This is a genomic window from Limnobacter olei (assembly GCF_029087225.1).
Classification (GTDB): Bacteria; Pseudomonadota; Gammaproteobacteria; order Burkholderiales; family Burkholderiaceae_B; genus Limnobacter; species Limnobacter olei.
Genome location: NZ_JARFJD010000022.1, coordinates 1 through 54,709 on the forward strand (window position 1 = coordinate 1; position 54,709 = coordinate 54,709).

63 protein-coding genes and 3 pseudogenes (1 of these 66 cut by a window edge) are annotated in these 54,709 nt (G+C 50.7%); 33 read left to right on the forward strand and 33 right to left on the reverse strand.

Features of this window, described 5'->3' with window-relative positions; genetic code table 11:
• The 6 genes from PY990_RS12970 to PY990_RS12995 all read left to right on the forward strand — a co-directional run.
• The coding region (locus PY990_RS12970) for a type II toxin-antitoxin system RelE/ParE family toxin (RefSeq protein WP_343075080.1) at positions 1–391 on the forward strand (391 nt) is incomplete at its 5' end.
• Positions 392–394: 3 nt separating this feature from the next.
• Positions 395–685 (forward strand): addiction module antidote protein, encoded by a 291-nt coding sequence (locus tag PY990_RS12975; protein ID WP_275271951.1) that lies wholly within the window; start codon positions 395–397, stop codon positions 683–685.
• Between the two features lie 228 nt (positions 686–913).
• Positions 914–1,540 (forward strand): hypothetical protein, encoded by a 627-nt coding sequence (locus PY990_RS12980; protein ID WP_275271952.1) that lies wholly within the window; start codon positions 914–916, stop codon positions 1,538–1,540.
• 144 nt (positions 1,541–1,684) lie between these two features.
• Positions 1,685–1,930 (forward strand): hypothetical protein, encoded by a 246-nt coding sequence (locus PY990_RS12985; RefSeq protein WP_275271953.1) that lies wholly within the window; start codon positions 1,685–1,687, stop codon positions 1,928–1,930.
• A gap of 110 nt (positions 1,931–2,040) precedes the next feature.
• Entirely contained in the window at positions 2,041–2,451 is a 411-nt protein-coding gene (locus PY990_RS12990; protein ID WP_275271954.1) for a hypothetical protein, read from the forward strand.
• Between the two features lie 96 nt (positions 2,452–2,547).
• On the forward strand, positions 2,548–3,471 hold the full coding sequence (locus tag PY990_RS12995; RefSeq protein WP_275271955.1) for an NAD-dependent epimerase/dehydratase family protein: 924 nt from the start codon (positions 2,548–2,550) through the stop codon (positions 3,469–3,471).
• A 123-nt stretch (positions 3,472–3,594) separates the two neighbouring features.
• Here PY990_RS12995 and PY990_RS13000 read toward each other — a convergent pair whose 3' ends face one another.
• From PY990_RS13000 to PY990_RS13010, 3 genes are all read right to left on the reverse strand, one after another.
• The gene (locus tag PY990_RS13000) at positions 3,595–3,786 is read right to left on the reverse strand and encodes a type II toxin-antitoxin system ParD family antitoxin (protein WP_275272023.1); all 192 of its coding nucleotides are present in this window, start codon (positions 3,784–3,786) and stop codon (positions 3,595–3,597) included.
• Positions 3,787–3,809: 23 nt separating this feature from the next.
• Entirely contained in the window at positions 3,810–4,352 is a 543-nt protein-coding gene (locus PY990_RS13005; protein ID WP_275271956.1) for a hypothetical protein, read from the reverse strand.
• A gap of 146 nt (positions 4,353–4,498) precedes the next feature.
• A complete protein-coding gene (locus PY990_RS13010) occupies positions 4,499–6,688 on the reverse strand; it encodes a malate synthase G (protein WP_275271957.1) in 2,190 nt (729 codons plus the stop codon).
• A 220-nt stretch (positions 6,689–6,908) separates the two neighbouring features.
• Here PY990_RS13010 and PY990_RS13015 point away from each other — a divergent pair, with 220 nt between their 5' ends.
• From PY990_RS13015 to PY990_RS13025, 3 genes are read left to right on the forward strand one after another with little or no spacing between them, the layout of a single operon-like run.
• Entirely contained in the window at positions 6,909–8,555 is a 1,647-nt protein-coding gene (locus tag PY990_RS13015; RefSeq protein WP_275271958.1) for a GMC family oxidoreductase, read from the forward strand.
• Positions 8,556–8,590: 35 nt separating this feature from the next.
• Positions 8,591–8,803: an RNA-binding S4 domain-containing protein gene (locus PY990_RS13020; RefSeq protein ID WP_040513673.1), complete on the forward strand. Its 213-nt coding sequence runs from the start codon at positions 8,591–8,593 to the stop codon at positions 8,801–8,803.
• 41 nt (positions 8,804–8,844) lie between these two features.
• The gene (locus PY990_RS13025; RefSeq protein WP_275271959.1) at positions 8,845–9,759 is read left to right on the forward strand and encodes a demethoxyubiquinone hydroxylase family protein; all 915 of its coding nucleotides are present in this window, start codon (positions 8,845–8,847) and stop codon (positions 9,757–9,759) included.
• A 4-nt stretch (positions 9,760–9,763) separates the two neighbouring features.
• Here the strand turns inward: PY990_RS13025 and PY990_RS13030 are convergent, their stop codons facing one another.
• Positions 9,764–10,927, reverse strand: a complete 1,164-nt coding sequence (locus PY990_RS13030) for an acyl-CoA desaturase (RefSeq protein WP_275271960.1) — start codon at positions 10,925–10,927, stop codon at positions 9,764–9,766.
• Between the two features lie 179 nt (positions 10,928–11,106).
• Entirely contained in the window at positions 11,107–12,021 is a 915-nt protein-coding gene (locus PY990_RS13035; protein ID WP_275271961.1) for a recombination-associated protein RdgC, read from the reverse strand.
• 209 nt (positions 12,022–12,230) lie between these two features.
• Here PY990_RS13035 and PY990_RS13040 point away from each other — a divergent pair, with 209 nt between their 5' ends.
• From PY990_RS13040 to PY990_RS13050, 3 genes are all read left to right on the forward strand, one after another.
• A complete protein-coding gene (locus PY990_RS13040; RefSeq protein ID WP_275271962.1) occupies positions 12,231–12,758 on the forward strand; it encodes a hypothetical protein in 528 nt (175 codons plus the stop codon).
• Positions 12,755–13,555 (forward strand): ABC transporter substrate-binding protein, encoded by an 801-nt coding sequence (locus PY990_RS13045; protein WP_275271963.1) that lies wholly within the window; start codon positions 12,755–12,757, stop codon positions 13,553–13,555. Before PY990_RS13040 ends, PY990_RS13045 begins: the two co-directional genes overlap by 4 nt.
• Positions 13,556–13,638: 83 nt before the next feature.
• Complete coding sequence (locus tag PY990_RS13050; RefSeq protein WP_275271964.1) at positions 13,639–13,896, forward strand: hypothetical protein; 258 nt, start codon at positions 13,639–13,641, stop codon at positions 13,894–13,896.
• Here the strand turns inward: PY990_RS13050 and PY990_RS13055 are convergent.
• The 13 genes from PY990_RS13055 to ahr all read right to left on the reverse strand — a co-directional run bounded on the left by PY990_RS13055 (position 13,893) and on the right by ahr (position 26,737).
• Positions 13,893–14,507 carry a hypothetical protein gene (locus PY990_RS13055; RefSeq protein ID WP_275271965.1) on the reverse strand — a complete coding sequence of 205 codons (615 nt, stop codon included), beginning with the start codon at positions 14,505–14,507 and terminating at the stop codon, positions 13,893–13,895. The genes PY990_RS13050 and PY990_RS13055 overlap by 4 nt on opposite strands.
• A gap of 7 nt (positions 14,508–14,514) precedes the next feature.
• Complete coding sequence (locus PY990_RS13060; protein WP_275271966.1) at positions 14,515–15,096, reverse strand: hypothetical protein; 582 nt, start codon at positions 15,094–15,096, stop codon at positions 14,515–14,517.
• A gap of 153 nt (positions 15,097–15,249) precedes the next feature.
• Positions 15,250–15,780, reverse strand: a complete 531-nt coding sequence (locus tag PY990_RS13065; protein WP_275271967.1) for a D-Ala-D-Ala carboxypeptidase family metallohydrolase — start codon at positions 15,778–15,780, stop codon at positions 15,250–15,252.
• Between the two features lie 2 nt (positions 15,781–15,782).
• The gene (locus PY990_RS13070; protein WP_275271968.1) at positions 15,783–16,787 is read right to left on the reverse strand and encodes a hypothetical protein; all 1,005 of its coding nucleotides are present in this window, start codon (positions 16,785–16,787) and stop codon (positions 15,783–15,785) included.
• A 70-nt stretch (positions 16,788–16,857) separates the two neighbouring features.
• The gene (locus tag PY990_RS13075) at positions 16,858–17,397 is read right to left on the reverse strand and encodes a type 4 pilus major pilin (protein WP_275271969.1); all 540 of its coding nucleotides are present in this window, start codon (positions 17,395–17,397) and stop codon (positions 16,858–16,860) included.
• A 115-nt stretch (positions 17,398–17,512) separates the two neighbouring features.
• Entirely contained in the window at positions 17,513–18,664 is a 1,152-nt protein-coding gene (locus PY990_RS13080; RefSeq protein ID WP_275271970.1) for a type II secretion system F family protein, read from the reverse strand.
• A 2-nt stretch (positions 18,665–18,666) separates the two neighbouring features.
• Positions 18,667–20,397 (reverse strand): GspE/PulE family protein, encoded by a 1,731-nt coding sequence (locus PY990_RS13085; protein WP_275271971.1) that lies wholly within the window; start codon positions 20,395–20,397, stop codon positions 18,667–18,669.
• Positions 20,398–20,399: 2 nt separating this feature from the next.
• Positions 20,400–20,969 (reverse strand): hypothetical protein, encoded by a 570-nt coding sequence (locus PY990_RS13090; RefSeq protein WP_275271972.1) that lies wholly within the window; start codon positions 20,967–20,969, stop codon positions 20,400–20,402.
• Entirely contained in the window at positions 20,959–22,248 is a 1,290-nt protein-coding gene (gene pilO2 / locus PY990_RS13095; protein WP_275271973.1) for a type 4b pilus protein PilO2, read from the reverse strand. Before pilO2 ends, PY990_RS13090 begins: the two co-directional genes overlap by 11 nt.
• Before the next feature lie 15 nt (positions 22,249–22,263).
• The gene (locus PY990_RS13100; RefSeq protein ID WP_275271974.1) at positions 22,264–24,027 is read right to left on the reverse strand and encodes a type II secretion system protein GspD; all 1,764 of its coding nucleotides are present in this window, start codon (positions 24,025–24,027) and stop codon (positions 22,264–22,266) included.
• A 3-nt stretch (positions 24,028–24,030) separates the two neighbouring features.
• Positions 24,031–24,738: a TcpQ domain-containing protein gene (locus tag PY990_RS13105; RefSeq protein WP_275271975.1), complete on the reverse strand. Its 708-nt coding sequence runs from the start codon at positions 24,736–24,738 to the stop codon at positions 24,031–24,033.
• A gap of 146 nt (positions 24,739–24,884) precedes the next feature.
• On the reverse strand, positions 24,885–25,361 hold the full coding sequence (locus tag PY990_RS13110) for a hypothetical protein (protein WP_275271976.1): 477 nt from the start codon (positions 25,359–25,361) through the stop codon (positions 24,885–24,887).
• Positions 25,362–25,735: 374 nt separating this feature from the next.
• Positions 25,736–26,737, reverse strand: a complete 1,002-nt coding sequence (gene ahr, locus PY990_RS13115) for an NADPH-dependent aldehyde reductase Ahr (protein WP_275271977.1) — start codon at positions 26,735–26,737, stop codon at positions 25,736–25,738.
• Positions 26,738–26,826: 89 nt separating this feature from the next.
• On the opposite strand from ahr, the gene PY990_RS13120 reads away from it, so the two are divergent.
• Positions 26,827–28,944 (forward strand): molybdopterin oxidoreductase family protein, encoded by a 2,118-nt coding sequence (locus PY990_RS13120; protein ID WP_275271978.1) that lies wholly within the window; start codon positions 26,827–26,829, stop codon positions 28,942–28,944.
• A gap of 19 nt (positions 28,945–28,963) precedes the next feature.
• On the opposite strand, the gene PY990_RS13125 is transcribed toward PY990_RS13120, so the two are convergent.
• The 3 genes and pseudogenes from PY990_RS13125 to PY990_RS13135 form a co-directional block, all read right to left on the reverse strand.
• Entirely contained in the window at positions 28,964–29,713 is a 750-nt protein-coding gene (locus tag PY990_RS13125; protein ID WP_275271979.1) for a putative 4-mercaptohistidine N1-methyltransferase, read from the reverse strand.
• Positions 29,714–29,719: 6 nt separating this feature from the next.
• Positions 29,720–30,421 (reverse strand): annotated as a pseudogene (locus tag PY990_RS13130) (SUMF1/EgtB/PvdO family nonheme iron enzyme); the annotation flags it as partial.
• Positions 30,422–30,457: 36 nt separating this feature from the next.
• Positions 30,458–31,015, reverse strand: a complete 558-nt coding sequence (locus tag PY990_RS13135; protein ID WP_275271980.1) for a DinB family protein — start codon at positions 31,013–31,015, stop codon at positions 30,458–30,460.
• 44 nt (positions 31,016–31,059) lie between these two features.
• Between PY990_RS13135 and PY990_RS13140 the strand changes: the two genes are divergently transcribed.
• Positions 31,060–31,611 carry a hypothetical protein gene (locus PY990_RS13140; protein WP_275271981.1) on the forward strand — a complete coding sequence of 184 codons (552 nt, stop codon included), beginning with the start codon at positions 31,060–31,062 and terminating at the stop codon, positions 31,609–31,611.
• Here PY990_RS13140 and PY990_RS13145 read toward each other — a convergent pair.
• Entirely contained in the window at positions 31,608–32,210 is a 603-nt protein-coding gene (locus PY990_RS13145; RefSeq protein ID WP_275271982.1) for a TetR/AcrR family transcriptional regulator, read from the reverse strand. The two genes, PY990_RS13140 and PY990_RS13145, sit on opposite strands and share 4 nt — an antisense overlap.
• 86 nt (positions 32,211–32,296) lie before the next feature.
• On the opposite strand from PY990_RS13145, the gene PY990_RS13150 reads away from it, so the two are divergent.
• From PY990_RS13150 to PY990_RS13160, 3 genes are all read left to right on the forward strand, one after another.
• Positions 32,297–32,785 carry a hypothetical protein gene (locus PY990_RS13150; protein ID WP_275271983.1) on the forward strand — a complete coding sequence of 163 codons (489 nt, stop codon included), beginning with the start codon at positions 32,297–32,299 and terminating at the stop codon, positions 32,783–32,785.
• Positions 32,786–32,975: 190 nt separating this feature from the next.
• Complete coding sequence (locus tag PY990_RS13155) at positions 32,976–33,512, forward strand: MarR family winged helix-turn-helix transcriptional regulator (RefSeq protein WP_275271984.1); 537 nt, start codon at positions 32,976–32,978, stop codon at positions 33,510–33,512.
• Positions 33,513–33,621: 109 nt separating this feature from the next.
• Entirely contained in the window at positions 33,622–33,942 is a 321-nt protein-coding gene (locus PY990_RS13160; RefSeq protein WP_275271985.1) for a hypothetical protein, read from the forward strand.
• Positions 33,943–33,997: 55 nt separating this feature from the next.
• Here PY990_RS13160 and PY990_RS13165 read toward each other — a convergent pair whose 3' ends face one another.
• Positions 33,998–34,879, reverse strand: a complete 882-nt coding sequence (locus PY990_RS13165; protein WP_275271986.1) for a LysR family transcriptional regulator — start codon at positions 34,877–34,879, stop codon at positions 33,998–34,000.
• A 116-nt stretch (positions 34,880–34,995) separates the two neighbouring features.
• On the opposite strand from PY990_RS13165, the gene PY990_RS13170 reads away from it, so the two are divergent.
• From PY990_RS13170 to PY990_RS13180, 3 genes are all read left to right on the forward strand, one after another.
• On the forward strand, positions 34,996–35,865 hold the full coding sequence (locus PY990_RS13170) for a DMT family transporter (protein WP_275271987.1): 870 nt from the start codon (positions 34,996–34,998) through the stop codon (positions 35,863–35,865).
• Positions 35,862–36,719, forward strand: coding sequence for an alpha/beta hydrolase family protein (locus tag PY990_RS13175; protein ID WP_275271988.1), 858 nt, complete (start codon positions 35,862–35,864; stop codon positions 36,717–36,719). The genes PY990_RS13170 and PY990_RS13175 overlap by 4 nt, the downstream gene beginning before the upstream one ends.
• A 65-nt stretch (positions 36,720–36,784) precedes the next feature.
• Positions 36,785–37,255 (forward strand): thioredoxin family protein, encoded by a 471-nt coding sequence (locus PY990_RS13180; RefSeq protein ID WP_275271989.1) that lies wholly within the window; start codon positions 36,785–36,787, stop codon positions 37,253–37,255.
• On the opposite strand, the gene PY990_RS13185 is transcribed toward PY990_RS13180, so the two are convergent.
• On the reverse strand, positions 37,207–38,307 hold the full coding sequence (locus PY990_RS13185; protein WP_275271990.1) for a helix-turn-helix domain-containing protein: 1,101 nt from the start codon (positions 38,305–38,307) through the stop codon (positions 37,207–37,209). The genes PY990_RS13180 and PY990_RS13185 overlap by 49 nt on opposite strands.
• Positions 38,304–39,137, reverse strand: coding sequence for an SDR family NAD(P)-dependent oxidoreductase (locus tag PY990_RS13190; RefSeq protein ID WP_275271991.1), 834 nt, complete (start codon positions 39,135–39,137; stop codon positions 38,304–38,306). Before PY990_RS13190 ends, PY990_RS13185 begins: the two co-directional genes overlap by 4 nt.
• On the opposite strand from PY990_RS13190, the gene PY990_RS13195 reads away from it, so the two are divergent.
• The 3 genes and pseudogenes from PY990_RS13195 to PY990_RS13205 all read left to right on the forward strand — a co-directional run bounded on the left by PY990_RS13195 (position 39,136) and on the right by PY990_RS13205 (position 40,372).
• Entirely contained in the window at positions 39,136–39,291 is a 156-nt protein-coding gene (locus tag PY990_RS13195; protein WP_275271992.1) for a hypothetical protein, read from the forward strand. The two genes, PY990_RS13190 and PY990_RS13195, sit on opposite strands and share 2 nt — an antisense overlap.
• A 25-nt stretch (positions 39,292–39,316) precedes the next feature.
• Positions 39,317–39,730: pseudogene (locus PY990_RS13200) on the forward strand (isochorismatase family protein); the annotation flags it as partial.
• Between the two features lie 156 nt (positions 39,731–39,886).
• Entirely contained in the window at positions 39,887–40,372 is a 486-nt protein-coding gene (locus tag PY990_RS13205) for a P-loop nucleotide/nucleoside kinase family protein (protein WP_275271993.1), read from the forward strand.
• A 31-nt stretch (positions 40,373–40,403) separates the two neighbouring features.
• Here the strand turns inward: PY990_RS13205 and PY990_RS13210 are convergent, their stop codons facing one another.
• Positions 40,404–41,153, reverse strand: coding sequence for an SDR family NAD(P)-dependent oxidoreductase (locus PY990_RS13210; protein WP_275271994.1), 750 nt, complete (start codon positions 41,151–41,153; stop codon positions 40,404–40,406).
• A gap of 116 nt (positions 41,154–41,269) precedes the next feature.
• Here PY990_RS13210 and PY990_RS13215 point away from each other — a divergent pair, with 116 nt between their 5' ends.
• Positions 41,270–42,205 (forward strand): LysR family transcriptional regulator, encoded by a 936-nt coding sequence (locus PY990_RS13215; protein WP_275271995.1) that lies wholly within the window; start codon positions 41,270–41,272, stop codon positions 42,203–42,205.
• Here PY990_RS13215 and PY990_RS13220 read toward each other — a convergent pair.
• Complete coding sequence (locus tag PY990_RS13220; protein WP_275271996.1) at positions 42,138–43,055, reverse strand: LysR family transcriptional regulator; 918 nt, start codon at positions 43,053–43,055, stop codon at positions 42,138–42,140. The two genes, PY990_RS13215 and PY990_RS13220, sit on opposite strands and share 68 nt — an antisense overlap.
• 121 nt (positions 43,056–43,176) lie before the next feature.
• Between PY990_RS13220 and PY990_RS13225 the strand changes: the two genes are divergently transcribed.
• Genes PY990_RS13225 through PY990_RS13240 form a run of 4 tightly spaced genes read left to right on the forward strand, consistent with a single transcriptional unit; the run spans position 43,177 to position 44,787 of the window.
• Positions 43,177–43,416 carry a carboxymuconolactone decarboxylase family protein gene (locus PY990_RS13225; RefSeq protein ID WP_275271997.1) on the forward strand — a complete coding sequence of 80 codons (240 nt, stop codon included), beginning with the start codon at positions 43,177–43,179 and terminating at the stop codon, positions 43,414–43,416.
• Entirely contained in the window at positions 43,417–43,722 is a 306-nt protein-coding gene (locus PY990_RS13230; protein WP_275271998.1) for a carboxymuconolactone decarboxylase family protein, read from the forward strand. It begins immediately after the preceding gene.
• A gap of 10 nt (positions 43,723–43,732) precedes the next feature.
• Positions 43,733–44,317, forward strand: a complete 585-nt coding sequence (locus PY990_RS13235) for a pyridoxamine 5'-phosphate oxidase family protein (RefSeq protein WP_275271999.1) — start codon at positions 43,733–43,735, stop codon at positions 44,315–44,317.
• Positions 44,314–44,787: a nuclear transport factor 2 family protein gene (locus tag PY990_RS13240; protein ID WP_275272000.1), complete on the forward strand. Its 474-nt coding sequence runs from the start codon at positions 44,314–44,316 to the stop codon at positions 44,785–44,787. The genes PY990_RS13235 and PY990_RS13240 overlap by 4 nt, the downstream gene beginning before the upstream one ends.
• Here PY990_RS13240 and PY990_RS13245 read toward each other — a convergent pair.
• The 3 genes from PY990_RS13245 to PY990_RS13255 are packed head-to-tail and all read right to left on the reverse strand — an operon-like array spanning position 44,768 to position 46,256.
• Complete coding sequence (locus PY990_RS13245; RefSeq protein ID WP_275272001.1) at positions 44,768–45,355, reverse strand: NAD(P)H-dependent oxidoreductase; 588 nt, start codon at positions 45,353–45,355, stop codon at positions 44,768–44,770. The two genes, PY990_RS13240 and PY990_RS13245, sit on opposite strands and share 20 nt — an antisense overlap.
• Positions 45,356–45,388: 33 nt before the next feature.
• Complete coding sequence (locus PY990_RS13250; protein ID WP_275272002.1) at positions 45,389–45,790, reverse strand: MerR family transcriptional regulator; 402 nt, start codon at positions 45,788–45,790, stop codon at positions 45,389–45,391.
• A 22-nt stretch (positions 45,791–45,812) separates the two neighbouring features.
• On the reverse strand, positions 45,813–46,256 hold the full coding sequence (locus PY990_RS13255) for a winged helix-turn-helix transcriptional regulator (RefSeq protein ID WP_275272003.1): 444 nt from the start codon (positions 46,254–46,256) through the stop codon (positions 45,813–45,815).
• 115 nt (positions 46,257–46,371) lie between these two features.
• Here PY990_RS13255 and PY990_RS13260 point away from each other — a divergent pair, with 115 nt between their 5' ends.
• Positions 46,372–47,193 (forward strand): oxidoreductase, encoded by an 822-nt coding sequence (locus tag PY990_RS13260; RefSeq protein ID WP_275272004.1) that lies wholly within the window; start codon positions 46,372–46,374, stop codon positions 47,191–47,193.
• Entirely contained in the window at positions 47,190–48,452 is a 1,263-nt protein-coding gene (locus PY990_RS13265) for an NADH:flavin oxidoreductase/NADH oxidase family protein (protein ID WP_275272005.1), read from the forward strand. The genes PY990_RS13260 and PY990_RS13265 overlap by 4 nt, the downstream gene beginning before the upstream one ends.
• A gap of 393 nt (positions 48,453–48,845) precedes the next feature.
• Here the strand turns inward: PY990_RS13265 and PY990_RS13270 are convergent, their stop codons facing one another.
• From PY990_RS13270 to PY990_RS13280, 3 genes and pseudogenes are all read right to left on the reverse strand, one after another.
• Positions 48,846–49,892: a methyltransferase domain-containing protein gene (locus PY990_RS13270; RefSeq protein ID WP_275272006.1), complete on the reverse strand. Its 1,047-nt coding sequence runs from the start codon at positions 49,890–49,892 to the stop codon at positions 48,846–48,848.
• Positions 49,893–50,004: 112 nt separating this feature from the next.
• Positions 50,005–50,133, reverse strand: a pseudogene (locus tag PY990_RS13275) (IS3 family transposase); the annotation flags it as partial.
• 18 nt (positions 50,134–50,151) lie between these two features.
• Positions 50,152–50,742, reverse strand: coding sequence for a hypothetical protein (locus PY990_RS13280; RefSeq protein WP_275272007.1), 591 nt, complete (start codon positions 50,740–50,742; stop codon positions 50,152–50,154).
• A gap of 173 nt (positions 50,743–50,915) precedes the next feature.
• Here PY990_RS13280 and PY990_RS13285 point away from each other — a divergent pair, with 173 nt between their 5' ends.
• The 3 genes from PY990_RS13285 to PY990_RS13295 all read left to right on the forward strand — a co-directional run.
• Complete coding sequence (locus PY990_RS13285) at positions 50,916–51,164, forward strand: hypothetical protein (RefSeq protein ID WP_275272008.1); 249 nt, start codon at positions 50,916–50,918, stop codon at positions 51,162–51,164.
• A gap of 85 nt (positions 51,165–51,249) precedes the next feature.
• Complete coding sequence (locus tag PY990_RS13290; RefSeq protein ID WP_275272009.1) at positions 51,250–54,123, forward strand: PD-(D/E)XK nuclease family protein; 2,874 nt, start codon at positions 51,250–51,252, stop codon at positions 54,121–54,123.
• On the forward strand, positions 54,123–54,709 hold the beginning of the coding sequence (locus PY990_RS13295; RefSeq protein WP_275272010.1) for a UvrD-helicase domain-containing protein. Its footprint extends 2,686 nt past the window's final position; 587 of the gene's 3,273 nt are visible here — the first part of the coding sequence; the start codon lies at positions 54,123–54,125; the stop codon falls past the right edge of the window. Before PY990_RS13290 ends, PY990_RS13295 begins: the two co-directional genes overlap by 1 nt.

Here is a 54,709-nt window from a genome sequence, read left to right on the forward strand (position 1 = left end):
GGTTTGCTGGGGGCTTACCATGCAGTTCAACTCTGCGTTAGTATTTCCGAGGTCATCCTTGCCTCATTGTATCCGTTCGGATACAATTAGATTTATGAATTCTTTTCAACGCACATCAGAATTTGATGCGTGGCTTAAAGCATTGCGTGATCCGATCGGGAAAGCTCGAATAATTTCAAGAATTCGCTCAGCTGAAGCCGGAAACTTCGGCGACTGTGAACCCGTCGGCGAAGGTGTTTCCGAGATGAGAATTCATTACGGGCCGGGTTACCGCGTTTATTACTCCCGCAAAGGCGATGTGGTTTACCTGTTGCTTTGTGGTGGAAATAAATCGACACAGAAAAGTGACATTAAACAGGCCAAAGCTTTGCTTAAAAGTTACGAGGGTTAAGGCATGAAGATGAAACTTGCGAAATTTGATGCAGCCGAATATCTCGATAACGAGGAAGTTATCGCAGCGTATCTGAACGCAGCGCTAGAGGATGAAAATCCCGATGTTTTTTTAATTGCCATTGGTGATGTGGCGAAAGCTCGAGGAATGACGCAACTTGCAAAAGACACGGGATTAGCGAGGGAAAGTTTGTACAAGGCTTTGGCTCCTGGCGCAAAACCAAGGTATGACACTGTTTTGAAATTGATCCGTGCCTTGGGTGTTGAGCTACACACATCCCCTGCTCATAAATGAATGTCAACTGTAACTTGTCAATACAGTAGACCCGCCGAGGGACAACTACTCCCGGTGAGTTCTGAGCGCTTCCGGGGTGCTTCGCAAAGGCTGCAACAGGTTTCTTGAGCTCACTCAGCCAGCCATACAAGCTGTGGCTCAACACAACGTTGGAACTGTTGTGCCCTTAGCGCTACTCAAAAGCTGATCCTTTAATTCAAACTCCACAATTCATTACCAGCGTCGCTTTTGAGCAAAGCGAATTACATGCACCAAGGAGCGGTGAAATTGAAATCGGCAGTGCGTCATGTTGAACTGGATAATTCCATGCCCCCTGAAGAAGTGGCGCTATTCTTCATCATGGCTTCAATGGGGCTGTCTGTTTACGGGGCATTTACAAGCTTTGTTTCCTCTACATTTTGGCTTCGCTGGGGTACTTACTTGTCCGTCACTGCCACATTACTTTTGACGACTTATCTTTATTGGGGGTTCGGCACCGGCCGCATGAAAATGCAAGAGGGGGCCTCTAAGTTAAAAAAAGTTTTTGCTTTGATTTTTCTACCCCTTTTCATCTTCGGCGCAATATGGATGGTCACCATTCATGCGTTGGCAGATTTCTATACGCTCGCATTTGGAAGTCAAAACAGCGAATCAGTACTATTGGCTAAGGAACGAGGTGGAGGTCGGTATACATGTCGATACCAGCTTAAAGGTCAATCGCTCGAGTCAGCAATTCCAAACCACATCTGCATCTCTGATTCGGCCTATGAAGCTCTACCTTCTTACCCAACTACTTTTTTGCTTGACGGAAAAATTTCGATTCTTGGGTTCCATATCGGAGATGTGTACAGAAGCCTCAAGTCGGCCGGTAACTAGAACACGGGTTCCCATCTCTTGGAGCGGCGAAACCAACTTGAACTTTATCTTCATAAAATCATGCTACCGATATTTATTCGAATCGTGTCATCGATCATTTCAGTCTTGGCGCTCATCTCCCTCCTTCCTGCGGCAGGTGTATTGATGATGTCACCAATGATGTTTGATGCGCCCGGTTCTGAACGCAATGTTCTCCTGTGGCTATTCTTCTTTAGCATATTGGCGCATCCCATCGCTGTCATAACTGGTGCGAAAATCATCTTCAAAAATAAACTACGCGACAAGCGGCGCTATATGGTTGGCGTTGGTGTCACGCTTACACCTCTTACGCTCATATTCATTTTGTGTTTTTTGCTAAGCATATTTTGTGATGGTAATTTTGCTTGCTGAGTGTCGCCAACTACATACTTATTTCAGTGAACTGAGGAGTGAACAAGATTCAAAAAATAATAGTAAGCAGCGCTTGGGTATTGTTCGCAAACTCAAGCTGGGCAACTGAGGTGGAAGAATCAACTCTCTTGAACAACCTGGCGTACGGGCAGTTGATCGAACTGAATCAATACAGCTCTGGGCAGCAGAAGGGCTTGATGTTGCGCCTGTTTGCAACGCCAGCTCGCGATGAAACTTGTGGGCTTGAAACTGGTGCCACTTGCAAAAATAATCACCTGATCACTGTTGCCACTTTCGATGAACTACCGGAAGTTCAAGTACACACACTTCAAGCGAAAGGGGAGTTTGTGAAAGCTGATTGGGTTGTGTCCAAAACGCCTGAAACAACAGTTGACCAAGCCGAGTTGCTTCTGACATTTCGCGAATACAATCGGTTTGCAACCCGAGCCAATCCAAATCTTCCCAAAAAATTGTTTCAGGTCAAATTGAAAATTTCTCAGCAAGGTATCGACGAAAACTGAGCAAGCACCCGCCAAAGTGTTATGTTTGCGTACTATTCGGCACTCAGTTGCGGCAACGCACTAGCGGTGTCAGGTCAAACAAATCTGGAGAAGGGTATGCAAACTGTGTTGGGTGCCAACGGGCAAATTGGCCAAGAGCTGGCACGGTGCCTGAAGCGCGATTTTACTGACAAAATTCGCCTGGTAAGCCGTAGCCCGCAGCAAGTCAACGGCACGGATGAGTTAATGCCCGCCAACCTGTTGAGCGCAGAGCAAACATCAAAGGCAGTTGCAGGTTCTGAGGTGGTGTACCTCACAGTGGGTCTGCCCATGAACACGCAAATGTGGATAGACCAATGGCCGGTGATGATGAGCAATGTGATTGCCGCCTGTGAGCAGCACAAGGCCAAGCTGGTTTTTTTCGACAACACCTACATGTACCCGCAAACCAGCGAAGTGCAAACCGAGACTTGCCGTTTTGAACCCCACGGCCTGAAGGGAATGGTGAGGGCAGAAATCGCCAACGACCTGTTGGAAGCCATGAAACAAGGCAAGGTGGAGGCATTGATATGCCGGGCACCGGAATTTTATGGCCCAGGCCTTACGCAAAGCATCACGAATTCCACCATCATCGAGCCACTGAAAGCAGGAAAAAAAGCCAAGGTGTTTTTGCGTGACGATGTGCTGCGCACGCTCATTTACACGCCCGACGCGAGCCGGGCCATGGCATTGCTGGGCAATACTCCAGATGCGTTCGGGCAAACCTGGCACCTGCCCTGTGATGACAACCGCTTAACGTATCGAGAGTTTGTGCAATTGGCCGCTAAAACTTTTAGCGTAAAGCCTGGCCACATGATTCTCAAAAAATGGCAACTTGTTCTGGCAGGGCTTTTCAGTCAGCGTATTTGTGACGCCACTGAGTTACTACCCCGATACGCGGTGGACAATATTTTTGATTCAAGCAAATTCAAACAGAGATTTCCAGAGTTTGCGGTGACGCCGATAGCACAGGGTTTAGCGTCGATCGCAGGTGAGAAGTAAACCAAAGGTCTCTGCAAAACAAGGTGCGGCTCAGGCTGGCGAGCGAGTAGTCGAAAAGTGTCGTCGAGTTGTTTTAGATATTTGTTTCGTTGCGGGCGGCTACAGTCAGCAAGAAGGGCTGTGTCATTCCGCTTCTTTGTCCAGCTGCGAAATTAGATCGTCGTAATAATAGTCGGAAAGTCCGCTTTGCTCGCCTTCATCCAGAAGGCGACGCAGTTGCGTCAGTTGAGTTTCGTTTTCTTCCAGCAAACGTAGCCCTGCTCTGACCACTTCGCTGGCCGAGCCATAGCGGCCATTCTGGACCTGGGATGCAATGAATCAATCAACCGCCCAGCGTTTTATTTGTTCTTTAAGGCGTAATAAACCCCCAACGCCCCATCTTCCTCCAGCGTCACCATTCGGTGCGCATCAATCGATACCACAAATTTTCTCTGCTCCCACTTGCCTTTCCAAGCAGGGTCTTTACATTCCAACACACCAGTTTTAACCACGGTTAGCTGCTCTCCATAGGCAGAAAATCCGAGGCCTGTGTTCTCCAATGAAAACTGCAAGGGCTTGCCTTGGCTGTCTACAGCCTCTTGGGGCAGGGCGGCATTCATTCGGGTCAGCACATCATTCAATGGTAGTTCTTCAAGCACAAAGTGCAACTGCCCCTTGGCGCACGCTCCTACTGGCGATGTGTTGTTTTGCGTTGCTTTCAAATCAATACTTTTTCCAATCTGCGGTTTGAATTGATTGGCCGTGGTTTCAAAACATCCAATCGGGCAGCGAACTTCCAGCAATGTCCAAGCCTTCAGCAAATCAGCGGTTGAGTTCTCTGAAGCGTGAGTTGATGTAAGGCCCAGCATCAGCGTTGCGGCAGCGAAAGAAAATTTGATCATGTTCATTTCCTTAGCGCCCAATGCTTTGCAGGTAAATCGAGATTGTTTGTTCATGAGAGTGTTTGTAACCAAGAATTTCCTAAGGTTCAAACAAAAAAGCCAGGCACTTTTCAGCACCTGGCTTTCTCAAATCAAACCACTCAAACTTAAGCGGCTTTCACCTTCAAGCGCCATGCGTGCAACAGTGGCTCGGTGTAACCGGCTGGTTGTTCCATGCCCTTGAACACCAGGTCACATGCAGCCTTGAATGCGGCTGATGTTTCAAAGTTGCCAGCCATGGGCTTGTACGCGGGGTCGCCAGCGTTTTGCTGATCAACCACAGCGGCCATGCGCTTCATGGTTTCCATCACTTGCTCTTTGCTCACAATGCCGTGGTGAATCCAGTTGGCAATGTGCTGGCTGGAAATGCGCAGTGTGGCGCGGTCTTCCATCAGGCCCACGTTGTTGATGTCGGGCACCTTGGAGCAACCTACACCTTGGTCAACCCAGCGAACCACATAACCCAAAATACCTTGGGCGTTGTTGTCCAGTTCTTGCTGCTTTTCTGCCTCAGACCAGTTGGTATTGGTGGCCACTGGCACTTGCAACAGGTTGGCCAAAATACCTGGGCGTTCTGCGTCGGCATCAATCTTTTCCAGCTCGGCTTGAACAGCGGCCACGCTCACCTGGTGGTAGTGCATGGCGTGCAGTGTTGCAGCAGTTGGGCTGGGTACCCAGGCGGTGTTTGCACCGGCTTTGGGGTGGCCAATTTTCTGTTCCAGCATGGCTTTCATGAGGTCGGGCATGGCCCACATGCCTTTGCCAATTTGCGCGCGGCCTTTCAAACCACAGCTCAAACCAACCAGCACGTTGTTGCGCTCGTAGGCGGTAATCCATGCGCTGCTCTTCATGTCGGCTTTGCGAATCATCGCGCCGGCGTGCATGGCGGTGTGCATTTCGTCGCCAGTGCGGTCCAGGAAGCCTGTGTTAATGAAAGCAACACGGCTTGCTGCGGCAGCAATACAGGCCTTCAGGTTGACTGATGTGCGGCGCTCTTCGTCCATAATGCCCAGCTTCACGGTGCTGTCGGGCAGGCCCAGCAGCTTTTCTACATGGGTGAACAATTCGGCAGCAAAGCCCACTTCAACAGGGCCGTGCATCTTCGGCTTCACGATGTAAACCGAACCTTTGCGGCTGTTGCGAATGCCGTTGACGCCATTGCCTTTCAGGTCGTGCAGCGCAATCGTGGTGGTAATCACCGCGTCCATAATGCCTTCGGGAATTTCTTTGTCGCCGCCCCACAAAATTGCGGGGTTGGTCATCAAGTGGCCCACATTGCGCAGGAACAACATAGAGCGGCCATGCATGGTCACTTTCTCGCCATTCACGCCGGTGTACACGCGGTCTGCGTTCAGGCCACGTGTGAAGGTTTTGCCGCCTTTGCTCACGCTTTCTGTCAGGGTGCCTTTCAAAATACCCAGCCAGTTTTTGTAGGCCACAATTTTGTCTTCAGCGTCTACGGCTGCAACAGAATCTTCCAAATCCAGAATCGTCGACAGCGCTGCTTCCAGCACCACGTCGGCCACACCGGCTGCGTCGCTGGAACCAATCGGTGTTGCGCGGTTAATAATGATGTCGGCGTGAATGCCGTTGTTCACCAGCAATACTGAAGAAGGTGTTGCGGCGTCGCCCTGGTAACCCACCAGTTGTGCGGCGTTTTTCAGGCCAGCGGTGCTGCCGTTCTTCAAGGCAACTTGCAGCTTGCCGCCTGCAATGGCGTAGCCAGTGGCATCTTTGTGTGATGCGCCTTCCAATGGGAAAGACTGATCCAAAAAGTTGCGTGCAAACTCAATTACTTTTGCACCGCGCACTGGGTTGTAGCCGCCTGCGCGTTCTGCACCGCCTTCTTCGGAAATGACATCGGTGCCGTACAATGCGTCGTACAGGCTGCCCCAACGTGCGTTGGCTGCGTTCAGGGCGTAGCGTGCGTTCAAAATAGGCACGACCAACTGGGGGCCAGCTTGGGTGGCCAGTTCGCTGTCTACATTGGCAGTGGTGGCTTGCACTTTGGCAGGCTGCTCAACCAGGTAGCCAATCTTTTTCAAGAATTCTTGATAAGCGGCCATGTCTTTGATGGGGCCGGGGTTGGCTTTGTGCCAGGCGTCCATTTCCAGCTGAATGCGGTCGCGCTCGGCCAGCAGGGCAGCGTTTTTTGGGGCCAGTGTGCTGACGATTTCGTCGAAGCCCTTCCAGAAACCAGCTTGATCAATGCCGGTGCCGGGCAGCACTTCATTGTTGATGAAGTTGTACAGGGGTGTGGCTACTTTCAAGCCATGCACTGTGGTGCGTTCTGTCATTTTGAAAACCTCGAGCTGTTGGAATAGGGTATTAGCCCATGATTGTAAAGGAATCGGATGTCATTCTGACACGCTTGGAATCGTCACAAGCGCGGGTGATCGGTCATTTCATCTTTAACTTTTTTGCAAAACTCTGGAAAACCCCGAGTCGATTGCAGCAACGCAGGCTTCAATCCAAATTGTGGGCTGGTTACTATTGGGTAATCGATTCGGGGTAAACATGCGGACTTTTGATTACATCGTAGTAGGGGCGGGCACGGCGGGGGCCTTGATGGCCAATCGGCTTAGTGCCAATCCCAACAATTCAGTGCTGTTGTTGGAAGCGGGCGGTAAAGACAACTACCACTGGATCCACATTCCCGTGGGTTACCTGTATTGCATCGACAACCCCCGCACCGATTGGCGTTTTCGCACCGAGCCCGATGCTGGTTTGAACGGCCGCGCCTTGATTTACCCCCGTGGCAAAACCTTGGGGGGTTGCTCCAGCATCAACGGCATGATCTACATGCGTGGCCAGGCCCGCGATTACGAAAGTTGGGCCGCGCAAACCGGCGACGAGACCTGGAACTGGAACAATTGTTTGCAAGATTTTTTGGCCCATGAAAGCAACTGGCGGTACGACAACCCGCATGCCGAGTTGGCCGACACCGACTTGGCAAAATTCCACAACGGCAAAGGCGAATGGCGCGTAGAAAAGCAGCGCTTGCGTTGGGAAATTCTGGAGGCGTTTTCTGAAGCGGCGCAGCAGGCGGGCATACCCGCCAGCGATGACTTCAACCGTGGCAATAATTTTGGTGTGGGCTACTTTGAGGTGAACCAGCGCAGCGGCTGGCGGTGGAATACCTCCAAAGCCTTCTTGCGCCCCATCCTGAAGCGACCCAACTTAACCGTGTGGACCCAGGCACAAGTTAAAAATTTAATCATTGAACGCAACGCCAGTGGCGAACTGGTGTGCAATGGCGCGCTGGTGGTGAAGGGCGGTGAAGAAGTGGCGGTGAAAGCCGTGCGTGAAACTGTGTTGTGCGCGGGTGCAATTGGCACGCCACAAATTCTGGAGCTATCTGGCATAGGGCAGGGCAGCCTGCTGCAGCAACACGGCATTGAGGTAAAGCTGGACAAACCCGGTGTGGGTGCCAACCTGCAAGACCATTTGCAAATACGCGCCGTGTTCAAAGTGCAGGGCGTTAAAACCTTGAACACGCTGGCCAACAGCCTGTGGGGCAAGGCGCAAATTGGCATGGAATATGTGTTCAAGCGCAGCGGCCCCATGAGCATGGCCCCCTCGCAACTGGGTGCATTCACCAAAAGCAGTGCCGACCGGCCATACCCCAACATTCAATACCATGTTCAGCCGCTGAGCCTGCCCGCATTTGGCCAGCCTTTGCACAACTTCAATGCCTTCACAGCCAGTGTGTGTAACCTCAACCCCAGCAGTCGGGGTTCAGTGCACATCAAAACCGGCCGGTTCGACGAAGCACCTGCGATTGCACCGAATTACCTCAGCACCACTGAAGATCAAAAAGTGGCGGCTGATTCATTAAGGGTGACCCGCAACATTGCCCAGCAATCCGCCTTGGCCAAATACAAGCCCGAGGAATTCAAGCCCGGCGTGGAGTTTCAAACCGACGAGGAATTGGTGCGTTTGGCAGGCGACATTGCCACCACGATTTTTCACCCGGTGGGTACAGCAAAAATGGGTGCTGCCAACGACCCCGCTGCCGTGGTCGATTCCCGCTTGCGGGTGATTGGTGTGAAGCACCTGCGCATCGCTGATGCAAGCGTGATGCCTACTATTACCAGCGGCAACACCAACAGCCCCACGCTGATGATTGCCGAGAAGGCCGCGCGGTGGATACTCGAAGGCTGATACACTTCGGGCATTGATTGCAGGGAATACACGCCATGAACGAAGTCATCATCAACAAAGAACCCGTTGAGCTTTACAAGATCCTGAAATTTCAGGGTTGGTTGTCCAGCGGCGGCGAAGCAAAAAATGTAATCGCCGATGGCCACGTGTTGGTCAACGGCCAAATTGAAACCCAGAAGCGCAAGAAAATTGTGGGTGGCGATGTCATCGAGTTTGACGGCGTGAAGTACACAGTTAAACTGGGGTAATCGTTTTATCCCAAAGCAGTTTCAATCAAGGCAGTACGGTCATGGCAGTTAAAGACCACACAGTTTCAAAGCAGTCCCAGTGTGTTGAGGTGTATTTCGACGGCTCATGCCCCATGTGCCGCCGTGAAATCGCGGTGTACCAAAACATCACGCCCGATCAGCCCATAGCCTGGGTGGATGTCTCCAAACCCGACACGCCACTGCCCCAAGGGCAATCCAAAGAACAACTCATGGCGCGTTTTCACACGCGGACAGCGCAAGGCGAATTGCTCAGTGGTGCTGCGGCCTTTGTGCATGTGTGGGCGCAGTTGCCCGGCTGGCGGGTGTTGGCGTGGTTGGCCAAAGTGCCCGGCATGTTGTGGCTGATGGAGAAGGCCTACAACGGCTTTTTGCCGGTGCGCCCTGCCATTCAACGCTTTGTTTTGAAATTCGACACCGGCCATTTGCCGTCCACATTGGTGGCCGACATTCGCACCGACCATGCCGGTGAAACCGGGGCAGTGTGGATCTACAAGGGCATTCTGGCGGTTTCAAGAAACCCTGAAATTCGCGCATTTGCCAGTGAACACCTGCAAACTGAGCAGCGCCATTTAAAGGCCATGAATGAACTGCTGCCCGTGTTTCGCCGAAGCTGGCTGTTGGTGCCCTGGCGCATTGCGGGTTTCATCACTGGTGCTTTGCCAGCCCTGTTCAGCTCGACTGCGGTGTACCGCACCATTGCTGCAGTGGAAACTTTCGTGAACCTGCACTACCAGGAACAAATCGACAAGCTGAATGCATTGGGCACTCACCCGGCACTCAAGGCGCAACTGATCGAGTTTCAATTGGATGAGTGCGCACACCGCGACGAGGCGGCCGCAAAAACAACAAAGCCCGGCGGGTTGATCGCAAGGCTTTGGGTGGGTGCCATCGGGTCGGGCTCCAAGGTTGCAGTCACCCTGGCCCGTTTTCTCTAACCGTTCAGGCAGCCAATGCCGGTTTTTGAACTTGGCGAACCAAGGCTTGCAAGCGCTTGCGTTGCAGGCGCATTTCAACTTCCATGGCTTTGAATTTCGCTTTGTAGGCCGCCAGGGTTTCGCCGTTTTTAATGGCGTTTTTCGTGTCCTGGTACCAGGCTTCTTTCAGCTTGGCCCAGTCTTGCAAGGCCTTGCTGTAGTGCTCATATTCCTGCGCAAGGCGTGCCTTCATGGCCTCTACATGCGCATGCATGGTTGTGGGTTGTGCCTGCATTTTTTCTTCGGCGCGTTTGAATTGCATGGCAATGCGTGCTTTCTCAATGGCGAACTTGTCGCAGCGCTTCAGGTTTTTGGTCAAGCCCACATACGACAAACCAGCAATCAGCCATTTGGTGGGGTCGATGTGAAACCACTTGATGCCGTTGCGATAGTCGTACTGAAACAGGTGGTGGTAGTTGTGATAACCCTCACCGTAGGTGAAAATCGCCAGGAAATCGTTGTCGCGCGCGGTGTTCTCATCGGTGTAAGGGCGGCGACCCCAAATGTGCGCTAGCGAATTGATAAAGAACGTGGTTTGGTGGCACCACACCAGGCGAGCCAAGCCACCCAGCAGCACCACACCCCACAAGTCGCCCACCAACAGGCCAATAATTACTGGTAAACCGAAGTTAATGCCCAAGGCCAAGGCGGTGTAGTGTTTGTGCTGGAACATCACCAGTGGGTCTTTCAGCAGGTCAGGCGAGTTGCTGAAGTCTTCTTTGCCAGATTCATATTTGCGAATCATCCAACCCATGTGCGAGAACCAGAAGCCACGCTTGGCCGAGTAGGGGTCGTGCTCGGTGTCGTCCACATGGCGGTGGTGCGTGCGGTGGCCCGAAGCCCAAATCAAAATGCTGTTTTGTACCGCCATGGTGCCGAAGAACATCAACACGAAGCGCACGGTCCAGTGGGCTTCGTAGGTGCGGTGTGCCCACAGGCGGTGGTAACCGGCGGTAATCGAAATGCCATTCAGAATAGCCAACACCACAAATGACACCCAGGCAGCCGTGCTGTAGTCGTTGAACCAGGCGTAAGCGGGTACAAGAATGAGTGCAGCAATGGTGGTTCCGAACAGGGTGATTGCGCCGGGCCAGTGGATCGGGCTATTGGGGTCAACTCGAGTGGTCATTGAAGGTTGGTTTTTACCAGTTGGTTCAAAGGATGAGGGAATCATACTGATTCTTGACCCTGGCATGAACCCAAATTTAAATATTTAATAATTGTTCTTGATTGTTGAGGTACAGCCGCAACGAAATCTTGAATTTCGAAGCGACTAGAGTTAACACTTGTGCACTGAATTTTTTGAAATTAGGCAGCCAGTTGCGAATTCGCGCCAGTCAGTTCTCCACCCAACACGTCAATCAAACCGGGAATCAGCTTTCTCAATTCACCAGTCATCAGGGCAAAGTCGGAATCGAAGGCATCGTCGTCGGCACTGAGGGCGGCCTGTTCCTTGATCACGTCCAAAGGTGCAAGCCGCTTTACCTGCAAGTTCTCGTGCAATACAAATGAAACCTTGTCGGCCCAGGTCATGGCCAGTTTGGTCACGTCCTTGCCACCCTTGATGTGCTTGGCAATTTCCTCAGACTCCAGCGAGTGCTTCACATAGCGCACAGTGGCGGCCTGTTCACCACGGCTTTTCAGTTCGCAGTCCTGGTCCACGGTAAAGGGGGGCGGGTTGTCGTTCTCAGCCAACCAGGCGGTCATGGCCACGGTGGGCGATATTTTGGTTTTGACCAAAGCCATGGCCACGCCTTCCACGCTTTTCATGAGCATGCCGACCAGCTCATCGGCTTTGGCGGGGCTTGCAGCGTCAATCACCAGCCACTTGCCCTGCGGGTCTATCCACGCATTGATTCGGCTGCGAATGGCAAAAGCCCGTGGCAGCAATTCGTCGGTCACGGCTTCCTTGATTTCCTTCATCTGCTTGCGGCCGGGCTTGTAGCCTTCGCGTTCTTCAATTTCCGCGGCACGTGCTTTGGTGAATTGATTGATCACGGTGCTGGGCAACAGTTTTTTCTCCAGGCCCAATGAAATCAGCAACTGCTGGCCGCTACGGTGCACAAAGGGTTCATCTTCGGCTTTTGGAGAAACCCAACCGCGGGTTTGCAAGTCCATGCCGCCACAGGCTTGCAGGGCTTGTTTGGCCAGTTTGTCTTCCAGCGATTCGGGGGTTTCTTCCCATTTGGTAAGGCGAAAGATGAACAGGTTTTTAAACCACATGGCTTTGCTCGCTGAAATTGAAAAAGGGCTGGCAGTGTAACGCAAAAAACCAAAGCGCACCCAGTCGGCTTGAAGGCTGCCAAGGGGTTGAACAAATTTTCACCCGCGTTTCTATTTGATAGTAGTATTTCGATACGCTGTCGTCACAATACTCACAACTTGGTATTCATTACCGAATGCGCCTTAAGCCGTTTTGCTGGATTTGGGTTTTGTTCCTGCTTCCCTGGTTAAGCAGTTGCACCACGCCGCCCCAACGTGATTTCGCCGACACCCTCAGCATGTTTGAAGAACTGCGCCAACAATACGATGTGCCGTATTCCCGCATGGGTTTTCAGAAAAGCCCTTTGTTTGCTTTTGCCAAGGGCAAAACCCAGATCGTGATTGACGAAGCCTTTTCTGAAGGCCTGAGCGACGCAGCCCTGCGCTATGTTTTTGTGCATGAACTGGTGCACCTGAAATACGACGACCCCCGGCGTGGGTATGATTTGCTGAAACGTATTCACCAAACCAATGCCAAAGACACCGAACTGATGAACAATGCCTTTATGACGCTTTTGGGCGCTTATGGCCAGGACCCTGAGTTTAAGAATTTTCTCGATCAGGCTGAAACCCGGGCCAACCACTACGCTTCGCAGCATTTAATCGATCGTGGCGAGAACCCCTGCAAGGCCATTGCAGAAATTGAACAATACACAGGCGCACGTTTTCGCTTTGGCACCGAAGACCTGTGCAAATGATTCAGCTGCCCCAACGCATTGTTTGCCTCACCGAGGAAACCACCGAATGGCTTTACCTGCTCGGTGAAGAACACCGGATTGTCGGTATTTCCGGCTACACCGTGCGCCCCCGCAAAGCGCGCCTTGAAAAGCCCAAGGTGAGTGCATTTTTAACGGCCAAGATTGATCAAATACTGGCGCTGAAGCCCGACTGCGTGTTTGGGTTTTCCGATTTGCAGGCCGACATTGCCAGTGCCTTGATTCGCCATGGCGTGCAGGTGACGGTGTTCAACCAGCGTTCAGTGCCCGAAATTTTCAGCATGATGTACCAGGTGGCCGCCATGGTGGGTGCTGCCGAGAAAGGTGCTGCCCTGATTGCAGAAATGCAGGCGAAAGTGGAGGCCGTGCGGGCCAAAACCAGCCAATGGACTGTGCGCCCCAAGGTGTATTTTGAAGAATGGGACGAACCGCCGATCAGCGCCATTCAATGGGTCAGCGAGCTGATTGGCATTGCCGGGGGCGATGATTGTTTCCCCGAGTTGGCCAAGCAAAGCCTGGGCAAGAACCGCATTATTGCAAACAGCAATGAAATTGTTCGCCGCAACCCCGACATCATTATTGGCTCTTGGTGCGGCAAGAAATTTCGCCCCGAAACCGTGGCTGCGCGGGCAGGGTGGGGTAATGTGCTTGCGGTAAAGCACCAGCAAATTTTCGAGATCAAATCACCTTTGATTTTGCAGCCTGGCCCGGCTGCGCTCACCGATGGCCTGGATGCCTTACACAGCCTCATGGTGCAATGGCAAACCGTTCGGAATTAAAAACAATCGTTCTAAGTCCTTGAAGGCTTGTAATTTTTTACAGAAGTTGTAATGTTAAATGCCAAGGTGCGAAGGAATGCAGCATGAACAGACTCAACCCCGCAAAGCCAAGGCTTGCCACGCGAATACTGGCGGTGATTTTTACCATGGTGGCGATACTGGTTATCAGCTTCTGCGCCGCAGTCATGTCGATTATTTACATGCATGCCGATGAAAACGGCATGGTTCCCAAAGCGTTCTCGCTCAGCAATCAGCTGACTCAGCCCATTATCACCATACTGCCCCCTCAACAGGCGGGCCCCAACGCACCCAACTACAAAACACCCCAGTACCACATTTAAAAAACGATTTGCTCGGGGTGTGGGCCTATTTCGTGGCGATTGGGTTGGGCATCCAGAATTTTGACCCGATCAGGATCGAAGCTGGCAATGAAGTGGTGCTTGCCCTCAGGTGTGGTGGTAAAGGCCACTGGGTGAACCAGCACTGAGCACTGCAACAAGTCGAACACCACAGGCAAATGTTCCGGGCATTCTGGCATGAAGCGAAAGGGCTTGCGCCAGTCTATTTCGCCCTCAGGCATTTTTTTAAAGGCACTGCACGCACGGTAAATGTCAGCCACTTCTGACACCACTTCTTTGGACACGCGCGACAAATTCACAAATTGCGTACCATTTTCTTCGCCCAGGTCTTCCAAGTGCACCACGCCGGGTTTCCGTGGCGTTTCAATGCCCACGGTAATGGTGGCTGTCGAAAAGTAATGACCTGCTTTTTGAGCTTGCGACAACAGTTCACCCAAGGCCATGTAGGCATTGCGGTTGCCGTACAGTGCATTGAAGTAATTCTTCGGAATGCGACCTGCCACAGGCAACTTGTAATCAGAAAGTTTCAACTGGCTGGGTGGGGCCTTGGGGCCACTCCACACAGCAATCAGTTTGACCTCGGTGTAATCCATGTTTTGTTCATGACGCCATGTGTTTGTATTTAAGCGGGTACTTCTGGATCAACAACTTCACTGCGTCTATATCGCTCAGCGGTGGCACCTGGTTACGCGCCCGGTATTCCTGATGAACAATGTCCAGCCACAAATAACAAACCTCCGGTTCCTCCATGCCGCTGGCCAACATGTGGCGCAGCCTTTCCAGCACGATGCCCACTTGCGGTGTGGCGTTGCCTGAACCGTTTAACCACCGGTAACCCGAACCAGCACTACGGCCCAGCAATTGACCAAAAGTGCTTTCACTGACTTTCGTTTTTCCAAACACCCTTTGAAACATTTTGTAGGTGTCTTCCAGGCTGAGTTCGTTGTTCAAAGGAACCAGCGACTCATGGGTTTCGTACAACCTCAAAATTAAAGCAACCGTGGGGTCAAGCAGTTCCTCGCTTGAATTGCCCTCGGCTGGGCGAACAATTGAGTTAAATTTCGCCTGGGTACTGATACCGAACAAGGCACACATTTTTGACACGGTTAGCCCGTATTTTTGCTTGAACAGGTTCAGGTAGGCACCTGTGCGTGGCTTGTTCTTGTTGTTAATTTGAGGCATGGCGCGTGATAAAGCAATCTCGTGGGTTAGTAATGATACGGAATCAAGACTCTCAAATTGTAATTTGATCTGAAAATCATTATTTAACACAAATGGACAACGTATCATGTCGCTTTGTGGTTGACTGGAAATGGCTCAAGTTAATGAATTTAATCATTTTTTCGACCGCCACTGGGTGGCATATTCGCGAATGTCGAAATGTACATGGCTTCTGTAAACACCAACCCCCCCGAATGCGGGGTACTGTAGGGTTTTAGCCAATTGATCAATATTCACACCAATGGGTTTGATGTCCATGGCGTAAAACTGTCCGCTCTCATCGGGCAAATGGCGAGAATGTCGGGCTGCACCTTCAGTGATTGAATTGGTGTGATGTGTTCGCAAACCCGAAGTGACTTCAAACACGGTGTAGGCGTGGTGTTCTGCCAAAACAATTTGAGCCCATGCTGCCAGTTGCAACATTTCAACATTGGGTATGCCCACCCGGTTGGCTCGAATATCGCGAAGCATCCAGGCAGCAGTGCGGTAACCTTCAGGTGTGCTGAAGTCGATTTGAAAGCGGTCCGAACCGCGTTGAATATCCAGCAGGGTAAAGCTTGGGGCTTGTGCAGCCCACGCCAGTTTATCCAGGTGTGCCATCAGCGAAACTGAACTTGCTGCAGCAAGAAACTGACGCCTGTTCATGATCAAGGCACCGCTGGTGGGGTACAGGCCTGGTTACCGTTTTGGCAGCAGCTGCTTAGAATGGACAATTGCGCGGGCGGGTTGGCATTGGGGTTGTACACACAGCGAATGAAGGCACTACCGCCCGCACCAGCACCGCCACCGGTGTCGGCATCCACTGCCACGAAGCGATAGCCCACGGGTGTGTCATTGAAAATCACAGTACTACAGGAGTTGCTGCTTTGAACCCAGTTCAAAGTCCGGTTGCCACGGCAAAAATCAACATCGGGAATCGGGTTGCGAACATCGTACCGGGAGGCTAGGGCACCCACACGCACGCCGGGTACGCCCGCGGGTGTATTTGCATCGCTTGTGCCATTGCCGTCAATGTCCAGCGCCACTGTGAAATTGCCACCTGCGCTGGTGGCCGGGGTGTTGGCTTGGAGGGTGACAAAACCATTGCCTCCCATGAAGCTCAGCATGTCGCCAGCAATGTCGTTGTCGAATTCACCAGCGGCGCCGTTTTGCCCGCCAATCGTAACTGGTTGGCTTAGCGTGATGTAGCCTTCAATGCGGCAATTGTCGGCTGCCATGGAGCAGCCGGCTGGCAATATGGAAAGACGGGTAATGAATTGACCGTTGGAGGCCGCAGGGCGATTCACGAAACTGGCTGGCAGCAAACCAATGTCGATCAGGTTCTGAATGGTGGGCGTCAGTTTGCTGCCCTCATTGCCGGTAACGGGATCTTCGGGAATCGTGACATCGGTGATGCCGTCGTTGTTCAAATCCACTTGTAGATCACCGGGGGCAGAAATGCCGCGCCGGTACAAGTCGGTGTAAGAATTCAGTGCGTCGCCCACCTGGTTGAGTTGATCAGCCTGGATTTTCGCGACAGAGGATTTTGCAGAACGTGCTTGTTGCTGAACCACAGCGAAGGCAATGATGGCACTGATGATGAGCACCAGCGCCAACTCGATGCTGAGAAAGCCGGTGTGCCGGGTGTTGCTGTGTTTCAGTGAGTCAAGCATGAGTAATTCGCCTTGATTCAAATGAACAAGGGGGCAAAGTTGCCCCCTTGCTGTGCTACATGAGATGTGATTAACGACGGCCGAAGGCAAAGACGAGGGTGGTGTCTTCTTCATCATTACAAATATCTACAAGATCTGCTGCGGAGATCGCACCATTAACTACAGGCACTGCCTCACCCAAACCCGTAACAGACGTAGCTTGAGGAGCAACATTTAGCGCGATGTCGCCACACTGATCTGCTGGCACATCTGGCCATGAAAGCGTCGCCACATCATCGGCAGTACCAGTTAGCGCGATAGCACCAGCGCCGTTGTAACTATTCTTCGCCAATGTTCCATCAGAATTTGCAGGCAACAGAGCCAAACGCAGACCTGCGTCTGTATCCAAGCCTGTGTAGCCTGTGCTAATTCCAACCTTCTGTTTTGTTTCAGTGATGATCTCTGTCAACTGCTTGATGTTGTCCTGCACTTCGGTACGGCGTGCATTGTTCTGGAATGCAATGAAGGCTGCGGCAGCAACAATCGCTGCGATGATCAGGCCGATTGATACTTCAATCAGGGTAATACCGCTTTGTTTGCGGCGGGCATTCAGTGTGTGCGATGTAATCATTTTTGATTCCTCTCCGAAGGGAAATTGTGTAGTACATGTTGGCCCAAGTATTCCGTATATATACCAACAGACGAATTAATTGTAGATCAAATGCATGCTGTGTCAAGCACTTATTTCAACGCATGCGTTGCATTCTTTTCACAGGGTCCAGTTCCTCGGTCATGCTTTGGCTGATCGACAATTGCCCCACGTACAAAAACACCACCACAGCCGCAGCAACACTCAGTAACACGGCATTCAAACCCTTGGCGGTGTTGCCAATTTCATTGCGAATGTCTTCGCCACCTTCGGTGCCCAGTTGAATCAGAATTTTGTCGAACTGTGGGTTGTTGCGAATGGTGGTAGCCAGGCGGGCCAGTAGTTTCGGGCTCATCAGCCCTTTGCTAAATGCAGGTATGTAATCAGTAGGGGCCACGTTCAAGTGGTTCATGATCTTTTTCAAATGCCAGCGCATCCACGGGTCGGCATTGCGTTTCAGGGTGTCGAGTGCCGATGACAAAGTGGCTCCACTCTTTAGCAACACCGCCAGTGAAGTCACGAGCAAGCTGACCTGAAAATCGCGGTAAATGGAAAGTGGTAACAAGAACGGGGCAACCGGAAAGAGCAAGAAGCCCCAGCCCTGAGGCACCTGTTCCAATTTACTTCTCAAATTGCCTTTCCAGCGGGGTAGGGCATAAGTAAATGCGGCGATAGCACCAATAACACTGGCCACAATCAAACCGCCATGAGAGGCAACAATTTCCGACACAATTCGGACGGACATGTTGAACGGTGTCCACACCTCAGGCGGCGCCACTTTCACAATAATTGGAATGGATTGCGTGGCCAGCACGTAGCTGAAACCAGCCACACCGGGTATCAATACCATGGGCGGGAAAATGGCTTTCCAGATCACGCTTTTGGCTTCTTTCTGTGATTTAATCGCTGCGGCCAATGCACGCAAGGTGCCTGGTTTGTCTTTGGCTTCATCCACGGCGGCCAGCATCATGCGGTCGTTCTGTGGCATTACGGTGCCCAGAATTTGGCTAATCAAAAAGTCGTCGCCCAAACTCAGTTTGCGAACCATCAACTTCAAGGCCGCTTCCCGGCTGCTATTGCGTGTTCGCTTGTGGCGGGCAATTTTCAGTTCTTCTTCCAGAAAGGTTTTGAACTGTTCTTTGTTTTCAATCGACTTGGCAAGCTGCTCGTAAAATGCTTCGCGCTTGCCGCGAAAGTCCATCAAGTTGATGGCATTGAAAAAATTGCTGAGTTTCTTTTTGAATGTCATGTTCAGGTGTAAGCCGCAGTTTCGGCGCGGTCGGCGTCGTTCATGATTTCGAAACGGTCAAAGCTGTCAAAACGCTCGCAATGGCGCGGATCCACTTCACCCAGCAATGCCTTGTGCAAGGTGTGTTCAAACACAGTTTTTCCATCCATATTTTCGGATTTAAAGTTGCCATCCGATTTTGAACGGTAGTACATCATGGCTTCATAGTCTTTGCCCTGGCGAATCAGGTTTAGCCACTTCCGGTCGGGCGTCAAAATCTCGGCCACCACACTCAAACCCGCCGTGCCGCGGTGTTTACATTTGGGGCAGCCGCCTTGCTTTTTAAAGTAGAAAAGGTCTCGCTCCAGTTCAAACCGGCTTTCCAGTGTGTCGAGTATTTCAAGCACATGCTCAGAATCGGACATGCCCTGTTGGTACAAGCGACCTCCAATTTTGCAGTGTGGGCACAGCTTGGGTACCAAGGCCTGGTACACCAGCAGTGTCAAAATATTCGGGTTGGTCAGCACATCTCGACTCATACCGATTTCTTCGTTGGTCAGGCGCGGCACAATACCGGATATCAAATGCGCGTGCACCGTGCCGCAAGCCATGTGGCCGGTTTCAACAATTTGTTGCGCTGAAATTGCAGTGGCTGGGTCGCGAATTTCGCCCATCAACACGCAGCCCGGGTCGGCTCGCATCAGGCCAGCAACCACTTCAGCGTATTTGGCGGCTGAACCTTTGCGGTCAAGCAAATCACGCTGAATAGGAATTTGGTGCACGCCCCGCAGCGGGTATTCCACTGGGTCTTCAATCGAATAAAACGCATCCGTGCCATTGCCAGGGTGCGTTTCAATGAAAGTTTTCAGCGTGGTGGTTTTACCTGACCCTGTAACACCCGCAAAAATAATGGTTCCCGAGGGAGTGTTGGACGCACTCTTTAATTGCTTCATGTGCGAAGGGGCATAACCCAATTGCTCATAACTTAGAGTGGGTGCGTCAATATCGACATACAGCAAGCGGCACACCACCTTAATACCGGCCCAGCCCCGCATGGATTGATAACGCATGGCCACACGTTTGCCACCCACTTCGCGGGCGGCGATCATGCAGTACAGGTTTTCTCCCACCGAGAATTGACTGTTGCTGTTGGAACCCTTGCCCGATGCATTGTTGTAGGCCCAGGCCACGGCACGCTCTGCTTGCAGCGGGGTGTACACACCGCCTTGCTGGTCACGCAAAAATTCAAGTTCGCCATCCACGCGCAGCTTCACTTCGGCAATGTTGTTAACCACTTGCACGTGAATGTCAGTTGCGCGTTCCTGCACAGCCAATGCCACCCAGGATTCAAAAATTTCTTTGGCTTTTGATTGCGCAACAGCCGGGTCCTCTTCACCTTCAGCGTTGTCGATTTTGGTTCGGGAGTTCTCAATCAGGTGCTCGATTACGCCACCACCACAACCAATTTCTGGCCGCTCAAACGTGAATTTCTCGGCAATCAGTTTGCCGCGCAGGTGTGAAATGAAGGGCCGGATCTGTGCGAGTTTTTCCGCATCGTACAAAATGATGGCTCGCTTCACGCCGGTTTCAATGGCACACACATGTTTTTCAACAGCGGCGGGTAGCTTCAGCAAAGCCCCAGCACTACCGTCGGTCAGCACGCGCGAAAACGCGGGCAGTTCACTGAGTTTTTCAACTTTCAGTGATTTGTCCGCTTGCGTGGCCAACACATTCAGTGCCGGGTCTCTATTCATGATCAAAACCTCACTTGCGCACCCACGGAGACATGCTGCGTGTTGCCGTTGCTTGCGACCAATTCGAGTCCGTTGTGGGTGATTCTCTTGATGTTGAACTTGCCAAGTTGCTCACCTTCACGAAGTGTGCGTACGCTTCGACCTGCTGTTTGAATTTCAGCGGTCATTGCACCGGTTGTGCCATACACGCCGAGTACTGTGTTGGCTGAAACTGCAGGTGCTGTCTTGCTGGTGGCTCGCACCGGGGCTGCTGTGGCTGTACTTGGCGCAACTGCTGTAGGTGTGGGTGTTGCCAATGGTTTACTTGCCGTACTTGTTACACTTCCGCCAATTTTCAGCGCAGCTTGTAATTCTTCCCGCATGGCTTGTTCTTCTTGCAGCCTTTGAATTTCTGCCAGTGTTTTGATGTTCAACGGCACTGAAACCCCGTTGAGCTTGATGTTTTCAACGGGTGTGACTGCCGTTTTGTTCTCGGCCTTCGCTTCCACTTTGGGTGGTGCGGTGTCCTGCGCATGCAGGTTGTTCAAAGCCAAGGCTGCAAGCAGGCCGCCCAGAAAATGGTTAATACGCATAAAGTGCTCCCTTCAATGTCACCATCACAGCGGCATCCAGGTTTTTGGGTTCAATCTTCATTGAAATTTGGTTCCAGTAAATTCCGGAAGGGTATCGATCCAGAAAGTCCTTCATGAGGGTCAGGCTGCCAGTCACCTCAGTTGCATGCCGGTTGACCGACACATTGGGTGGAATGCTCTTGAAGCCAGTGGGCCAGGTTTGGCCTTGGGTGTCGACCTTGAACTGAATGCCCGCTTTTTGCCAGGCCTGTTGTTCCAGATAAAGCAACTCGCTGGCTTCTTGTTTCTTGGGCAAATCCTGCAGTTGTTGAATGCCCCGGGTGGCCATGTCGTAGGAGAAGGAGAACTTCAGTTTGTTGACGTCTTTGGGATCCGGGCTGCTTTGCTGATTGTTCAAAAAGCTCACCAACTCTTGTGTGTAGCCGCCCTGCGATTGCCACTGGCTGGTGCACTTACCCAGGTTGCACTGAATTCCTTCAAGCAGCCAGCCTCGTGCCATGAAAGGCTGCTCGCTCAACAGGTTCAGCATTTCAATTACATCGGTATTGGCCAGCCCCACATTGCGTTGATCAGTGGCCAGTTTTTTCAAATACTGCGGGGTTTGTATGCTTGACTGCGCCTGCTTCATGCGCTCTTCACGTGCGCTGGCTTCCAGGTATTCGTTGCCGCCATACGCACCGCCTGCCAACAACAGCACCACCGCAAGCATTGCCGAGGCCTTGATCAAATCGGTGGGTAAACCAATCAGCGCATGTTTGTTGCTGAAGTTACCCAAGCGGGCTGCAATGTCCAGGGGCAACGCACTTGGAAATAGCTCGGGTGCGTTGCTGTAAACATGGTATTCCGAACTTTCGATTGACCCATTGGTGTAGGTGTTCACTGTACTAAACACCTCGGCATCGCTGCCGATGATGTCCATGGTGGGCGCACCCTGTTCAATGACCACCAAGGCCATCTGACCTTTCTTGCTTCCTTCTTCTATGCGAATTGCATAGATGGCGTGTTCTTGTTCATTCTGTGTGGCCAACATGGCCGCCAGGCTGTACACCTGTCCGGTGCGTTCCTCATCCGAGATATCAGGATCGAAGTTATAAAGACCCAGGTATTCATTCTGATGGCCTTTGAGCAAAATATGCTTGGTGGCATCAATGCGGTCTGCATACTCCCGAATATCGGCAATCCGTTTGCTGTAGCTTGAGCGTGCCAGTGGCTGCCAGTTCAAGCCGGCAATGTAGGCCTTTTTCCCCAGCTGATGAACTACTGCAGACTGCTCAGCCATGGCGCATCTCCATGCTTACAGAACGACCGCGCGAACCAGAACGATGAAGTTCTCTCGCATGGTGGAAAGGTTGCGCGAACCGCCGGCCAGCAGTGGTGCTTGCTCGGTCAGTTTGCGCTCGGTGAAACCGGATACATCGCGGGACAGGCCTGTGATGGCCATCACTTCACCTGGGCGAAGTGCGATGGTGTACTGGTCAGAAATACTGCTGGTGTTGGGCGTTTGAACCCGTTGCAGGGTTTCGCCAGAGCCAGTGGTAATTTCCAGCAGGCTAGTGAGGTCAGACAAACTAATGCCCATTTTCAACATGATGGTGTTGTTGTCCAGAATGAAAGGCATGGCGGCAAATTGATCGCCAGTTGTAATTTCATCCGTGGTCAAGCCGGGCACACCTGTACCGCCACCCAAAGCACCTGAGGAGGCGGGTTTGGTTTCCGACAAATAACCCGTGGTGGTTAGCCTTGCCTTGCGTGCCCACTGCCTGTTCAATGCGACCAAGGAAATGGGGCGGTGTTGCACGTTGTCGCCAATTTCATTGAGGGCCTGCACAATGGCCGAGCTTGCGCCGAAACGTTGATTGGTCGGGCTGTTGGGTGGGTTTTGTCCAGGAATAAAACCTTGCAAGGCCTCAGGAATTGTCAGTGCTATGAGGCCTGCCTCGGGCGCCACCAGCGAGTCAGGCGACAACACACCAATGCCATAGCGCTGGGACAGGCTTCTGAAAAACACATCCCAGCTCACGCCCTGTTGGTCGTCTTTCTTGGACATGACCGAGTAAATATCAAGTTGTACATGCACCTGTTTCAGCATGTTTGCATTCTCGGCACGAATCAGATCCCGCACCTGGGTTTGCATGTCTCGGCTTGTTTTAACCATCACACGGCCCGTGCCTTCGGCCACGATCACTTCGGAACCGGGCACTGAGGCCACCATGCGGTTAATCACATCCAGAATACTCGCTTGTCCGTCAATTTTCCCTTTCTCGGACACGCTCAAATTCGAATTGCTTTGCACTTCATTGCCCCGCACCCGGCCTTGCGTACCGCTGCTCATGGCGTATTCATAACCATTGGGGAAAGAGGCCAGCTCATACATAGCGGTGGTGTAACGCATGATGACAATTGAGTTGTCGCGGTACTCCCAGGACAAGCCCAGTTTGTCGGTGGTGTTGTTTAAAAAATCAATCAGCGTACCGTCCCAGTTCATCGCCACAGCACCGACTGTGGCGCGGGGCGCCAGGGCCACACTGTCAACTGCGACTGGCGTGGAGGCCGGGGGTGCCGCTTCGGTTGGCGCGCTCACAGGTGGCAACTGGCGTGCACCCCGGCGTGGTTCGGCGCTGACCGGTGCGTTGAATACATCTTGTTGAATGCGAACGGGAATGCCGACCATTTGGGTCAAGCGGGCTGCCACCGTATTCAAATCCACGGGGCGGCCTTTGTCCGCAAAATTCATTTTATAGGTTTCATGGAAAATCGCGGGCAACTTGTCGTCGTCATTCACATGCACGAAGGTGCCGCCAATCCAGCTTTTGCTGGCGCGTTTCAGTACCTTCGCATTTTGTTGTTGCTTGGCTTGTTCTTCGGCGTATTGCCGACCACCACGAAAGGAACCGTTGGTTTGCAAGCTGGTGTTCACCTGCTCAACTTTGCGCAAGCCGTTGTCATTGTCAGCCTGTACTTCAGCCTTGATCTGTGGACCTGTGCAAGCTGCTGTTCCAAGGCTTAGCAATGCTGCAACAGCAGTGGATACCCATGTTCTGTTTGGTGGTGTCTTCATGTTTTATCGGCACTCTTCTTTTTGGTCGCCCAAGCGGGTAATGCGCAGCAATGGCGGTTCGTTGTTGTAAACACAGGCTTCCAAGGGGTATTCGCTGTTCTTGATTCCCGGTGTTTCAAGCACTTGTTCCACTGCATATTCAAACGTACCCGAGAAGGTGGTGCCCGCTGCAATCATCACGTAGCGGTCGGCATCCCAGCGGAAGGTGTAACCCGCTTCCTTGGCCCAGCGGCGAATGGCTTTGTCCAGCCTACCGTCTTCAACACGCAATTCCCATTGAATGGCACGCGGGGTCACCACCAGTCTTGCGCTTTCCTGTTTCACTGGCAGGGCAGCCAATTGCTCGGCTTCCCGAATCACTTTGGGCGGCAGGTCAACTATGAATACATCGGAGGATGGGGCTTGCATGGCCAGCTGTATGTTGCTGGTTTTGTTTGAAGTGGCGCTCGGGGATTTGGGTTCGAGGTTGGGCTGAGCAACCGCTACGAAGCTTCGGGCTTGCGGCAGGGGGTCTGGGGCGCTGTGCCTGGCCAGCTCAACATTGCGCGATAGCAACTCATCCGCGAAATAAGGAAGGTGGTCCTCATGTTTCTCTGCCACCATGGCGTGTGCGGGTGTCTTCATCGCAACTGTGGCACCTGTCTCCCCACTCGTTTCCCCGGTTGTATTCCATGCCATCAACACAATGGCTAGACCAAGAGCAAATTCCATATTCGTTTTACCTTCTTCGTATGGATCGGTTTTAAGCGAGTTTGCAAATTTTATTAATTCGAATATACATCAATATACGAAATATTTTCTTTTGCAGCAATCCCAAATTTCTTCTGCTGCGTCAGGGGGTTTTTGTCAGAGGCAAATCAATCTTGATAAATCGCGTCGAGCCATTGATTGCCTTCGTGCGGGCTGTAATGAACCAAAAGGTAGGCCGCTGTCTCAAGCACTGCAAGACTGCAGGCCTGTGCTTCGTCGAAGGCTTCCTGATTGATTGCGTCGTATTCGTAAATACACACTTTCAAGAGTTCGCCGATCAGGCGAGGAGTGGATTCGATGGTTTTTATTTTGGGGCGCAGTTCTGAATAGGCTTTCATCAGGCCACGGAAGTAGTGCCAGGTGGTGCCTTCAGTTTCGGCCAGGCCTCGAAGGATGAAAGACAAGCTCAGGTTCAAAAGGCCCGCGTCTTCGATGTGTGCAGCCAATTCGCTGTATTCACAGTCGCATGGATCGACTGGATGGTGAGCCCTGAAATATGCAATGTTATTTGCAATCGGGTTGTCGGAGGAAAGGCCTGCAAGCGCTGCTGCCGTACTCTCGAATGGCTTTGTTTGTGCGACCATGTTTTTATTGTTCACTCGTTGAGTTAATGAATACTTGCCCGAATTTATTGTGCGAACAAGTGTTGACTGAACAAATGTTTGAAAAAAATCACATTTTTTGTCATTTCATGTAACAGTACCTACAAAAATTGCGACAAATTCTAAGTATCCACATGAGGTGATCATCGAAGATCCATGATTTATAAAGGGATTAATTTCCTTTTATATTTCATTCTCGTGATAAGTTTGTTGCAAATTCCTGCAGTCCTCTCTGAGCTTTTCTCGGTCTTTTGCCGTTTCTAGATGTATTCAGAACCCTCCCACCCAGATTCCTCTCAATGTTCAACGAAAGCAATCACATCAAAGGGTGGGGGTGGGGGGTAAAAAGGGGGGTGTTATCGTGACAATACCACCCTAAAGCGGGGGCTACCGTGACGAACCTTCTCAATCGCTTCATTGATCTGCTCGAAGCGGTAGGTTTCAACGATGGGTTGTATGTTGTGCAAGGCTGCGAATTTCAGCATATCCGCGATAACACGTGGGCTGCCCACAGGTGAGGATGAAATGGTGCGTTGCTGCCCCATCAATCCAAACACGCCGATGTCCAAAGGCTCCAGTATTGCACCCAGAAAATGCAAACGCCCTTTGGGTGCCAGCGTAGCAATGTAGGCATTCCAGTCGAGTTTCACATTCACAGTCGACAAAATCAGGTCGAATGAGCCGGCCGCCTTTTTCAATGCGTCGGCGTCTTTGCTGTTGAGCACGTGGTGTGCGCCCATGCTTTTCAGTTCATCGGTTTTGGAAGAATCACTGCTAAATGCTGTTACCTCGCAGCCCCACGCTTTTAGAAACATCACTGCCATGTGGCCCAAGCCGCCCACACCAATGACAGCCACTTTGCTTTGCGGTGAAATATTGAATTGCACCAGTGGGTTGTACACGGTGATGCCACCACACAGTAGCGGGCCTGCTGTTACCGGGTTGACACCCGCGGGAATTTTCACAGCGCTGATCGCCTGTGCACGTACCTTGTCAGCAAACCCGCCATGGCGGCCAACAATTGTGCCTTTGGCCGTGCTGCACAGGTTGTGATCGCCGCCCATGCACATTCTGCAACTTTCGCAGTAGCCTGCATGCCAGCCAAGGCCCACGACATCACCCAAAGCAAGGTGGCTGACATGGCTGCCCACTTTGCTCACTCGGCCAATAATTTCATGGCCAGCCACCATGGGGTATTTGGCGCGGCCCCAGTCGTTGTCAAGCATGCTGACATCGCTGTGGCAAATGCCGCAGTGGTCGACATCAATTTCGATATCAAATGCGCCCAGTTCACCGGGGTCGTACTGATAGGGTTTGAGTGGGCCTTTGGCCTCGAAAGCTGCGTAAGCGTTGATCATGATGTCTCCTTGAGTTTGCTTGATGGTATTACACCTTCGACAGTAGTATGTAGGTGAAAGTAATAATCAGAACAATCAGGAGACAAGACTTGCAAACCCATCGCCGCGCCTGCCATTTGTGTGAAGCCATTTGTGGCCTGAAGATCGAGGTAGACAACAATCAGATTGTTTCAATCAAGGGCGATGAGCAAGACCCCTTTAGCCGCGGGCACATTTGCCCCAAGGCAGTGGCATTGAAGGACATTCAGGAAGACCCCGATCGTTTAAAGCACCCGGTTAAAAAAGTGAATGGGCAATGGGTAGAAACCACCTGGGACGACGCCATTGAATTGGCCTGCGAGGGCTTGTTTCAGGTGCAGCAAAAATATGGTGCCAACGCCGTGGGTGTTTACCAGGGAAACCCGAATGTGCACAACTGGGGTTTGATGACCCACAGCGCCAATTTTCTGGGTTTGCTGAAAACACGCAACCGTTTTTCAGCCACATCGGTTGATCAGTTGCCCATGCAACTGTTGGGTTACTGGATGTTTGGGCACCAATTGCTGATTACGATTCCCGATATTGACCACACCAATTATTTCCTCATGCTGGGTGCCAACCCGATCGCTTCGAACGGCAGCTTGATGACCGTGCCCGATGTGGCCAAACGCATCAAGACTTTGCAGGCACGTGGCGGAAAGTTGATCGTGATTGATCCTCGCAAAACCGAAACCGCCGAGGTGGCCGATGCGCATCATTTCATCAGGCCAGCCAGCGATGCGGCTTTTGTGTTTGCACTGATCAATACCATTGTTGGCGAAGGCTTGACCCGTATGGATCGCTTGGCCCACCACAGTGAGGGTTTGTATGCGGCGTTGGGTGCGATTTCAAAAGTGACGCCTGAAGTGGCGCAAGCCGAGTGCGGTATTGAGGCTGACACCATTCGCCAAATTGCGCGTGATTTTGCCAACGCCGGGAAAGCGGTTGCTTATGGGCGTATGGGTGCTTGCACGCAGCGCCATGGCACCCTAGCGCAGTGGGGTATTCAGTTGCTGAACTTTGTGACGGGCAACACCGACCGTGTGGGTGGTAGCCTGGTGGCCAACCCCGCGCTAGACCTGATCGCCGCGCCCAACAGCAAGCCCGGCAGTTATGGCCGCTGGCACAGCCGGGTCAGCCAAAAGCCTGAGGCGTTGGGTGAGTTTCCCAGTGCCATCATGGCTGAAGAAATTCAAACCGAGGGCGAGGGGCAAATCAAGGCCATGGTGACCATTGCCGGCAACCCGGTGTTGTCCACACCCAATGGCCAGCAGCTTGACAAGGCTTTGGCGGGGCTTGAGTTCATGGTGTCCGTGGACTTGTACATCAATGAAACGAATCGCCATGCGGATGTGATTTTGCCCACTACATCGCCTCTTGAGCATGATCACTACGATTTGATTTTCAATATTTTCGGTGTGCGTAACCAGGCCAAATACAGTGCCGCCACTTTGCCCAAACCACAGGGAAGCCTGGATGACTGGGAACTGATGGACAAGCTGGCAGCCTGCTACAGCGCAAAGATTGGCAAACCTTCGCGACCCTCCATGCCGCCGCAAATGATTCTCGACATGGGGTTGCAAATGGGGCCCTATGGCATGGCCAGTGAGCACAAGCTCAGTTTGGAAAAATTAAAGCAGCAAGCTGAGGGTATTGACTTGGGGCCGCTTAGCCCCAGTTTTCCAGACCGTTTGCAAACTGCCGACAAAAAAATTCAGTTGGCACCTGCAGAAGTGCTTCAAGCCGCAGCAAATTATGTCAACGATTTGTTGAATGCGAACCGACAGGCTGGCACAGAGATGATGCTGATTGGCAGGCGCCACATTCGCAGCAACAATTCATGGATGCACAACTCCGAGCGCTTGGTGAAAGGCAAGAACCGATGCACCGCGATGGTTAACCCGGCCGATGCAGCACGATTGCACTTGCAGGAGGGCCACAATGTGCGTGTGCGCAGCCGTGTGGGTGAAATTACACTGCCCGTAGAAATTTCAGACGATGTAATGCCCAGCGTGGTGAGCATTCCGCACGGCTGGGGCCACGACAAAACCGGGGTTCGTTTGCAGGTGGCTGCGGCGCATGCAGGTGTAAGTTGTAACGATTTGACCGATGAACAGTGGCTGGATGAACCCAGTGGAAACGCCGCAGTCAACGGCGTGCCGGTCACCTTGATTCCAGTCGCGCAATAGTTTTTAGGCCGACTGAAAATCAGTTGGCCTTTCTTTCCCACACAGTCATTTCTGCAATACTGTGCTGGTATTTGCGGGCTGTTTCCCGAATCACAAACGGAACATTCAATGGCTCGCGAATCAATTTGAAATGGGGTGCGAGCACCGCTTGCATGCCATCCCGCATGGTTTTGGGTTTGCCATTTTCTTCAATGCCGCCAATCCAGTTTTGCTTGGGGGTGTACTCGGTCAACAAGGTGTAGGGCGAGCTGATCACCAGCAAGCCGCCAGGCACAATGCGCTTTGGCATGTCGTTTAAAAACTCGGTGGGGTTGTTCACCCGGTCAATCAGGTTGCCTGCGAATATCAGGTCATAACCCGTGTGTTCCGCACCCAGCCTGCAGGCGTCGCCTTGCGAGAATTCAACACGCAGGCTGCACTCGCTGTAATTGAAATCAGCAAGCGACAGTTGCATGGCCCTGCCCAAATCACCCTCATCGTGCAAAAAGTAATTCAGCGCATTGCCCTTTTGCAAGGCTTGGGCGGCGTCGATGAAACGTGCGGAAAGGTCAACACCCACAGCGGCATCAAACCCCAAAGCCAACTCGAAGGTACTTCGTCCAACTGCACAGCCTAGGTCCAGCGCTTTGCGGCGTGGCCGATTGCCCATGAATTCCATGCAAAGTTGAGCGCAGCGCACTGGGTAATTGGGAACATCAAAATAGTCGACGCCGTAGTGAAAGGCCAGGTACTGGTTTAATAGCTCGTCGGTTTCGTAATAATTGGTCATAAAGCCTTATTGGGCACAGGTTCTGAAGCCGACGAACACATCGTTTCGATCGGGCGTGTAGGCTTGGCGGTAAGTGCCGCGAATGAGTATGGAAGAAGTGGCGCAAGAACCACCCCGAACCACTTTGTGGTCTCCGAATTGCAAGGTGGACATGAAGGGGTACATATCCATAGTGAATCCGCTGTAAGGGAAAAACAGGCTGTCGGTCCACTCCCAGACAGTGCCAATCATTTGCCGACATCCAAACGGGCTGTCACCCTCGGGCAGCGCAGTCACCGGCAGCCTAGCCAGGTGTGTGCTGTCCATGTCCACCCGGTGTGTTTCCATGGTGTTGCCCCATGGAAACTTGTTGAAGGTGCCTTGTTCTCGATTGCCCAAGGCCGCCACTTCCCATTCAAACTCGGAAGGCAAGCGTCGCCCGGCAAACTTGCAGTAGGCCTGTGCTTCCCAATAACTCACGTGCTTCACGGGCAGGTTGGCCTGAACAGGAAGCCATTGGTCGAAGTGGCGTTCAAGCCAAATGCCGTTCTCTTTTTTCCAGAACAAAGGATGCTTTGCACCAGTGCTCTTGCGCCACTTCAGGCCCGCCATGCTCCAGTGTTGGTCGTTTTCGTAGCCGCCAGCTTGAATGAAGGCAAGGTACTCAGCGTTGCTGAGCAGGTTTCTTGAAATTTTGAATGCTTTCAGGTCAACGATGAATCCGGGCTTTTCATTGTCGAAGCAGAAATCTTCTGTCGCGAAATATTAAGATTCTGGTGGCATGCCGATGCGGTAGCGGCCTGCAGGTACTTCCACATCGCTGTGATCGATTGGATATGTGTTTTCCGCGCCTGTGTCCTTCAACGAAAAGGGCGGCGGCGCATAGCCCAGGCTTTGGCGCGCCCACACCATCGACTCAATGTGCATGTTCAGGTGAAAAATGGCGTACTTGTAAAGGTACAAGTCGCTGTCGGTCAGCGCCTTGGTTTCAATTCGCTGTTTCACCTTGTTGAAGGTGTCGTCAAAGTAGCGCAGGGTGTCGGGTTTGTCTGGGAAAAGCCCTTCTTGCCAGCGGTCCTCGTGGGCCAGTTCAAACGAGTCCCAGATGTCGTCCAGCGCCGGGTTGTACGAGGGGGCTTTGTCCAGGTTTTGCAGAATGAATCGCTCGAAGAAAAAAGCAGCATGCCCAACTTCCCAAATTGGCGGATTAATGCCCGGCAAATAGGGCACTTTGGTTTGCTGAGCACTTAAGCTGTTGAGCAATTCAAGAACACGCTCGCGGCTTTGTTGCAAAGTAGCGAGTAAGGATTGCTTGTTATTCATCGTGGTGGTACTACTAATGGGTTACAACCAATTATAGGCCACCCATGTCCATTAAATCGATACTGCACACTTTGACTGTTGCTTCCGCTGCGTTGTTGATCGCCAGCGGTAGTGCTTACGCCGAGAAACCTGAAAAAGGAAACGGTAACCAGGGCAAAAACAAGGAACAAAGTGAACAACGCGGGCAAAAGGAAAACCGCAAGGGCAATGGTAACGAGAAAGGCGGTGGTAATGTTACAGGCAAGCGTGCTGAAGGCCGCGATTCTGGCCAAGGCGGAGTGTCGGTTTCATTCAACTTTGGCAGCACCGAGACCCGCATTGTGCGGGACTACTACGGTGGCCAGGTTGCCAAAGGCAAATGCCCACCCGGCCTGGCCAAAAAGGGCAATGGTTGCCAGCCTCCGGGCCAAGCCAAGCAGTGGCAAAAGGGCCGCGCCTTGGGTAGCGACGTTCGCTATTACGACATTCCCAATGAATTGCGCATTCGCCTGCCCGCGCCACCCTTGAACCACAAGTACGTGCAGCTTGGCACCGACCTTTTGTTGATCGCGGTGGGCACCGCCATTGTGGTTGATGCAATTGACGGGATTTTTTAAGCTTCGGATCGGGGCTGAATCCCAGTCCCGATTCGATCCAGTACGTGGTCTACCAGGTTTTTAAGAACCGATTCCCTGACCGGCAATTTGTCGGTCAGTGGGTTTTCCAGCAGTGACACCAAACCATGCAGGCTTGACCAAATGAACATGGCGTCGGCCTGGGGGTCGATTTGCTGCGCGTTGGAGTTTGATTTTTTAATCAAATCCAATTGATCACGCAACATCAAAAAAGAGTGCTGGGCACGTTTCAGCGCTTCGCCGCTCAAGGCGAAACCGTTGTGGTGTTCGCTGAACATCAGTCGATAACGGTGGGGATAGCTAACCGCATATCGAATGTAAGCCAAGCCCATGAGCCTGAGGCCCTGCCATTCATTTTCCCCTTGAGTTCTCGCATTCAAGTGTTCAGAGAAATGCTTGAAGCACTCGCTAGTTAAATCACTCAACAAGTCATCTTTGCTTTTGAAGTGGCGGTAAGGCGCCTGATGAGACACATCGAGATCACGCGCAATTGCACGCAGGCTCAGCGCGCTGATGCGGCCGCGATCAAGTTCGTCAAAGGCTTTCGCCAAACACCGGGATTTCAGGTCGTCTTCTGTCATGCGCACATCATAAATCAGAATCTGTTGACAGTGTCTACATTGAGGAATATTCTTTGTTGACGCTGTCAACATTCAAGGTGTCTCTGATGTTAAAACTGAACAGATTGTTAAAAGTTACCGCGTGGACAGCGGCCGGTCTTGCACTCACCGCATTTTCAATTTCAACGCCTTTTGTTTATCCCCAGGGAAAAGCGGCCATAGCCCAAAACGCGAAGTTGGTCGTGACTCATGCATTTATTCAGGATGGCAAGTCAGGGCCTTTCTACTCACGCAGTGAGGAGGTTGTGAAATCACTCAAAGGGCAGCCAGGCTTGTTGGCATATTCCGTGCGCCGACAGTTGTTTGGCAACCAGGCGTGGACTCTCACTGTGTGGGATTCCGAGCGCAGCAAATCAGCGTTTATTCGTTCAAGTGCACATCAATCGGCCATGGCCGAGGCTTCAATCGTGTTGAGTTGTGCGCGATTTCTTCGGGTTGACTGGTCTGGAGAAATAAAAAACCTGGATTGGGACGAGGTGTTGGGTCGATTGGATACCGAGTCCGTTTCTTACAGCTTTGGTGATTCCAACTGCTGACACCTTACACGGCCCTCGCGCCGCTGTCTCAAATCTCTGTTCCTCATCTTTTCGCGACGCGGTAACATGACGCCTTTGTTACCGTTAAACATCAGCCCATGGTTGATGGGACCACACCGTGAACAGGCCGTAAAACGATTTCATTGGTTGTGTGGAACATCGTGTTGTATTTTTCGAAGATGTGTGTATTATGCATATAAATAGCTCACCGAAAACATCAAAAATCGCCAACTTGCTTGGGGCAGTTGCCGGGCTTGTTAACAACAGGCTTGAGGAGGAGTTGAGGGTTCATCCCAACGCCAACAGCACTGCAAGCGCCGCTTTGAATGTAATTGGAATGTTTGGGGTGTGTTCGATCGGGCAGCTTGCGAAGGGCTTGTGTTTGTCCCATTCGGCCACGGTCCGCCTCACAGAGAAAATGGAGTTGTCGGTTTGGGTGTCCAGACTTGCTGGCGAGGACAAGCGAGTGGTCAATCTTGAATTGACAGAGCCCGGCAAAAAACATTTGCGTGATGTGCTGGATACCCGGTTGGGAACTTTAAAACCGATTGTTTCCAAACTGTCGGCCACGCACCAGAAGCAGTTGGAAAAAATTTTGTCGTTGTTGATCGAAGATTCGGTGAACAGCGAAATGGATGCGGTCAGTGTGTGTCGACTTTGTGACGACAAGGTGTGTCCCGAAGACGATTGCCCAGCCCATCACAAGCTGGATTCTCTCGATTCCTAGGTTTGGCCTATGCATGTGCTTTGACCTCTTGAGAATGAGCCGCCAACCGATTTGAAGTGGCAGTACGAAGTGCTCTGGTAATTGAACTTGTTACATTCTCTTGAGGTTAATGATGAAAAGATTTGCCCTGATAGTTTCATTGGTTGCAGCAAGCGCTGCAATTATTCCCGCCGCAACCACCGCACAAGGCACACAATCTGGTGATGCCACCATGTTGAATTCCATCCCCCCCAGCATGCGCTTGAGCAAGGACGAGGTGTATTCGATGTACCTGTCTGCAATTCAAAAAGGCTATGTGGAGAAAACCACTGGCGATGGAAGCATGATTTTTATCATGACTGGCAAAGGCATGAGTAAAACACGTGAGCAGGTTTTGAAGGAACTTATGAACCAGACTCCTGAGCAGCGCCGCAACGCCAACAAGCCTTAAGCGTTTTTGGCTCTGCCTGTCAATCAACTGGAGAAGGCTGATTTTCGTCGGAGAGTCAGCCTTTTTCTTTGAGGAAGTCAATAAACGCCCGTGACTTTGAATTGATGTGTTTTCGATCCGGTATGACTGCGTATACATTTCGCTTGAAACCGAAATAGCCCGGTAGCACCGTTTCAAGCCGTCCTGCCTGAATGTCCTCTTGAACAACAAAAGCCGGTATCAAAGCGATTCCCAAGCCTTTGAGCAGGCATTCCCGAATAGCGAGGCTGTTGTTGGACTCGAATGTGCCTGTCACGTTCACGCTGTGTTCCTGGCCTTGGGCGTCAAAATACACCCATTGTTTGGGGCTGCTTCGGTAGGTGTAGATCAGGCATTTGTGTTCACTCAGGTCGGCGGGATGATCGGGCACACCGTATTGCCGCAGGTAGGCACTGGAGGCCACGGTGAGGTGTTCTATCTCTCCCAGTTTTCGGGCGACCAAACCAGAGTCTTTGAGTTCTGCAATCCGGATGGCCACATCAAATCCTTCGCCAATAATTTCGGATATTTTGTCTTCGAGGTGAAGCTCAACCGTGAGTCTTGGATGTTTGTTCATGAACGCCGGAATTCTTTTGATCAAGGTGGTCAAGCCGTACGACATTGGCGCAGCGATACGTAGCTTTCCTTTGAGCTGTTGCTGATTGTGAGTGATTTCCTGTTCGGCTTCCGCAATGCTCGACAATGCAACACTGGCCTTCTCAAAAAGTCTGCTTCCTTCCTCTGTCAGACTAAGCCTACGGGTAGAACGCTGAATCAGCTTTACTCCAAGCCGTTCTTCCGTTCTGGAAACCGCCTTGCTGGCCGCGGATTTGTTGATTCCCAGGTTTGTAGCGGCATCCGTGAAACTAAGCCGTTTCGCCACCTCTACAAACACACGCAGGTCGACCAGTTCATTCACGATTGTTGCTCCACAGGAAACAATAAGTTGCTGATTGCCTAGATTATCAATTTCGCGATTGCAAATACACTGTCAAGGTGAATGTCAAGGCAGATTGCCTGAAAGGTTGTGTACGAATGAACGTGTTGTTGTTGCTGGCCTGTGGCCTTTTAATCTCCCTGACCTATGCCTTGGGCAAGTTGGCCACTCAAGCGGGTGTGGAAGGCATCGAGCTGCTTTTCTGGCAAATTTCAGGCAGCGTATTGATTGTATTGCCCAGCGCATGGTGGGCTGGCCAATTGCCGAAGTTGCGGAAGGACCATGTGCGGTACTACACCCTGGCGGGTTTGATGGGTTTTACTGGTCCGTACCTCATTACTTATTGGGTGCTGAACTACATTCCCTCTGGTCTCGTCGGTGTGGTGGCCTCGCTTTCACCCTTACTCACCTTTGCAATTGTATTGGTGCTTTTCCGCGGTAAAGCAAATTTCGCCAGCGGCCTTGGTTTGGTTTTAGGGTTTGCAGGCGTACTTGCCATTTTGTTGCCCAAAAACAGTTTGCCCAGCCCCGATATGTTCATTTGGGTATTGCTGGCCTGCGCCTCACCCTTGTTGCTCGCAATTGGGAATGTTTACAGAACTCGGGCATGGCCCGCCAACGGAAAGCCACTTCAAATGGCTGCCGGTTTACTCACCTCCCAGTGGGCACTGCTCCTGCCTGTCTACGCAGTGACCCAACCTGTGGGTTTGCCCACACAAGCCTTGTTTACTGTGATGAGCATCGCTGTGGTGTCGGGCTTTTTCTATTTGATCAGCTTTGAACTGCAGCGCCGCACAACGCCTGTGTTTGTGGGGCAGTTGGGATATGTCATTGCGCTGTGTTCTCTGTTGATCGGCATTTTGTTTTTCAATGAAACACCCTCGCTCTGGGTTTGGGCTGGTGCGGCACTGATCGCCGTAGGGGTGTATTGGGTATCAAATAGTAAATCAATAGGTGGTACAGCATGACTCAATCATTTGAAGTGAGTATTCCTGCCGCCGGGCAGCCACTGGCCGGTACGTTTTTTCCAGCGATCAATGGCAAACATGACAAGCCACTGTTGATTTGCCCTGCCACCGGAATCATTCAAAAGTTTTATTTTCCCTTCTCGCGTTGGCTGGCTGAACAGGGTTTTTCTGTGTTGGTGTTTGATTATCGAGGCATCGGAAAATCTTTGCAGGAGTCGCATGTCAAGCATTGCGGGGTGAAAAAGCAGGACTGGGGCTTGTATGACATGCCGGCAGCGCTGGATTTTCTGCTGGAACTCACTGGGCAGGGTAGCGCATACCTGATCGGGCACAGTGCAGGTGGGCAGTTGTTTGGCTTGATGCACAACCACGCCAAAGTACGTGGCGTGTTGGCGGTGGCAGCTTCTTCCGGGCATGTGAAGAATATTCGGAAGGACAAGCGCAATGGTGCCAAGTTCATGCTGCGATGGGTGATCCCGATCAGCTCTGCCGTGTTGGGGTACGTGCCAGCCAAGCGTTTTGGCTGGGGTGAGAATTTGCCAAAGGGTGTTGGCCTGCAATGGGCCAAGTGGTGTTCCAGCCCCGGTTATGTAGAAAATGAATTTGGTGATGGTGTGCAACAACACTGGTTCGAACAGTTCAACTCGCCAATTACTTTTGTGCATGCCAGCGATGATGAAATCGCAACCCTGCCCAACGTGGAGGACATCATGCGTCTGTTCACCAAGGCCAGCAAGAAACGGATTGAAATCAAACCCGAGACGTTCGAGCTTGGCAAAGTAGGGCACATCGATATTCTCAGAGAGCGGTGCAACAGCATTTGGCCACAAATTCTTGCAGAACTCACGCCTTAGGCTAAGATTGGGTAATTGAGTTTTCGAACATAAAACCCATGAGTTTTCTTGTAAATCAAAGGATCTTGAGATTCTGGTCGCTTGTTTTTTGCATTGTGTTTTCTGCGAATGCGGTTGCCCGCAACATAGAACCCAAGCCCTTGCATTACGAATTGCCTGGCTGGTTCAAACAAACTTTTCTGGAAATTCCCCTCGACATTCAAGATGCACAAACCCGAGGAAAGAAGCTGCTCATTTTCTTTCACCTCGATGATTGCCCTTACTGCGCGTATTTGCTGAAAGAGAATTTTACAGAAGGACCCAACCGCGAGAGGATTGAAGCCAAGTTCGATGTGATTGCCATCAATGTGCGTGGCGACTTGCCCGTGAATTGGATCGACGGCACCGTGTATTCTGAAAAGCAATTGGCCAGAAAACTGGGTGTGTTTGCCACCCCAGCAGTGTTGGTGATGGGGCCCAAGCCCGAGGTGAACAAAAAAATTATGGGCTACAAGAAGCCTTCTGAGTTTCTTGATTTATTGGGCCTTGCCAATTGATTCGAGCTTAAACGGTAAGCCTTGGGCGTTTGCCCTGTTTGTTGCCTAAACACCCGTGCAAAATTGCCCGAACTGGCATAGCCAAGCCGATACGCGATTTGTTGAATGGGTAAATCGGTGGTGTCCAGCAAACAAATGGCATCTCGAAGGCAGGCCATGTCCCGTAGTTCACGGTAACTGGTTTGCCAGAAATCAAGTTTTCTGCGCATGGTCCTCAGTGACACCCCTAATTTAACGGCCACTTCATTCTGGCTTGGATAGCCAGACTCTCCCAGCGTCAGCATTTGCTGAACCTGTGCCAGAAAGTGGCTGCTGTCACCCGATATTAGAGCCAGTTCGCGTTCGCATTGTTGAACTGCGAGCGCCAAAACAGGTGGGTTTGACATAGGGAGTTTTTTATTGGCCACATCAGCAGGTATGCAGTATTGCCAAACAGTGGAGTCGTGCAACATGGCGGGCAGGCGATCAGCGAAACGGGGCACGTAATTCTGCAACTCCCCCCGCAGAAAGAAATGCCCTGTGGGTTTTTCAGTGCCGATCAACATTTGAAGCGACCTGAACAGTACAGTCAAAATACACTCAAAATAAACACGTTGTATCTCAGTCCCCAAAGGCAAGTTGATGTGCAGTGAAACGCAGGTATGTTCGGGCAGGGAAGAGACCGACAAGTTGACTGCACGCTCCTGCACAGTCCAGAAGCGGCTGAGCAAATCGAATACTTCAGGCATTGAGCTTGCACACATGATGGCCATGCCCAAGCTGCCATGGCTGGTCAAAGGCAATGACAAGCCGATTTCAAAACCCAATCCATTATTGCCAGTGTGCTCGAGTATCTGATTGATCAGATTCATTTGCACCACAGGTGGAACCCTGGCTGCGGGATCTTCAAGAATTCTTTTGTCGAAACCTGCTTTTGCAATCAACTCATTCTCATCCAACCCTCGTTCTCGACCTATGGCCAGCACAGTTTTTACATAGATTGCAGGAATGTGTGGTTTAAAAAACCAGATTCCCAAAGGGTGTTGGCCAGTGGATTGCGGCATGCTTGTCATGCACTTTCCCGATTGGAGATGATTCGAAAAATCAGACTACTCAGATGTTGGCCTGGAATCAACCTCCCCACTGTGACCAAACGATTGATTCCGGGAAGGGCGACAGCGGCCTTATTCTCGATTGCGTGGATTGCGCATGTCGCCACAGGAATCACACTCATGGCTACACGCTCGGTCCAAAAGCTTACAGAAGTCTTGTTCGAACTCCTCGGATTAAGGCCCATGCGCTCGAAGATGGGCGTTTTCGTGATTCCAGGACACAAGCTGCCCACATGAATGCCATAGGGTTTTAGTTCTTGGGCCAATGCATTGGAAAAGGCGAGCACGTAGTGTTTGCTTGCACTGTAGGCTGCAAGATTGGGCACGGGAGCAAATGCTGCAATCGACGCCACATTGAGTATGCGGCCTGGAATGCCTTTTTCGATCATATGGTTTGCAATTCTAGAGGCCAGTGCCGTCAACACCTGAACATTCAGGTTCAACATGTTGTGTACTTTGACCGGGTTCAATTCAATTTGCGGACCGTACAGTGCGGTCCCTGCATTGTTGATTAACACCTCTACGGAAATGCTTTGTTCATTCAGGTGTTTCATCAATTGATCAATTGCCTGCGCGTCAGTCAAGTCCATGGTCAAGGTGCTCAGCCGGTCAATGTTTTTCCCGGCATTAATTTGCAGTGTTTCGAGTTCGTCTTCCCTCAAACTGACCGCCAAAACCCTGGCCTCGAGGCGAAGCAATTGCAAGGTGATCTCGCGACCAATGCCGCTGCCTGCGCCGGTGACCAAAACGGAACGGTTGCGCCAGAAGTTGGCTGAGGGGCGTTTGAACATGATTGATCCATTCAGTGGTGAAGTTGTGCACACTGTACTGACCGAGCAGGACACTGGTAAGCGCATTTTCGGCCATGCGCGCATCAAAATCGGTCAACTGAAAGATTGCCGGGAATTTTTCAGTGTTTGTCATGGTTCTTCAATGTTGGGCTGAATAAGCCAGCCATTTTTGAAGGAGGAAAGCCATGTTCCCGGACTCTCCCTATATTGCGCGCCCCGGTCAAATCAATGCTTGGGACAATGAAGAGTTCGTTGCAGCCGTGAGATCAACCGGTAAAAAGCAGCTGATTGTGGCAGGCGTGGTGACCGAGGTGTGTGTCTCGTTTCCGGTGTTGTCGGCGCTCGAGGAGGGTTACGATGTGTTCGTAATCGCTGATGCATCTGGCACATTCAACGAAATGACTCGGGATGCGGCATGGTCTCGAATGATTGCTGCCGGTGCGCAAATGATGACTTGGTTTGGTGCTGCCTGTGAACTGCATCGCGATTGGCGAAATGACGTGGAAGGTTTGGGCGCTTTATTCTCCAATCACATTCCCGACTATCGCAACCTGATTCATAGCCACCAAACGCTGACTCAAGGGCGTGACTGACGCGACTACGATTACATTTTCAACGACTGCTGGTTTATCAAACTTGCTGTCGTTGAATTGACCTGCCTTGGGAGCCAACTGTGGTTATTTGATTCGTTTGATTACCGTGCAGCATCCGTTTAAAGTCTTGCTAATGCGTGACTCGCTATTATTGCAATGAGAGAGACTGGAACACTGAGGTTTTTTTGCGGAAAAATGGGTTCAGGAAAATCAACTTTAGCTAAAAAGTTGGCTGATCAACCTAATTCTTTTCTGCTTTCTGAAGATCAATTACTGGCGGGTTTGTATCCAGATTCTATTCACTCACTCGAAGACTATATTCGCTTATCAAGGCGTCTGAAATCAGTCCTACGGTCTCAGGTGGTCAGCCTCTTAAAACTTGGTGTGAATGTGGTGATGGACTTCCCCGGTAATACGCGCACTCAGCGACAGTGGTTTCGAGAAGTGATTGATGAGGCCGGCTGTCCACACGAACTGATTTTTCTCGACAGACCTGACCACGTTTGCATTGAACAGCTGTTAAAGCGGCGCGAACTTGAACCCGAGCGAGCGACATTTGACACTGAGGCAAACTTTCACGCGGTCACAACCTATTTTCAGGTACCCGAGGAAAACGAGAGTTTTAAGGTGGTGAAGAAGTAGCTCTCGTTTGCCCGAATACCCTAAATGGTGTTTACTGCGCGGTATATCCACCGTCGATCGCAACCGACTGGCCAGTGAGATAGGTTGATCCAAAAGCAGCAAGCCACACAATTGTCTTGGCGACTTCTTCTGCCGAGGCTGCTCGTTTTGCAGGCACACTAGAGAGAAAGCCGTTTTTAATGGCTTCGTCCCCACCCACAAAACGGTTCAACATGTCCGTATCGACTGGACCCGGTGCAACCGCGTTGACCCGGATACCCAGTGGCGCAACCTCAAGCGCTGCAGACTTTGTCAGGCCCTCTACTGCATGCTTGCTCGCCGCATACACCGCAGCGCCAGGAGCACCCACTTGCCCCACTATCGATGACAAATTGACGATTGAACCCTGGCCTTGCCGCTGCATCGCATTTAACTCGTGTTTGAGCAACAGCAGCGTACCCAGAACATTGGTGTCGAAGGTATGTCGGTAATTCGATTCAGTTTGCGAGGTGATTGCGCCCAGAGTGCCCTCAACCCCGGCATTGTTAATCGCAATGTCCAGTTGTCCAAATTGCGCCAATACAGTTTGGATCAGCGACTCCACCTCGGATTCAATGGACACGTCTGCCTTTACAAACAGAACTTGCCCACCCAGTGCGGCAAGTTCTGATGCCAGTGCCTGGCCTGCATCTGCGCGTCGCCCACTGATCACCACATTAAAGCCCTGTTTGGCGAATTCAAAAGAAGTTGCTCTGCCAATTCCTGCCAAGGCGCCTGTAATTAAAACTGTTTTGGTCGTCATGTTGATCTCCCGGTTAATCATTGAATGGAACCTGTGAGTAATTTGATTGATTCCAGTAGAGTCTTCTAGTACCTTAAATAAGCTAAAACAAATTCCATTTTGGAATAAATAAATCGATGGATAAACTTGCTTCAATCCTGTTGTTTGTGCGCGTTGCAGAAACGGGTAGCTTTTCAGCGGTCGCGTCTGAAATGGGTACTACTCAAAGTTCAGTCAGCAAAAAGATTGCTGCACTTGAAAGCAGCCTGGGCTTCAAATTGTTCAGTCGAACAACTCGGGCAATTTCACTGACTGGGGAGGGGGCAAATTATCTTGAACAGGTTCGACAGCCTTTGATTGATCTTGAATCTGCAGAAGTCTCACTTCGGCAGGGGCAGTCAAAAGTCAGCGGCGCATTGCGAATTGCGGCCTCTGTGGGTTTTGGGCGTTTGTGTTTGATGCCTTTGCTCAAGGGTTTCATGGACGAACATCCACAGCTCAAAATTGATCTTCGGTTACATGATGAATTTGTTGATCTGGTAGAGCAGGGCATCGACGCTGCAATTCGTATCGGTCATCTGGATGACAGCGGGCTCATTGCAAAACGAATCGGGTATTCAACCAGACGCCTATTGGTGCACCCTGAGTACCTTCGTGAATACGCACAGCATGCAAAGTTACCCGAGCATCCTGATGACCTGGTTCACATGAATTGCATTGTCTACACCGGGTCCTCATTCAAGCAGTCTTGGCGGTTTTCAGGTGCACAAGGGAGGCAAGGTGGTAGCCCTCAGCCACTCACTGTTCGTGTTGAAGGCAATATTCAAACCAACAGCAGTGAGGTGATCAGGCAGGCTGTGTTACTGGGTATGGGAGTGGCCTATTGCCCTGACTGGCTGTTGGCTGAGGAAATCAAAGCGGGTCAGGTTTGCGAAATTCTTCCGGGTTGGAGCGAGCCTCCCTCGCCGATTTGGTTTGTGTATCCACCGCAGAGGAAGGATTCCCTCAAGGTAAGGGTGTTGGGTGATTTCTTGCAAGCGAGGTACTCAGCATTGCTTTTGCCAAGTCAATAAAGGCGCGTGTTTTTGCGGTCGAGGTTCGGCCCTCACGATGCACGATTTGCACCGGCAACGGATCGGGTTCAAATTTGCTCAAACAAATTTTCAGTTTTCCTTGTTCAACTTCATTGGCCACCTGGTAAGAGAGAACTCGGGTCAACCCGAAGCCGAGAACGGCCGCTTCAATTGCAGCGTCGTTGGTGGTGGTCATGAGTGAAGGTTCCAGCCTCACCGAGGTTGGCTGGTCCGTTTTTCCGAATCGCCACTCTTGTATTGGATTCATATGCACAGCTGCAATCAATTGGTGGTGCTGTAAATCCTTAGGCTGCTTTGGAGTTCCTTGGCGCCTCAAGTAATCGGGTGAGCCCACCACGACCCGTTTGACATACCCTAAGGGTATGGCATTCAAACCCGAATCAGGTAAGTGACCAATCCGCACAGCCAGGTCAATACCTTCTTCCGCCAAATTCACAATACGATCCTGAAAAAGCAGTGTCGCCTTCATTTGTGGATATTGCTTCAGGTATGCCACCATCACGGGGGTGACAAACAAACGCCCGAACAGCGCCGGTGCGGTTACACTCAATGTGCCCATTGGTTTGGCATGCAGGCCGATTACTGAAGCATCAGCCTCCTTGAGTTCCTCCACAATGCGACGTGCATCCACCAGGTAGCGCTGCCCTGCGTCAGTCAGGCTCACTTGCCGTGTAGTGCGGTTCAGCAGCCGAACACCCAGCGAAGCCTCCAGTTCGGAAATCGCCTTGGTGGCCACCGGTGCCGACAGCCTGCATTTTCTTGCACCCGCTGCAAAACCTTCGGTTTCGGCCACCGCAATAAATATTTCAAGGGTTCTGAACTTGTCCATTTAATTATTTCCATATTGGAAATTAAGTAGTTCTATTTTGACTCATTCAAATAGAAATAGAAATAGATGACACTTGTTTCACCCACTCATTGCGGGTTTGTTCATTCTTAAGGAGATCATCATGAGCCGAATCAATGTCATTGAAAAACACACCGCCAGTCCTGAGCAACTAGAACTGCTTAACGCCATAGAAGGTCAGTTGGGGATGGTGCCCAATTTTTTGAAAGTGTTCGCAAACTCACCAGTGGCTTTGCGCGCTTTTCTTGGTTTACATGGTGTATCGAATGCTGGCCAACTCGATCCACTCAACCGTGGTCGAATTGCACTGGCCTTGGCTCAGCAAAACAGTTGTGAATATTGAGTGTCGGCTCACACCGCGATTGGAAGAAAAACAGGTTTGAGTGGGCAGGAAATTCAGAATGCGCGTGCAGGTACCAGTGAAGACATCAAAGCAGCGGCAATTGTGAAGTTTGCAAATGTCTTGATGGAGAAGCGCGGCGAGGTCAGTACCGCTGAAATTCTCACCGTGCGCAATGCAGGTGTTAGCGATGCAGAATTGGTTGAAATCATCACCCATGTGGGCATGAACTTTCTGACCAATGTGCTGGGCAAGGCCAGCCAGGTTGAAATTGATTTCCCGAAAGTTGATTTGAAACTGGCTGCGTAAGGAGAAAGACATGGGAATCGCATTTGCAGAAATTGCCTTCACGCCGGGCGTTCGCGAACTACAAACCCAGGCAGGTAGTCGGGAAAGGTACGCGGCCATGGATGAGTCTGCCAATCGCCGTGACAAACTGACTGAGAGAGAGACCACATTCATTGAATCACGTGATCATTTCTTTCAGGCCAGTGTGAGTGAAACCGGTTGGCCTTACGTGCAGCACCGAGGTGGTCCAGCGGGTTTTCTGAAAGTTCTCGATGAACGCACCTTGGGCTTCGCGGACTATCGCGGCAATGTTCAATATGTCAGTGTAGGTAACTTGATTCACGACAACCGTGTTGCGCTTATCCTGATGGATTATGCCAATCAGCGGCGGCTGAAGTTACTTGGTCGTGTTCGCTTTATTGATCGCGACACTGAGCCTGATTTGGTCGAGCGGCTAATTACACCCGGCTACAAAGCGATTGTAGAGAGAGGTTTCATCATTTCTGTGGAGGCCTTTGACTGGAACTGCCCGCAGCACATCACGCCGCGGTTTACGCTTGCGGAAATCGATGAGATGACCGCGCCACTCAGGGCGCAATTACGGAGAGATGAATGAGCACTAACACCAAACCGCCACTGCCACCCTTTAATCGGGAATCTGCAATTCAGAAAGTCAGGGCAGCCGAAAACGCCTGGAATTCCAGAAATCCTGAGGCGGTCTCTATGGCTTACACAGAAGATTCCAAATGGCGAAACCGCAGTGAGATATTTCAGGGTAGGGCAGCGATCGTCGATTTTCTAACCAGAAAATGGGCAGTAGAAAACGGGTACCGTTTGATCAAGGAATTGTGGGCATTTTCAGATGATCGAATTGCGGTTCGATTCGCTTATGAATGGCACGACATCGAAGGCCAGTGGTTTCGCAGCTATGGCAACGAGAACTGGGAATTTGATGCGAACGGATTTATGAAGGTTCGTCATGCCAGCATCAACGATATTCCAATCAAGGAATCAAAGCGTTTGTTTCATTGGCCGCACGGCCCCAGACCTAATGACCATTTGGGCCTCAGTGATTTAGGACTTTGAATCCAGATTCGTAAGCATTCGCCAGCCACTTCTCTCGAGTGCTCGCTTTCGAGTTTTTTACGGGACCATAGCTGGTCACAGTCACAGGCTTAATGCCACAAAACTCAAGAATGGTCCGTTTCATTTGGTTGTGCCCGGGCATGCGATACACCAGCCGGTAGTACCAGGGTGGTGTGTCCATGGTCGCGATCAGGTGTGCAGTTCGTTGCTTTAACAGGCCATCGACCATCAATGCATCTTTCTTAAACTTGAATGCGAATCCGGGCAGGAATATTCGATCAAAAAAACCTTTCAGAATAGCTGGAATTGAACCCCACCAAATTGGATAAACAAACACAAGGTGCTCGGCCCAAGCAATCGATTCTTGTGCGGCAACAAGGTCTGGTTCAAGTGGCTGAATGGTGTTGTAACCATTGCGCAGTATTGGATCGAAATTCAGTTGTCCAAGGCGGAGTAAGCGAACATCTTGACCTGCAGCCCGCGCTCCACTTTGGTAGGCCTCTGCGATGGCACCGCACAAGCTGGCCTCGGCTGGATGTCCGAGAATTACGAGAACGCGTTTTTGCATGACAAGGTTCCTTTTTGTTAAACAACAAAAAGTCTAAAGCTTGCCCTTAGGGGAAGAGTCAACTGGAATTTCGCAGTTCATTAATTCTGGTGAGTGAAGCAGTTCATTCTGAAATTCATTCAACAGCTTGAGTTGGGCGTTAGCCGTGTGGATTTGCGATTGAATGGTTAATCGCTTCAACTCAATTTGCTGAAGCATCAGAGTCATGCTTGAATCAGAATCGCTAGTGTTGCTTGCCAGAGCCTCTACCAGTTCCTTCAGTTTGAAGCCCAAAGCTTGTGCGCATCGAATGGTTTGAATTTGCTGAACTACCACATCGTCATAAATACGATAGCTGCCTTTGCGAGTTGGCTTTTGTATCAAGCCCATTTGCTCGTACAGGTAAATGGCCTTGCGCGACGCGCCAGACCTTTTTGAAAGTTCGCCGATGTACATGGATTAAGCGTGTCGCCTCGTTTTAATTGTCTTCACTTTCGCCAATTCGAATCGCACGGGTACCAATTTTTGCACCCGTCGATTCATCAATCGCTACAGGCTTGATTTCGGTTCCTGCTTCCGCATCAAAAAATTTTGTCAGTTTTCCGCCGCCACGGTGTTTACGTCCCCAAGCACCGATCATGAATAACACTGGCAAAAAGTCTCGGCCTGCCTCGGTGAGCAAATACTCCTCCCGCGGTGGGTGTTCGGAATAGCGGTGCTTTTCCAGCAATCCTTCCTCGGTAAGAACTGCCAACCGCTTAGTCAGCATGGTGGGCGCAATACCCAGGCTTTTGCGGAAATGGTCAAAGCGGGTAACGCCCGCATGCGCATCGCGCAAAATCAAAATGCTCCACGCATCCCCGACGAAAGCAAGGCTCCGCGCGATCGGGCAGGGGTTTTCTGAAATATTTTTACTGTCCATACTATTTTGATAGTGACTTTATTTTAAATTGCGAGTAAAGTTAGTTTCGTTTTGATAGTAACAACTTGCTGGCCAGAAATCCACCAACATTTCGCACACTTTGGAGATTCAAATCATGAACAAGAGCAAAGGACCGGTTGCACTGGTCACAGGCGCGTCGTCCGGTATCGGCTTGATCACGGCACAAAAGCTGGCGGCATCTGGTTATCGAGTGTTCGGTACCAGCCGACGCCCTAGCGCTGCCGGGTCACATGGATTCGAAATGCTGACCATGGATGTCGACAATGACGAGTCTGTTGTTACGTCGATCAATCAAATCATGGATTCAACTGGCCGCGTCGATCTACTCGTCAATAATGCCGGGCGGGGTTTGTCGCCTGCCGGCGCTGAAGAATTCTCGCTCGAGCAGGCGCAGGCAATCTTCAATACCAACTTTTTCGGTGTTGTGCGCACTACTAACGCCTTGTTGCCACACATGCGCAGTCAGGGCAGTGGGCGTATCGTCAACATCGGTTCTGTGTTGGGCTTCATGCCCATGCCTTACATGGCGTTTTATTCAGCAACAAAGTACGCGCTACGCGGTTACTCCGAATCACTCGACCACGAGCTTCGAAACATGGGTATCCGCGTGTCGGTCATCGAGCCTGCCTTCATGAAAACGTCCATTGAAGCAAATTCCACACAGGCAGAGTTCGAAATGGATGAATACCAGGAAATTCGAACCGCCTTGGCGGTACGCCTTTCAGAAATGCTGGATACGGCCGAAGACCCCGGCGTAGTAGCCGATGTAATTCTCAAAGCAGCGCAAGAGCCCAATCCGCGCCTGGCTTATACGGCCGGCACAGCTGCTGCACGATTGAAACTGATGAGCACACTGTTGCCTTCACGTTTTCTGGACACCGGAATTCGCAAACATTTAAAACTGAGAACACAATGAATTCGCTCACCAAAACTGAAACCAATTTATTGAACCGCCCATTTGTTTTACCCAATGGCGTTGAGTTGCCCAACCGTTTGGCCAAAGCCTCCATGAGCGAAGCCCTTGGAACCTACGACAACCATGCAACATTGAAAGTTGTTGAGTTGTATCGCCGCTGGGCCAAATCAGAAATTGGCTTGATGTTCACCGGTAACGTCATGATTGATCGCAAAGCCTTGGGCGAGCCCGGAAATATTGTGATTGAAGATGAGTCAGATTTGCCAGTATTGAAACAATGGGCCAATGCAGCTAGGGAAGAGGGTGCTTCATTGTGGGTGCAGTTGAACCACCCGGGCAAGCAGTCACCCAAAGGCTTGAACAAAATCAACCTTGCACCTTCGTCGATTCCTTTCCGGCAAGACATGGCTGCATTTTTCACAACACCCCGTGAAGCAACTGACACTGAAATTCAAGACATTATCCAACGCTTCGGGCACAGCGCGGCGATCTGCAAAAAGGCGGGTTTTGGCGGTGTGCAAATTCATGGTGCACATGGTTATTTGATCAGCCAGTTTCTGTCACCTCACCACAATCAGCGTACGGATCAGTGGGGCGGAAGTACAGAAAATCGCCGACGGTTTGTCATGGCCGTGTATGCCGAAATTCGTCGTCAGGTGGGTCCCGATTTTCCTGTGGGTATCAAGTTGAACTCAGCGGATTTTCAGAAAGGTGGGTTCACTGAAGAAGAATCGATGGCGACGATTCAAGCACTCTCTGAAGCAGGAGTTGATCTGATCGAGATTTCAGGCGGTACCTATGAGGCGCCTGCAATGAGTGGGGTGGTAGAGCAAACCAGAAAAGCATCCACCTCAAATCGAGAGGCCTACTTTCTAAGTTTTGCCGAAAAAGTACGAACCCAAACACGAACTCCATTGATGGTCACTGGCGGATTTCGGAGTTTCGCAGGTATGAACTCCGCCCTGGAATCGGGCGCGCTCGACATTGTTGGCGTGGCACGCTTGATGGCCATTGATCCCGACGCACCCAAAGCACTGCTCAGTGGTCGCGACTGTGATTATCAGGTGCGACCGATTTCCACGGGAATCAGGGCAATCGACAAAATGGGCATCATGGAAATTCTTTGGTACTCACGTCAACTGAAGCGAATTTCTGAAGGTGGTAATCCAAAGCCCCATGAAAGCGGAATCTGGGCTTTCCTTATTTCAGTGATCAAGAGTATTTGGGGAACCAACAGAACGCAGAGGTTGCGGGCATAGATTGAATGACTAAAATTCACAATGGCTTGAAGCTCCCCGCGCTCAGAACCGTTGGGGAGCTTTATTTGTTCACAGTTGCTTTTTCGCTGAACTAGGGAGAAAAATACAGTGGGTCCAATGGTCGCGAGCAGAGAAGCGGCGGTGTCGATACCGAAAAAAGACCAGTTCCATTCAAGCTAAGGATCAAAAAGGTTGGCACTGTGGCGGCGAATTTCAACATTAACGCACGCATATATTCTGGATCTGTTCGCAAATTCGTAAAAATGTAAACAATGCTCAAGGTGTGTTGAATGTTCCAGTGGCTTTCTCTGAACTGATCAAACAACACAACTTGAGCATGGATTTACTTGGAGAAATTCAAGATGTAAATGAATAAGAAAAGGTGATACGCATCTAGCAACAAGCTCCCGCACCAGTGGAATTGGCATTTTGCTCAAATGGAATCGAACTTCCGCATCCTTCAAAAATTCCATAGTGCTTGGAAAAATCACCGATGAATTGAAAGTGCTCTTTGAACCGGGTTTGTTGCAGCATGCGGAAGGTGTTGCCACACACCGAGAAAACCTTGCTAGTTTCCATGAAGTGGTGTTTGTCCAATAGAAAGCCGTGTGGTTGATTTTCGCTGGTTCCCCGATAAATGACGGCTTGGCCATAGTCTTCACAGGCAGTTTCAAGATCAGCCAGTTTGAACAAGCGATACGTGGCGGAGTAAAAACGTGTTTGTCCAACCAGCTGGTTTAATCGTTCATCTGTAATTTCAAGTGGGCGATCTTCGACCAAACGTGGATCGGTGAAGCCGTTTTGCGTTGCAACACGTAGAAAGTCGTTCCAGTACAGGGCACCACCCAAACATTCCCCATACAGCACTGGGTCGTTGGCCACATGAGGTGAGATTCTGCGATCTGAATAGACGTCTGAGAAATAAAACTCACCCCCAGGTTTCAGCAGTTCGTAAGCTTGGCGCATCACCGCATTTTTATCCGGTGAAAGGTTTACCACACAGTTTGAAACGATCACATCAAAACTGTTTTTCTCAAGACCAAGTTCATCCAGTCGTTCAATATAGCCTTGTAAGAAGGTAACGTTACTTCGTGCAAAGCCAAACTTTTCCCGATGGTATTCAAGATGACGGTTGGCAACTTCCAATTGTTCTTCCGTCATGTCCACACCGACCACTTCACCAGTTTCTCCGACCAGTTGCGCCAGGGCGTACACATCACGCCCGGAACCTGAGCCGAGGTCAAGAATCCGTTTCCCCTTCAGATCGGTGGGGCAAACCAGGCCGCATCCGTAATAGCGGCTTAGTACTTCGTTGTGAATATTCGACAACAAGGGTTTTAGCCATGCAGGTATGGCGGAAAAATCACAACAGGCCGTGGTTTTTAAATCGCTGCTGCTTTGTAGCTCTTTGCCATAGTAATTTTTGACTGCGTCATACATCTGTTGTTTCCCTCAAAGATTGCAAATTGGATTTGGTCCTAGTCCTGATTCGGTGACTTGAGCAAATAGGTTACGCGTTCTTTCAGGTAGGAAAATAAAAAGGCCAACTCAACTCCAGCGCTTTGACACGCTCCCTCTCAGCCGTGGTCACGCCATTGCGAGTGCCGTTGTCGACTTCATATTAGAGCACCCATTCATTCAAGGTCTGCGGGGTGCCCCCCACCTGAATCGCCCCGCTTTCCCTAGGCACTTCTTACCCTCACGTGAGCAACCCGCCCCGAAGTGTGTCAATGATTATCTTCAATTCTGGCGTATTCCTAACCAAATCCGTGTGCTGCTCAATAGTCCACGTTTTCGGATCGATTTCCTCTCCAAAATGGGTCTTGATTTTGAGATCAATTTTTGAGTACCTAAGCAGTGGAAGGTTCGGATCGAAACCTCGCTTTGCGAAGCCTTTTTTGGTGAGATTATCGTTAGCCACTTGGCTAATCCGTACAACAGGATAAAAGATCAACTCCTCGATCTGAATATTGTCCTCTTTATACATTCGTACCAATTCCGATACAGGAATGGCATGATCACAGATCACTTGTTCGTCCCCCCTTGGTGTCCATATTTCATCTAGAACGCTTTCCCGATACAAACATCCATTCTTGAAGTTACCCCCACATCCCAAAATACCATTGCAATCCCGGATGATAGTCGCAACGGTGTCATTGACTTTTCTGTCTTTGTTAAATTTTGCCTGACTCCAAATCTCGATAATCTTCTTTCCAATTGTGATGTATTGGAGAATCAGATCACTTGGCTGGGCGTTTGCGATTCTAGAGGTAGGAAGTTTGATGCTCATATAAAGTGACCAAGAATAAAAGTTGTTTGGGCTGCCCTGTGTATTGTTTACCACAAGAGGCGGACTAGCCAATCTAGTTCATTCGTTTTCTCTCCACCTTAATTGTTGTGTGCGACATATTACGTCGCACGTCCCGTCATGATTTTGTTTCTGGCTCAATGTGCTGACAAATCATGTTCAAACTGAAAGACCCTACAACGATCGTTTATCAACCGGCTGACGGGCAAGTACCAAAGGAATTTCGTCTACCGGTCAAACTTACAGAAGAACCAGCATGCCAAATTATTGGGCAGTTTGTTTATTTCACGACTAGCGATACCCGCTTTGTTTTTAGTCTCTCTGGAAGATTTGTGTTTGCCAGCAGTCTCGATTTAATGATCCCGGTCGAGCACATCAACCAAGGGCCACGGCAGTCTGGTTGATAGGTCCTACAACAGAGTAATTCAAGTTGTTCCCAAACTCGTTACTGTGTCAAGATCAGCTCATAACTCTAAAAATCGCCAAAAAATGACAGTAGAGACAAAACTATCCGCCCCTCACTTTTTCTTTCTTTGCCCAGATTCCGAGTTTTCTCGGGCTTTTAGACGACACCTCGCAATTAGGTTCGGAACCGTCCTTGCAGAAGTCGGCACTGTCGATCAATTGATTGAATCCGCACTCAGAATGTATTACCTGGACTTGGATCCTGAATTAAATTCAAGTTCCACTGATCGGTTCTTAGAACTTTTGGACTCACTGAACTCGTTAGAAGACTCGAGCTATTTTTGGGAAAAGTCTTTCAAAGTTGATCCTTCAGGCGTGAGAAACGCACTCGCCGAGTCGATATTTAGAATTATTGATTCTGAGAAAGGGGCAGGGGCCTGCAATTGGGATGATGAAACCACGGATTTAGTCACCAAACAACGTTTGGCCGATCTTCAGTTTTTATTCGAAAAAGCCAAAAAAGCCAAAGCCTTGCCTCCAAAGCTGCAAAAAATAACCAGCATCATTGAATGTACTGACCCAGCGGTAACACCTATTCAAGTCATCACCTCATCACTTTCTCCGTCGGGAAGTAATTTGATCGATCGTCTTCTGAAAAGACTTTCAACCGATTGTTTCTTGAGCGAAGAAAACAAAGCATTGCATGAAGAATACCAAAGGGTATTTGAGGGGTTCGCTCAAAGCTATAACGAACCCAAGGCCGAAGTCGACAGTAACCTCAAAACTGCAGCAAGCCATTTATTTAGGCCCATCGAAAGCAGTGCCTCTTCCTGGAATCAAAGGGACAACTCGCTTCAATGGCTGCGCTGTAGGGATCGGCTCGAATCTATTGAGATAGTCCTTGGCATGATTCAGAAACAAATTGCTTCGGATCCATCACTGTCACATGCTGATTTCGGGTTGTTGCTTCCCAATAAATTCGACACTCACGATCATCTTGTTCGCTTATTCGATAAGTTCGGTGTGCCTTTGGCCAACTTGCAATGGACTAATTTTGAGCGAAACCTGGCCGGAGAGCTGCTTTCAAGTATTGTTCTAGCGCTTGAGGGCGCAAGTCCGAAGTTGTCACTCAAATCCCTGCTCACCAATCCGCTCTTGCCGTGGGGTGCAAAGATCGGCGGTTCTTTGGCTGATAGTCTGGATCAATATGGGTTTTCGATCAAAGCACCAAAAGACTTCCCGGGGAACTGGCGAGCGGTAACAGAGCTGCTCAAGGGCATTCAAAGAACTGAACTACCCAAAGCGCTGAAGCAGATTTTCGCCATTCTCAATATCGATGGGATTAATGAAATTCAGCAACAAAACACGAAAAATCTGTTTGATGCAGCCATTCAGGCAGCTGAAAATCCCACGCTTGGTTTTGATGCAATTCGCAGTGTGATGCCGATAACGCCACTGCAAGTTGAGAAACAAATTGGTCCTTTCATCGACGGCGTAACGGTTCTCTATGAAGACAAATACGCCTGGAGGCCAGTTAAATATTTGTTTGTCCTGGATTTTTCAGAAGGGGCTTTCCCTGCAGATTTTCACAATCCCGCTGTGTTGTCTGATATTCAGTGGAGCAAGCTTAAGGAGAATTGGACAGATCTTGAGTTGTCGATGGATGCTCGCGCTCAAGCACGAAGTTTGTTCGTCAGACAACTGAACTGTGTTGAGAAAAAGGTCACCTTCTTTTGCCCAGCTTTTGATGAAATGGGAAAGGTGTTAAAACCTTCAGACAGCCTGATTGACTTCTCCCTTCTGGCTGGAGAGACCGGATCGCCAGAAAAACTGATTCTCGATATCGCTGATGAGCAAGATCAACTGCAAATTGAACACCTGAAACACAGCTCGTCACCTGTTTTGCCTGCCGAGCGTTTTGTTGCCACCTCCCGAGACATTTGTCTGGATAGCGACCTACTGTCAATGTGGACCAAATCATCGGTTGATGAGGCGACCGGAGAAACCATCACCTCATTGAAACCACAATCTCCCAGCGCGCTAGATGATTTACTGATCTGTCCTCTCGGTTGGTTACTCAAGCAAATTGGGGCGGAGAATCGGGTTTGGGAGCCCGACGGCTTTACTCCATTGACAAGCGGGCTTATTGCGCATGACGTGATGGAACAGTTATTCGCCGTTGAACAAGGCGTGATTCCATCGGAGGCAACGATTGAATCAAAGGTTTCAGATCTATTCGATCAGGCGATCAAGAAAAAAGCGCCATACCTCAGCACTGCAATCTGGCAAGTTGAGCGTAAGAACCTGCTTAGTATCGTTCGGCGGGCCGCTCTTGATTGGGCTGAATTGCTTAACCGTCTAGATGCACGCGTTGTGGCGCCTGAACTATGGCTTCAGGGCACGTTTGATGGCCATCCCATACATGGTCAAACTGACAGCGTTATCGCTTTACCCGACTCTGGCGTACTGGTGGTGGACTTTAAAACTGCGAAGGCGGACAAATACGAAAAGCGGATGATAGCTCGCCTGGATCTGCAGGCCAGCTTATATGAACAAATGCTGCTTTCAGGAGGGCCGAAAAATCCTAAAGATGTGGAAAAGGCCAAGCATGCCAATCTTAAGAAGCTCAATGGGGTTGTCTACTTCACATTGAAAGATCGCCTTGCCACGTCGAACTTCGTGCCACAACAGGCCATCAATGGATGGCACTCCATAGAGCCCGTCTCCGAAGATGGAGAAGCCATGCCATGGAGCCAGGATGTTTCATCGGCTGCAATGACGCTTCTTAAAACGCGCTTTGACCAACTTCGTCAGGGGATTATTCCCGCAATCAAGGTTTCAGAAATACAGAATTTTCAGAAGCAGGGGTTCGGAGGCTATGTGTATGAGTCCTCTCCGCTCATCAAGCTAGGAATCGTCAACGACTTGGGCGATGAAGCCAATGAGGAGGAAGAATAATGGATCAATCACTCAACATCATTTCCGCCTCAGCTGGCAGCGGTAAGACTCATACATTGACCGAAACTTTGCTTCGTAAAATTAGCTCAGGTGAGCTAAGCGCTACGGAATTGATTGCTGTGACCTTCACCGAAGCAGGTGCTTCAGAACTTAAGGGCAGGATCAGAGCCGCGCTATTGAGTGCAGGTTTGTACCAAGCTGCACAACAGGTTGAAAGTGCGTACATTTCGACCATTCACGCTTTTGGAAACCGGTTGCTCAAAGAGCTTGCTTTTGATCTCGGAATTCCATTGAGCACACGTATGCTCAATGAAGATGAACAAACACAGCTTATTCGTGCCTCGATGATCGATTCTGACTCGCTCATTCAAATGACGGAAAATTTGGATGAGTTCGGCTACAAAATTACTCGAAGGGGGAACAAGTTTGTCTCTGCTGAAGACGCCTTCAGGTCTCAATTAAAGTCCTTCATTGATTTACTGAGAAGTACAGGGCGTCAGCAAGCAGCCCCAGATTTTTTGACTCGAAGTTTATTGTGGCTTGAAAATTGTTATGGCCAAACAGAGCGCATTCGCACAGAAAATGA

What these genes read in the sequence shown, in the direction of transcription:
- PY990_RS13195 (WP_275271992.1), top strand. Translation starts at nt 39,136, where the DNA reads ATGATTGATCCATTCAGTGGTGAAGTTGTGCACACTGTACTGACCGAG.
- PY990_RS13055 (WP_275271965.1), bottom strand. Translation starts at nt 14,507, where the DNA reads ATGGATTACACCGAGGTCAAACTGATTGCTGTGTGGAGTGGCCCCAAG.
- PY990_RS13020 (WP_040513673.1), top strand. Translation starts at nt 8,591, where the DNA reads ATGAACGAAGTCATCATCAACAAAGAACCCGTTGAGCTTTACAAGATC.
- PY990_RS13080 (WP_275271970.1), bottom strand. Translation starts at nt 18,664, where the DNA reads ATGACATTCAAAAAGAAACTCAGCAATTTTTTCAATGCCATCAACTTG.
- PY990_RS13090 (WP_275271972.1), bottom strand. Translation starts at nt 20,969, where the DNA reads ATGCGTATTAACCATTTTCTGGGCGGCCTGCTTGCAGCCTTGGCTTTG.
- PY990_RS13125 (WP_275271979.1), bottom strand. Translation starts at nt 29,713, where the DNA reads ATGACCAATTATTACGAAACCGACGAGCTATTAAACCAGTACCTGGCC.
- PY990_RS13205 (WP_275271993.1), top strand. Translation starts at nt 39,887, where the DNA reads ATGAGAGAGACTGGAACACTGAGGTTTTTTTGCGGAAAAATGGGTTCA.
- PY990_RS13140 (WP_275271981.1), top strand. Translation starts at nt 31,060, where the DNA reads ATGTCCATTAAATCGATACTGCACACTTTGACTGTTGCTTCCGCTGCG.
- PY990_RS13150 (WP_275271983.1), top strand. Translation starts at nt 32,297, where the DNA reads ATGTTAAAACTGAACAGATTGTTAAAAGTTACCGCGTGGACAGCGGCC.
- PY990_RS13060 (WP_275271966.1), bottom strand. Translation starts at nt 15,096, where the DNA reads ATGCCTCAAATTAACAACAAGAACAAGCCACGCACAGGTGCCTACCTG.
- pilO2 (WP_275271973.1), bottom strand. Translation starts at nt 22,248, where the DNA reads ATGGCTGAGCAGTCTGCAGTAGTTCATCAGCTGGGGAAAAAGGCCTAC.
- PY990_RS13025 (WP_275271959.1), top strand. Translation starts at nt 8,845, where the DNA reads ATGGCAGTTAAAGACCACACAGTTTCAAAGCAGTCCCAGTGTGTTGAG.
- PY990_RS13190 (WP_275271991.1), bottom strand. Translation starts at nt 39,137, where the DNA reads ATGTTCAAACGCCCCTCAGCCAACTTCTGGCGCAACCGTTCCGTTTTG.
- PY990_RS13175 (WP_275271988.1), top strand. Translation starts at nt 35,862, where the DNA reads ATGACTCAATCATTTGAAGTGAGTATTCCTGCCGCCGGGCAGCCACTG.
- PY990_RS13255 (WP_275272003.1), bottom strand. Translation starts at nt 46,256, where the DNA reads ATGGACAGTAAAAATATTTCAGAAAACCCCTGCCCGATCGCGCGGAGC.
- PY990_RS13260 (WP_275272004.1), top strand. Translation starts at nt 46,372, where the DNA reads ATGAACAAGAGCAAAGGACCGGTTGCACTGGTCACAGGCGCGTCGTCC.
- PY990_RS13050 (WP_275271964.1), top strand. Translation starts at nt 13,639, where the DNA reads ATGAACAGACTCAACCCCGCAAAGCCAAGGCTTGCCACGCGAATACTG.
- PY990_RS13290 (WP_275272009.1), top strand. Translation starts at nt 51,250, where the DNA reads ATGACAGTAGAGACAAAACTATCCGCCCCTCACTTTTTCTTTCTTTGC.
- PY990_RS13280 (WP_275272007.1), bottom strand. Translation starts at nt 50,742, where the DNA reads ATGAGCATCAAACTTCCTACCTCTAGAATCGCAAACGCCCAGCCAAGT.
- PY990_RS12995 (WP_275271955.1), top strand. Translation starts at nt 2,548, where the DNA reads ATGCAAACTGTGTTGGGTGCCAACGGGCAAATTGGCCAAGAGCTGGCA.
- PY990_RS13045 (WP_275271963.1), top strand. Translation starts at nt 12,755, where the DNA reads ATGATTCAGCTGCCCCAACGCATTGTTTGCCTCACCGAGGAAACCACC.
- PY990_RS13135 (WP_275271980.1), bottom strand. Translation starts at nt 31,015, where the DNA reads ATGAATAACAAGCAATCCTTACTCGCTACTTTGCAACAAAGCCGCGAG.
- PY990_RS13225 (WP_275271997.1), top strand. Translation starts at nt 43,177, where the DNA reads ATGAGCCGAATCAATGTCATTGAAAAACACACCGCCAGTCCTGAGCAA.
- PY990_RS13185 (WP_275271990.1), bottom strand. Translation starts at nt 38,307, where the DNA reads ATGACAAGCATGCCGCAATCCACTGGCCAACACCCTTTGGGAATCTGG.
- PY990_RS12985 (WP_275271953.1), top strand. Translation starts at nt 1,685, where the DNA reads ATGATGTCACCAATGATGTTTGATGCGCCCGGTTCTGAACGCAATGTT.
- PY990_RS13265 (WP_275272005.1), top strand. Translation starts at nt 47,190, where the DNA reads ATGAATTCGCTCACCAAAACTGAAACCAATTTATTGAACCGCCCATTT.
- PY990_RS13110 (WP_275271976.1), bottom strand. Translation starts at nt 25,361, where the DNA reads ATGGTCGCACAAACAAAGCCATTCGAGAGTACGGCAGCAGCGCTTGCA.
- PY990_RS13155 (WP_275271984.1), top strand. Translation starts at nt 32,976, where the DNA reads ATGCATATAAATAGCTCACCGAAAACATCAAAAATCGCCAACTTGCTT.
- PY990_RS13270 (WP_275272006.1), bottom strand. Translation starts at nt 49,892, where the DNA reads ATGTATGACGCAGTCAAAAATTACTATGGCAAAGAGCTACAAAGCAGC.
- PY990_RS13245 (WP_275272001.1), bottom strand. Translation starts at nt 45,355, where the DNA reads ATGCAAAAACGCGTTCTCGTAATTCTCGGACATCCAGCCGAGGCCAGC.
- PY990_RS13145 (WP_275271982.1), bottom strand. Translation starts at nt 32,210, where the DNA reads ATGACAGAAGACGACCTGAAATCCCGGTGTTTGGCGAAAGCCTTTGAC.
- PY990_RS13015 (WP_275271958.1), top strand. Translation starts at nt 6,909, where the DNA reads ATGCGGACTTTTGATTACATCGTAGTAGGGGCGGGCACGGCGGGGGCC.
- PY990_RS13070 (WP_275271968.1), bottom strand. Translation starts at nt 16,787, where the DNA reads ATGCTTGACTCACTGAAACACAGCAACACCCGGCACACCGGCTTTCTC.
- PY990_RS12975 (WP_275271951.1), top strand. Translation starts at nt 395, where the DNA reads ATGAAGATGAAACTTGCGAAATTTGATGCAGCCGAATATCTCGATAAC.
- PY990_RS13100 (WP_275271974.1), bottom strand. Translation starts at nt 24,027, where the DNA reads ATGAAGACACCACCAAACAGAACATGGGTATCCACTGCTGTTGCAGCA.
- PY990_RS13210 (WP_275271994.1), bottom strand. Translation starts at nt 41,153, where the DNA reads ATGACGACCAAAACAGTTTTAATTACAGGCGCCTTGGCAGGAATTGGC.
- ahr (WP_275271977.1), bottom strand. Translation starts at nt 26,737, where the DNA reads ATGATCAACGCTTACGCAGCTTTCGAGGCCAAAGGCCCACTCAAACCC.
- PY990_RS13105 (WP_275271975.1), bottom strand. Translation starts at nt 24,738, where the DNA reads ATGGAATTTGCTCTTGGTCTAGCCATTGTGTTGATGGCATGGAATACA.
- PY990_RS13005 (WP_275271956.1), bottom strand. Translation starts at nt 4,352, where the DNA reads ATGATCAAATTTTCTTTCGCTGCCGCAACGCTGATGCTGGGCCTTACA.
- PY990_RS13250 (WP_275272002.1), bottom strand. Translation starts at nt 45,790, where the DNA reads ATGTACATCGGCGAACTTTCAAAAAGGTCTGGCGCGTCGCGCAAGGCC.
- PY990_RS13075 (WP_275271969.1), bottom strand. Translation starts at nt 17,397, where the DNA reads ATGATTACATCGCACACACTGAATGCCCGCCGCAAACAAAGCGGTATT.
- PY990_RS13235 (WP_275271999.1), top strand. Translation starts at nt 43,733, where the DNA reads ATGGGAATCGCATTTGCAGAAATTGCCTTCACGCCGGGCGTTCGCGAA.
- PY990_RS13160 (WP_275271985.1), top strand. Translation starts at nt 33,622, where the DNA reads ATGATGAAAAGATTTGCCCTGATAGTTTCATTGGTTGCAGCAAGCGCT.
- PY990_RS13215 (WP_275271995.1), top strand. Translation starts at nt 41,270, where the DNA reads ATGGATAAACTTGCTTCAATCCTGTTGTTTGTGCGCGTTGCAGAAACG.
- PY990_RS13065 (WP_275271967.1), bottom strand. Translation starts at nt 15,780, where the DNA reads ATGAACAGGCGTCAGTTTCTTGCTGCAGCAAGTTCAGTTTCGCTGATG.
- PY990_RS13085 (WP_275271971.1), bottom strand. Translation starts at nt 20,397, where the DNA reads ATGAATAGAGACCCGGCACTGAATGTGTTGGCCACGCAAGCGGACAAA.
- PY990_RS13285 (WP_275272008.1), top strand. Translation starts at nt 50,916, where the DNA reads ATGTTCAAACTGAAAGACCCTACAACGATCGTTTATCAACCGGCTGAC.
- PY990_RS13010 (WP_275271957.1), bottom strand. Translation starts at nt 6,688, where the DNA reads ATGACAGAACGCACCACAGTGCATGGCTTGAAAGTAGCCACACCCCTG.
- PY990_RS13035 (WP_275271961.1), bottom strand. Translation starts at nt 12,021, where the DNA reads ATGTGGTTTAAAAACCTGTTCATCTTTCGCCTTACCAAATGGGAAGAA.
- PY990_RS13030 (WP_275271960.1), bottom strand. Translation starts at nt 10,927, where the DNA reads ATGACCACTCGAGTTGACCCCAATAGCCCGATCCACTGGCCCGGCGCA.
- PY990_RS13240 (WP_275272000.1), top strand. Translation starts at nt 44,314, where the DNA reads ATGAGCACTAACACCAAACCGCCACTGCCACCCTTTAATCGGGAATCT.
- PY990_RS13170 (WP_275271987.1), top strand. Translation starts at nt 34,996, where the DNA reads ATGAACGTGTTGTTGTTGCTGGCCTGTGGCCTTTTAATCTCCCTGACC.
- PY990_RS13220 (WP_275271996.1), bottom strand. Translation starts at nt 43,055, where the DNA reads ATGGACAAGTTCAGAACCCTTGAAATATTTATTGCGGTGGCCGAAACC.